Origin of the sequence: Streptomyces sp. NPDC058221 (assembly GCF_042882365.1) — a bacterium.
Taxonomy (GTDB): domain Bacteria; phylum Actinomycetota; class Actinomycetes; order Streptomycetales; family Streptomycetaceae; genus Streptomyces.
In genome coordinates this window covers 1-57,130 of record NZ_JBHVWF010000039.1, presented here as the reverse complement: position 1 = coordinate 57,130, position 57,130 = coordinate 1, and the positions used below count along the sequence as shown (strand labels likewise).

Annotated in this window: 48 protein-coding genes and 1 pseudogene (1 of these 49 cut by a window edge); 26 read left to right on the top strand and 23 right to left on the bottom strand. The window is 72.0% G+C overall.

The annotated features are described in order from the left end of the window. On the top strand, window positions 1–191 hold part of the coding region annotated (locus ACFVW8_RS15565; RefSeq protein ID WP_389690078.1) for an IS607 family transposase (this coding region is incomplete at its 5' end). Its footprint begins 136 nt before the window's first position; 191 of 327 annotated nt are visible. Window positions 192–825: 634 nt separating this feature from the next. Here ACFVW8_RS15565 and ACFVW8_RS15560 read toward each other — a convergent pair. Continuing rightward, window positions 826–2,688: pseudogene (locus tag ACFVW8_RS15560) on the bottom strand (rhamnogalacturonan lyase); the annotation flags it as partial. Window positions 2,689–2,901: 213 nt separating this feature from the next. Here ACFVW8_RS15560 and ACFVW8_RS15555 point away from each other — a divergent pair. Next, window positions 2,902–4,977 carry a SpoIIE family protein phosphatase gene (locus ACFVW8_RS15555; RefSeq protein WP_389690077.1) on the top strand — a complete coding sequence of 692 codons (2,076 nt, stop codon included), beginning with the start codon at window positions 2,902–2,904 and terminating at the stop codon, window positions 4,975–4,977. 110 nt (window positions 4,978–5,087) lie between these two features. Here the strand turns inward: ACFVW8_RS15555 and ACFVW8_RS15550 are convergent, their stop codons facing one another. The 3 genes from ACFVW8_RS15550 to ACFVW8_RS15540 all read right to left on the bottom strand — a co-directional run bounded on the left by ACFVW8_RS15550 (window position 5,088) and on the right by ACFVW8_RS15540 (window position 7,173). Next, window positions 5,088–5,573: a lamin tail domain-containing protein gene (locus ACFVW8_RS15550; RefSeq protein WP_389690075.1), complete on the bottom strand. Its 486-nt coding sequence runs from the start codon at window positions 5,571–5,573 to the stop codon at window positions 5,088–5,090. A 552-nt stretch (window positions 5,574–6,125) separates the two neighbouring features. Beyond that, complete coding sequence (locus tag ACFVW8_RS15545; protein WP_389690074.1) at window positions 6,126–6,764, bottom strand: DUF6629 family protein; 639 nt, start codon at window positions 6,762–6,764, stop codon at window positions 6,126–6,128. 106 nt (window positions 6,765–6,870) lie between these two features. Beyond that, window positions 6,871–7,173, bottom strand: a complete 303-nt coding sequence (locus ACFVW8_RS15540) for a DUF1876 domain-containing protein (protein ID WP_389690072.1) — start codon at window positions 7,171–7,173, stop codon at window positions 6,871–6,873. A 270-nt stretch (window positions 7,174–7,443) separates the two neighbouring features. Between ACFVW8_RS15540 and ACFVW8_RS15535 the strand changes: the two genes are divergently transcribed. Together ACFVW8_RS15535 and ACFVW8_RS15530 are read left to right on the top strand one after the other, a co-directional pair. Further along, window positions 7,444–8,277: a PP2C family protein-serine/threonine phosphatase gene (locus tag ACFVW8_RS15535; RefSeq protein ID WP_389690070.1), complete on the top strand. Its 834-nt coding sequence runs from the start codon at window positions 7,444–7,446 to the stop codon at window positions 8,275–8,277. Between the two features lie 67 nt (window positions 8,278–8,344). Further along, complete coding sequence (locus ACFVW8_RS15530) at window positions 8,345–9,340, top strand: MASE1 domain-containing protein (RefSeq protein WP_389690084.1); 996 nt, start codon at window positions 8,345–8,347, stop codon at window positions 9,338–9,340. 15 nt (window positions 9,341–9,355) lie between these two features. On the opposite strand, the gene ACFVW8_RS15525 is transcribed toward ACFVW8_RS15530, so the two are convergent. After that, window positions 9,356–10,615, bottom strand: coding sequence for an FAD-binding protein (locus ACFVW8_RS15525; protein WP_389690068.1), 1,260 nt, complete (start codon window positions 10,613–10,615; stop codon window positions 9,356–9,358). A gap of 416 nt (window positions 10,616–11,031) precedes the next feature. Between ACFVW8_RS15525 and ACFVW8_RS15520 the strand changes: the two genes are divergently transcribed. Beyond that, window positions 11,032–12,525, top strand: coding sequence for an exopolysaccharide biosynthesis polyprenyl glycosylphosphotransferase (locus tag ACFVW8_RS15520; protein ID WP_389690066.1), 1,494 nt, complete (start codon window positions 11,032–11,034; stop codon window positions 12,523–12,525). Between the two features lie 96 nt (window positions 12,526–12,621). Here the strand turns inward: ACFVW8_RS15520 and ACFVW8_RS15515 are convergent, their stop codons facing one another. Next, window positions 12,622–13,605 carry a GDP-L-fucose synthase family protein gene (locus ACFVW8_RS15515; RefSeq protein WP_389690064.1) on the bottom strand — a complete coding sequence of 328 codons (984 nt, stop codon included), beginning with the start codon at window positions 13,603–13,605 and terminating at the stop codon, window positions 12,622–12,624. A 112-nt stretch (window positions 13,606–13,717) separates the two neighbouring features. Between ACFVW8_RS15515 and gmd the strand changes: the two genes are divergently transcribed. The 5 genes from gmd (at window position 13,718) to ACFVW8_RS15490 (ending at window position 18,912) form a co-directional block, all read left to right on the top strand. Next, window positions 13,718–14,731, top strand: coding sequence for a GDP-mannose 4,6-dehydratase (gmd, locus tag ACFVW8_RS15510; RefSeq protein ID WP_389690062.1), 1,014 nt, complete (start codon window positions 13,718–13,720; stop codon window positions 14,729–14,731). Between the two features lie 92 nt (window positions 14,732–14,823). Continuing rightward, window positions 14,824–15,138, top strand: a complete 315-nt coding sequence (locus ACFVW8_RS15505; protein WP_389690060.1) for a hypothetical protein — start codon at window positions 14,824–14,826, stop codon at window positions 15,136–15,138. Next, a complete protein-coding gene (locus ACFVW8_RS15500) occupies window positions 15,138–17,393 on the top strand; it encodes a LamG-like jellyroll fold domain-containing protein (protein WP_389690058.1) in 2,256 nt (751 codons plus the stop codon). The genes ACFVW8_RS15505 and ACFVW8_RS15500 overlap by 1 nt, the downstream gene beginning before the upstream one ends. Further along, on the top strand, window positions 17,390–18,088 hold the full coding sequence (locus tag ACFVW8_RS15495; RefSeq protein WP_389690056.1) for a hypothetical protein: 699 nt from the start codon (window positions 17,390–17,392) through the stop codon (window positions 18,086–18,088). The genes ACFVW8_RS15500 and ACFVW8_RS15495 overlap by 4 nt, the downstream gene beginning before the upstream one ends. After that, the gene (locus tag ACFVW8_RS15490; RefSeq protein WP_389690054.1) at window positions 18,085–18,912 is read left to right on the top strand and encodes a glycosyltransferase family 2 protein; all 828 of its coding nucleotides are present in this window, start codon (window positions 18,085–18,087) and stop codon (window positions 18,910–18,912) included. The genes ACFVW8_RS15495 and ACFVW8_RS15490 overlap by 4 nt, the downstream gene beginning before the upstream one ends. A gap of 1 nt (window position 18,913) precedes the next feature. Here the strand turns inward: ACFVW8_RS15490 and ACFVW8_RS15485 are convergent, their stop codons facing one another. Next, window positions 18,914–20,074 (bottom strand): glycosyltransferase, encoded by a 1,161-nt coding sequence (locus ACFVW8_RS15485; RefSeq protein ID WP_389690052.1) that lies wholly within the window; start codon window positions 20,072–20,074, stop codon window positions 18,914–18,916. 103 nt (window positions 20,075–20,177) lie between these two features. On the opposite strand from ACFVW8_RS15485, the gene ACFVW8_RS15480 reads away from it, so the two are divergent. Then, window positions 20,178–21,692, top strand: a complete 1,515-nt coding sequence (locus ACFVW8_RS15480) for a hypothetical protein (RefSeq protein ID WP_389690050.1) — start codon at window positions 20,178–20,180, stop codon at window positions 21,690–21,692. On the opposite strand, the gene ACFVW8_RS15475 is transcribed toward ACFVW8_RS15480, so the two are convergent. The 3 genes from ACFVW8_RS15475 to ACFVW8_RS15465 are packed head-to-tail and all read right to left on the bottom strand — an operon-like array spanning window position 21,661 to window position 25,945. After that, a complete protein-coding gene (locus ACFVW8_RS15475; protein ID WP_389690049.1) occupies window positions 21,661–22,905 on the bottom strand; it encodes a hypothetical protein in 1,245 nt (414 codons plus the stop codon). The two genes, ACFVW8_RS15480 and ACFVW8_RS15475, sit on opposite strands and share 32 nt — an antisense overlap. Further along, entirely contained in the window at window positions 22,902–24,686 is a 1,785-nt protein-coding gene (locus tag ACFVW8_RS15470) for a lipopolysaccharide biosynthesis protein (RefSeq protein ID WP_389690047.1), read from the bottom strand. The genes ACFVW8_RS15475 and ACFVW8_RS15470 overlap by 4 nt, the downstream gene beginning before the upstream one ends. Further along, entirely contained in the window at window positions 24,683–25,945 is a 1,263-nt protein-coding gene (locus ACFVW8_RS15465; protein ID WP_389690045.1) for a glycosyltransferase, read from the bottom strand. The genes ACFVW8_RS15470 and ACFVW8_RS15465 overlap by 4 nt, the downstream gene beginning before the upstream one ends. A gap of 213 nt (window positions 25,946–26,158) precedes the next feature. On the opposite strand from ACFVW8_RS15465, the gene ACFVW8_RS15460 reads away from it, so the two are divergent. Further along, window positions 26,159–26,605: an adenylyltransferase/cytidyltransferase family protein gene (locus ACFVW8_RS15460; RefSeq protein ID WP_389690043.1), complete on the top strand. Its 447-nt coding sequence runs from the start codon at window positions 26,159–26,161 to the stop codon at window positions 26,603–26,605. On the opposite strand, the gene ACFVW8_RS15455 is transcribed toward ACFVW8_RS15460, so the two are convergent. Then, on the bottom strand, window positions 26,574–27,308 hold the full coding sequence (locus ACFVW8_RS15455) for a CDP-alcohol phosphatidyltransferase family protein (protein WP_389690041.1): 735 nt from the start codon (window positions 27,306–27,308) through the stop codon (window positions 26,574–26,576). The two genes, ACFVW8_RS15460 and ACFVW8_RS15455, sit on opposite strands and share 32 nt — an antisense overlap. A 162-nt stretch (window positions 27,309–27,470) precedes the next feature. After that, window positions 27,471–28,187 (bottom strand): ribonuclease H, encoded by a 717-nt coding sequence (locus ACFVW8_RS15450; RefSeq protein ID WP_389690039.1) that lies wholly within the window; start codon window positions 28,185–28,187, stop codon window positions 27,471–27,473. 196 nt (window positions 28,188–28,383) lie between these two features. Here ACFVW8_RS15450 and ACFVW8_RS15445 point away from each other — a divergent pair, with 196 nt between their 5' ends. Then, window positions 28,384–28,566, top strand: a complete 183-nt coding sequence (locus tag ACFVW8_RS15445; protein WP_389690037.1) for a DUF6381 family protein — start codon at window positions 28,384–28,386, stop codon at window positions 28,564–28,566. Between the two features lie 89 nt (window positions 28,567–28,655). Here ACFVW8_RS15445 and ACFVW8_RS15440 read toward each other — a convergent pair whose 3' ends face one another. Next, entirely contained in the window at window positions 28,656–29,489 is an 834-nt protein-coding gene (locus ACFVW8_RS15440; protein ID WP_389690035.1) for an SDR family oxidoreductase, read from the bottom strand. Between the two features lie 227 nt (window positions 29,490–29,716). Between ACFVW8_RS15440 and ACFVW8_RS15435 the strand changes: the two genes are divergently transcribed. From ACFVW8_RS15435 to ACFVW8_RS15425, 3 genes are all read left to right on the top strand, one after another. Then, window positions 29,717–30,451, top strand: a complete 735-nt coding sequence (locus tag ACFVW8_RS15435; RefSeq protein ID WP_389690033.1) for an SDR family NAD(P)-dependent oxidoreductase — start codon at window positions 29,717–29,719, stop codon at window positions 30,449–30,451. Between the two features lie 39 nt (window positions 30,452–30,490). After that, window positions 30,491–31,486, top strand: coding sequence for a CehA/McbA family metallohydrolase (locus ACFVW8_RS15430; RefSeq protein WP_389690031.1), 996 nt, complete (start codon window positions 30,491–30,493; stop codon window positions 31,484–31,486). Between the two features lie 62 nt (window positions 31,487–31,548). Beyond that, window positions 31,549–32,076, top strand: coding sequence for an HAD domain-containing protein (locus tag ACFVW8_RS15425; RefSeq protein ID WP_389690029.1), 528 nt, complete (start codon window positions 31,549–31,551; stop codon window positions 32,074–32,076). A 27-nt stretch (window positions 32,077–32,103) separates the two neighbouring features. On the opposite strand, the gene ACFVW8_RS15420 is transcribed toward ACFVW8_RS15425, so the two are convergent. Then, a complete protein-coding gene (locus tag ACFVW8_RS15420; protein ID WP_389690027.1) occupies window positions 32,104–32,973 on the bottom strand; it encodes a UbiA family prenyltransferase in 870 nt (289 codons plus the stop codon). Between the two features lie 118 nt (window positions 32,974–33,091). Between ACFVW8_RS15420 and ACFVW8_RS15415 the strand changes: the two genes are divergently transcribed. From ACFVW8_RS15415 to ACFVW8_RS15390, 6 genes are all read left to right on the top strand, one after another. Continuing rightward, complete coding sequence (locus ACFVW8_RS15415) at window positions 33,092–34,147, top strand: type III polyketide synthase (RefSeq protein WP_389690025.1); 1,056 nt, start codon at window positions 33,092–33,094, stop codon at window positions 34,145–34,147. A 12-nt stretch (window positions 34,148–34,159) separates the two neighbouring features. Continuing rightward, window positions 34,160–34,687 (top strand): isoprenylcysteine carboxyl methyltransferase family protein, encoded by a 528-nt coding sequence (locus ACFVW8_RS15410; protein WP_389690023.1) that lies wholly within the window; start codon window positions 34,160–34,162, stop codon window positions 34,685–34,687. Further along, window positions 34,684–35,697: an NAD(P)/FAD-dependent oxidoreductase gene (locus tag ACFVW8_RS15405; protein ID WP_389690021.1), complete on the top strand. Its 1,014-nt coding sequence runs from the start codon at window positions 34,684–34,686 to the stop codon at window positions 35,695–35,697. The genes ACFVW8_RS15410 and ACFVW8_RS15405 overlap by 4 nt, the downstream gene beginning before the upstream one ends. A gap of 128 nt (window positions 35,698–35,825) precedes the next feature. Then, on the top strand, window positions 35,826–36,611 hold the full coding sequence (locus ACFVW8_RS15400; protein ID WP_389690082.1) for an SAM-dependent methyltransferase: 786 nt from the start codon (window positions 35,826–35,828) through the stop codon (window positions 36,609–36,611). A gap of 43 nt (window positions 36,612–36,654) precedes the next feature. Next, the gene (locus ACFVW8_RS15395) at window positions 36,655–37,287 is read left to right on the top strand and encodes a class I SAM-dependent methyltransferase (RefSeq protein ID WP_389690019.1); all 633 of its coding nucleotides are present in this window, start codon (window positions 36,655–36,657) and stop codon (window positions 37,285–37,287) included. 180 nt (window positions 37,288–37,467) lie between these two features. Further along, a complete protein-coding gene (locus ACFVW8_RS15390; RefSeq protein ID WP_389690017.1) occupies window positions 37,468–37,815 on the top strand; it encodes a DoxX family protein in 348 nt (115 codons plus the stop codon). 30 nt (window positions 37,816–37,845) lie between these two features. Here the strand turns inward: ACFVW8_RS15390 and ACFVW8_RS15385 are convergent, their stop codons facing one another. The 4 genes from ACFVW8_RS15385 to lnt all read right to left on the bottom strand — a co-directional run bounded on the left by ACFVW8_RS15385 (window position 37,846) and on the right by lnt (window position 44,180). Then, window positions 37,846–38,982, bottom strand: coding sequence for a DnaJ C-terminal domain-containing protein (locus ACFVW8_RS15385; RefSeq protein WP_389690015.1), 1,137 nt, complete (start codon window positions 38,980–38,982; stop codon window positions 37,846–37,848). Between the two features lie 285 nt (window positions 38,983–39,267). Beyond that, on the bottom strand, window positions 39,268–41,880 hold the full coding sequence (locus tag ACFVW8_RS15380; protein WP_389690013.1) for an alpha-L-rhamnosidase C-terminal domain-containing protein: 2,613 nt from the start codon (window positions 41,878–41,880) through the stop codon (window positions 39,268–39,270). Between the two features lie 189 nt (window positions 41,881–42,069). Continuing rightward, window positions 42,070–42,549, bottom strand: coding sequence for an NUDIX domain-containing protein (locus ACFVW8_RS15375; RefSeq protein WP_389690011.1), 480 nt, complete (start codon window positions 42,547–42,549; stop codon window positions 42,070–42,072). A gap of 35 nt (window positions 42,550–42,584) precedes the next feature. Beyond that, window positions 42,585–44,180 carry an apolipoprotein N-acyltransferase gene (lnt, locus tag ACFVW8_RS15370; protein WP_389690009.1) on the bottom strand — a complete coding sequence of 532 codons (1,596 nt, stop codon included), beginning with the start codon at window positions 44,178–44,180 and terminating at the stop codon, window positions 42,585–42,587. Window positions 44,181–44,374: 194 nt separating this feature from the next. On the opposite strand from lnt, the gene ACFVW8_RS15365 reads away from it, so the two are divergent. Continuing rightward, window positions 44,375–45,487, top strand: coding sequence for an O-antigen ligase family protein (locus tag ACFVW8_RS15365; RefSeq protein ID WP_389690007.1), 1,113 nt, complete (start codon window positions 44,375–44,377; stop codon window positions 45,485–45,487). 71 nt (window positions 45,488–45,558) lie between these two features. Here the strand turns inward: ACFVW8_RS15365 and ACFVW8_RS15360 are convergent, their stop codons facing one another. Both ACFVW8_RS15360 and ACFVW8_RS15355 read right to left on the bottom strand, forming a co-directional pair. Then, entirely contained in the window at window positions 45,559–46,122 is a 564-nt protein-coding gene (locus tag ACFVW8_RS15360) for a hypothetical protein (protein ID WP_389690005.1), read from the bottom strand. Window positions 46,123–46,190: 68 nt separating this feature from the next. After that, window positions 46,191–46,976, bottom strand: a complete 786-nt coding sequence (locus ACFVW8_RS15355; RefSeq protein ID WP_389690003.1) for a glutamate racemase — start codon at window positions 46,974–46,976, stop codon at window positions 46,191–46,193. Window positions 46,977–47,034: 58 nt separating this feature from the next. Here ACFVW8_RS15355 and ACFVW8_RS15350 point away from each other — a divergent pair, with 58 nt between their 5' ends. Then, entirely contained in the window at window positions 47,035–48,207 is a 1,173-nt protein-coding gene (locus ACFVW8_RS15350; protein WP_389690001.1) for a glycosyltransferase, read from the top strand. 10 nt (window positions 48,208–48,217) lie between these two features. Here ACFVW8_RS15350 and ACFVW8_RS15345 read toward each other — a convergent pair whose 3' ends face one another. Beyond that, window positions 48,218–49,567 carry a TerD family protein gene (locus tag ACFVW8_RS15345; protein ID WP_389690080.1) on the bottom strand — a complete coding sequence of 450 codons (1,350 nt, stop codon included), beginning with the start codon at window positions 49,565–49,567 and terminating at the stop codon, window positions 48,218–48,220. 553 nt (window positions 49,568–50,120) lie between these two features. Here ACFVW8_RS15345 and ACFVW8_RS15340 point away from each other — a divergent pair. After that, entirely contained in the window at window positions 50,121–52,787 is a 2,667-nt protein-coding gene (locus ACFVW8_RS15340) for a family 78 glycoside hydrolase catalytic domain (protein WP_389689999.1), read from the top strand. Here ACFVW8_RS15340 and ACFVW8_RS15335 read toward each other — a convergent pair. Together ACFVW8_RS15335 and ACFVW8_RS15330 are read right to left on the bottom strand one after the other, a co-directional pair. Beyond that, window positions 52,774–53,115, bottom strand: coding sequence for an amidase family protein (locus ACFVW8_RS15335; RefSeq protein ID WP_389689997.1), 342 nt, complete (start codon window positions 53,113–53,115; stop codon window positions 52,774–52,776). The genes ACFVW8_RS15340 and ACFVW8_RS15335 overlap by 14 nt on opposite strands. A 570-nt stretch (window positions 53,116–53,685) precedes the next feature. Further along, entirely contained in the window at window positions 53,686–54,003 is a 318-nt protein-coding gene (locus ACFVW8_RS15330; RefSeq protein WP_389689995.1) for a hypothetical protein, read from the bottom strand. A gap of 456 nt (window positions 54,004–54,459) precedes the next feature. Between ACFVW8_RS15330 and ACFVW8_RS15325 the strand changes: the two genes are divergently transcribed. After that, window positions 54,460–57,130, top strand: a 2,671-nt coding sequence (locus ACFVW8_RS15325; protein WP_389689993.1) for an amino acid adenylation domain-containing protein, incomplete at its 3' end; no start/stop codon positions are given.

Below are 57,130 nucleotides of genomic sequence, written 5' to 3'. Positions count from 1 at the left end.
AAGCGGCCTTCTCGGCCTCGGGGCGGTGTCTGCTGGTCCTTGATCCGGCTGAGACCGCCGATGACTTGGTGCGGGACGTCACCGAGGTCCTCACCTCGATGTGCGCCCGTCTGTACGGGCGGCGCTCGGCGAAGATGCGGGCCGCCCGGGCGGTCGCGGCCGCCACCGCCCCACAGGACGTGGCCGGATGAAGAAATTCACACCGCAGCCGGGCTTCACCGTGTCCGCGCACAGGCTGGCCCTGGATCCGAATGCCACGGCCATGGGTCGTCTGCATTCGCATGCGGGTGCTGCACGGGCCGCGTACAACTGGGCCATCGCTCATGTCACCGCGGTGTGGTGGCAGCGCAAAGCCGAAGTCTCGTACGGCATCCCGGAGGATGAGCTGACTCTGTGGCGGTCGTGGTCGCTGCCCTCGCTGCGGAAGGCGTTCAACGAGGACAAACGGACTGATCCGCGTTTCGCGGGGTGGTGGGAGGAGAACTCCAAGGAGGCCTACAACACCGGCCTGGCGAACGCGTCGGCCTCCTTCGACAACTACGCGAAGTCCAAGAACGGCAAGCGCAAGGGCGCGCGGGTGGGTGTTCCGCGTTTCAAGTCGAAGCGAAAGGCCCGTCCGACGTGCCGGTTCACGACCGGCACGATCCGTATCGAGCCCGGCGGCAGGCATGTCACCCTGCCCAGGATCGGCACGGTCCGCCTCCACGAGAACGCCTCCGGCCTGCGTGCACTCATTGATGCGGGCACCATGCGAATCCTGTCCGCGACGGTACGTCTGGACCGGGGGCGCTGGTTCGTCGCCTTCCAGGTCGAGGAACAACAGCCGCTGGTCGCCATCCCGTCGCCGATGAAGAAGCCCGGGTGCGGCGGCTGGTTGTACGCGGTGTTCTGCCAGGCCAGCGCCGTGCGATAGGTGGTGTCGTGGAGCAGCGTGGTGATCTTCGTGCTGGTCTCGTACGGCGTGGAGTAGATCCGCAGCGCGGTGTTGTCCGTGGTCGGCCAGACCACTTCCTCACGCCAGTCGCCGAACAGGTCGCCGGAGATCGCGGGGGTGGCCTTGGTCCCGTTGCCGGAGTGGACCGACGCCCCGGTCAGCAGCCGGGTGTCCGCGGAGGTGCCGTACTTGTCGATGTGGGTGCCGTCGAGGAGTTCCCTGGTGGTGTCGCCGTCCCACCAGGCCAGGAAGTTGGAGCTGGAGGGCTTCCGGCTCGCGACGACGGTGCCCTCGGGGTCGCGTATCCCGTCGGCCGCCGCCGACCAGGACTCGGCTCCGGCGGAACCGGACCAGATGTCGTCGCTGACCCCGCGTCCGTTGTCACCGTCGGCGGGCGTCGACCAGATGACCTGGCCGGTCCTCGCGTCCGCCATCCATGACGAGGGCTTCGAGCTGTCCTCGTCGACCTTGAACTCCTCCAGCCCCGCACGGGACGGGTCCAGGTCTCCGACGTGCATGGCGTCGCCGTGGCCGTTCTTCGTGGTCCACAGGGCGTTGCCGTTGTCGTCGATGGCCATGGCGCCGTAGACGATCTCGTCCTTGCCGTCGGCGTCGACGTCGGCCACCGAGAGCTGGTGGTTGCCCTGCCCGTCGTATCCCTTGCCGGAGTTGGTCGAGCTGCTGGTGTCGAAGGTCCAGCGCCGGGTGAAGGCCCCGTCCCGCCAGTCCCAGGCGGCGATGACGCTCCGCGTGTAGTAGCCGCGGGCCGTGATCAGTGACGGGCGGGCACCGTCCAGGTAGGCGGTCCCGGCGAGGAACCGGTCGACGCGGTTGCCGTAGCTGTCGCCCCACGAGGACACGGTCCCGCGGGCCGGGACGTAGTCGACCGTGCCCATGGCCGCACCCGACTGCCCGTCGAACATGGTGAGGTACTCGGGACCGGTCAGGACGTAGCCGGCGGAGTTGCGGTAGTCGGCGGAGGAGGAGCCGATGGCCCTGCCCTGCCCGTCGACGGTGCCGTCGGCGGTCTTCATGGCGACCTCCGCCTTGCCGTCGCCGTCGTAGTCGTACACCTGGAACTGGGTGTAGTGCGCGCCCGAGCGGATGTTGCGGCCCAGGTCGACACGCCACAGCCGGGTGCCGTCGAGCTTGATCCCGTCGACGATCGTGTTGCCCGTGTAGCCGGACTGGGAGTTGTCCTTGGCGTTGGTGGGCTGCCACTTCAGTACGAAGTCCAGTGCACCGTCGCCGTCGAGGTCGCCGACGGACGCGTCGTTGGCCTCGTAGGTGTAATCGACGCCGTCGGGGGTCGTGCCGCCGGTGGGCGGGCTGATGGGGACGTCCTTGTAGCCGGTGCGGAACTGGATCGCGTGCAAGGAGTCGGCCTGCTCGACGCCGCCGACGACCGCGCGCACCGTGTAGTCGGCGGAGTTGGGCGCTCCTTCGTGGAAGTAGTTCGTCGAGCCGGTGACCGGTGAGGCGTTGACCTTGGTGCCGGCCCGGTAGACGTTGAAGGAGATGTCGTCGGCGTCGGTGGCGAGCCAGCGCCAGCTGATCAGGTTGCCCGTGTCGGTGTGGACGCTGACGACGCCGCGGTCCAGCGCCTCCGCCTGGCGCACGGTCGCGGCGTGCGAGGTCTGTCCCGAGACGACCAGTCCGGCGGCGGCCAGCAGCCCCGCCGCCACCGCGCCGAGCAGCGAGCGGGTCCGGGTGGTGCGGCGTCTGCGGGAGGGGCGGGGATGCTCAGCAGCCATGGTAGGTGCCTTCCGGGTGGGGGGCGGGTTTCGTAACGTCAGTGACCGCCGGGCCCGGAAAGGTTGCCGTGCGCGCGTGCCCGGATCGCGTCAGTGCCGGGTCGGCGGCCTCACCCGTACGGCCTCGCGCGGTGGCGGGCCGGGCGCGAGGTGCGCAGGCTGTCGGGAAAGCTGCCGATTCGCTGGGGTGGCGGAGCCCGATGGGGGTGCGACGTGTCGGACGCCGGTGGACCGGTCCCGGGGACGATCACGGGCGACGTCATGGCGGTGGCGCTCCTTGACACCCTGTTCAGCCAGTCCACGGTGGGACTGCACGTACTGGACACGGAGTTGCGGGTGGAGCGCGTCAACTCGCTGTCCGACGCGGTCGACACGGAGCAGATCGTGGGTCTGCACTTCACCGAGGCGTACCTGCTCGATGATCCGGACGACGCGGAACAGCTGCTGCACGGGGTGCTGGAGAGCGGCGTGCCCGTGCTCGACCGGGTGATCCGCGGGCGGCTGATGCAGGCGCCGGGACCCAGTCGCAGCCTGATGGTCACCCTCCACCGTCTGGACGGCCCCGGGGGACACCCGCTGGGGGTGCTGGCTGCCGTCGTCGACGTCAATGAACGGGAGAAGGCGCGCTCCCGGGCGGACTGCCTGACGGCCGTGCGCAGGGAGGTGGGCCACTCCCTCGATGTGGCGGCTACCTGCGAGGGCCTGGTCGCGGCCCTGGTGCCGCGGTTCGCCGGTTTCGCCGTGGTCGAGGTGGTGGACGAGGTCCTGCGCGGTTCACCCCCTGCGAACGGTCCGCTGGGACCCGATGTCCTGCTGCGCCGCGCGGCGCAGCGGGGGCTCGGCGGTGACGGTACGGCCGGGGACATGCGGCGGCTGCCGGACCGTACGCCGTTCGCGCTCGCCGTGAACGATCTGCGCCCCCGGCTGTCCGCGCTCGGCCCGGACACCCCGTGGCTGGCCGCGGATCCCGAGAGCGCGCGGATGACCGAGGTGTCCGGGGCGCACTCCCTGATCGTGGTTCCGCTGAAACTGCACGGCACCGTCCTCGGTCTGGTGAGCCTGTACCGGTTCCCCGGCGCCGAACCGTACGACGAGGACGATCTCGCGCTCGCGCTGACGGCGGCGGCCCATGCGGCGCTGAGCATCGAGAACGCGCGGCGCTACGAGCGCGACCATGTCATCGCCTCGACCGTCCAGCGCAGGCTGCTCCCCCAGCACGACGGTGCCCGGGTCGCCGTCGAGACCGCGCATGTGCTGCTGCCGGGGCGTAACAGCGGCTGCTGGTTCGACACCATCGGGCTGTCCGGTGCGCGTACCGCGCTGATCATCGGCAATGTCGAGGGGCACGGTCTGCTGACCGCCATCACCATGGGGCAGCTGCGCACGGTGATCCATGCGCTGGCCGGTCTCGACCTGGAGCCCGACGAGGTGCTGGCCCGGCTGAACGACACGGCCGACCGGCTGGCGGAGGAACGCAGGTCGCTGCCGCCGGGCGACTCACTGCACAACCAGTCGCTGACGGCGACCTGCCTGTACGCGGTGTACGACCCGTTCGCGCGGACGTGCACCGTGGCACGGGCCGGGCATCCGGCACCGGTCGTCGTCGCGCCCGACGGCAGCCCGGTCGCTCTGGACGTACCGGAGGGGCCGTCACTCTTCTCCGCCGACAGCGCCCCGTTCGCGACCACGACGGTCGAGCTCGGCGAAGGCAGTGTGCTGGCGTTCCTCACCGGTTCGCTGCTGCCGGACGCCCGGTCCATGGCCGGGGTGCAGGACGCGCTCGCCTATCCGGACCGCCCGCTGCGGCAGCTGGCCGACTCCATCGTCTACAGCCTGCCCGCCGACGCCCACCCGGACGGTGCCGCGCTGCTTCTCGCGAGGACCGGCGTCGTCCCGCCCGACCGGGTCGCGACCTGGGAGCTGGCCCACGACCGCACCACGCCGTCGATCGCCCGCACGCTGGTCCGGGACCGGCTCGAAGGGTGGAACCTCGACGAGGAGACGATCGAGGCGACCGAACTGATCGTGAGCGAACTGATCACCAACGCGGTCCGCTACGGAAACCCGCCGCTGCACCTGCGGCTGCTGCTGGACCGCACCCTCACCTGCGAGGTTCACGACACCAGCCCGGTGGCGCCCCACCTGCGCCATGCGCGCACGGTGGACGAGGGCGGCCGAGGCCTGTTCATCGTGTCCCAGCTCGCCACGCACTGGGGCACCCGGTACGGCGCCGACGGCAAGGCCCTGTGGACCGAGCAGGAGATCCCGGATCCCGAGGGCGGTTCCTGACGGACCGGCGTCCGGCGACACGGGTGCGGCGCACCGCGGCCCGGTGGGCCGTGGTGCGCCGCGGTCAGGGAGCGGGCGGCAGCCCCGGGTCCGGGGGCGGCCGTCAGCGGTCAGCGGCGGCCGTGGTGGTGGCCCCACGACTTCGAGTCGACCTTGTGACCGTGTGCGTCCTTGAGGGTCGCCGTGTCGCTGTTGTCCCAGACGTGGCGGCGGAGGTCCTGGTAGACATCGCGGCTGTTGTCGCGGCCGGCCCCGGTGTGCACGCGCACCGAGGAGCGGCCGGCCAGACGCAGGTCGAAGCGGTAGCTGCGGTGGCTCTCGTCACTGAGGGTCCAGCCGCGCAGGTTGACCGGGCTGCGGCCGGTGTTGGTGACGGTGACCCATTCACCGTTCAGGCTCCGGTTCGAGCCGTTGTCGCGGCCGGGGCTGTCGTACTGGATCTTGCCCAGGACGACGGCCGGGCGCGGGGCCGGCTTGCCGTGGCCTCGGCCGTGACCGTGGCCGTGGCCGTCTGCGGTCGCCGGAAGAGCGGCGGCGGCCACGAGTGCGCCGGCAGCGAGAACGGTGGCGGTGATCCGCCGTGCGGAACGGGACATGAAGACCCCTCAGATGCAGGCCCGGGCCGTGCGGTCCGGGCGTTGTTCGGTCCCGGCGTGATGCCGGGCAGCCACACTCTGGCCCCGTTGCCCGGTCCATGGACATCGCACCGGTCCGTGTTACGAAGTGCGGACATTTCCGTCACACGCGATTGCGGGCTCCATGCACCGAAATCTCCGGGTACCTGTCAATTCCTGTCCGCTGCATCCAGACGTACGGCACCGGGTTGACGCGGCCTGCGCCCCCGCGCCGCCGTGGCGTCGAGCCCGCACGGGGACGGCGGATCAGCTCCCGGAATCTGTAACAGCCACCGCTTGGCCGGATACGAACGCCCGTTCCGTTACCCCGGGGACGGGCGCACGGACGTTCTCCCGAACGCCGGACGAACCGGTGATCGCCCCGGCCCGCATCACGCTGGTCGTGCTGCGCGGGACCGCCCGCACCCCGCAGTCGCTGGACGCGTTCCGGGCCGAGCCGGCGGGCGCGCGGCACGGGCGCCGCCGCGGTACGTGGCGCGGCACTTCGGTGAGGGATGAGGCTGGAGCGTGCCGTCACGGCCCGGCGGTTCGGGACGTCACGGCGGTGGGGCGCCTCCCGGACCAGCCGAGCAGGACCACCGAGCACACGGCTGCGAACGCGCACCAGGTCGAGATGAATTCCAGCCGCCACAGGGCGGCGCAAACCGCGGCCCCGACCCCGGCCAGCACCCCGAGCCACCGCAGCCACCGGTCGCCGGACAGCAGCAGCGATCCGACGGTGGCCACGAGATAGCCCGCGACGAGCAGGCCGGGGCGCGGCAGATCGAGCACATAGCCGAGGGTGTGCCCGCGGATCTGGGCGGCCACCGGACGCACGGCCAGGCCGTACCCGAGTGCGGCGGACGTCGCGGCCCCGGCCACCAGCGGCAGCACCAGCCACCGCCGGGCGTGCGAGGGCGCCGCGCACCACACCCCCAGCGGCACCCACAACGCCAGCACCGGCAGCGCGATGACGGCCCAGGCCACGGTGGCCGGGCCGGTGCCGCCGTTCGCGTGCCAGACCGCGGACTCGATGATCTGGTGGGCGCCGAGCAGCAGCGGGAGCGCGGCAAGTGGCAGGTCCCGGACCCGGCGCGTCCGTACGACACAGGCGACACCGATCGCCGCGACGGCGCTGCCCGCGGCAAGATCTGCGGTCGCGCTCCAGCACATGGCGTCCCCCGCGGGCTTCTCGTATCCGTGAACCGGTGTCCTCGCCGGTCACGCTACGGCCCCTGCGGCGGGCGCGGGCCTGGACACGGCATCTGCCCGGCCGGGCTCAGGCCGTCGCGTCCGACCAGGCGTACGGCGGTGGCACGGGCCCGTCCGCGGGCCCCGCGCCGGCCTCACCGATCTCGCGGTCGGCCACGCTCATCAGCTGGGCCGCGACATCGCGCATCGCACGGCTCGCCGCGACTTCGTCACCGATGGTGGGAACGTCCGGATCCTGCGGACTGCAATGGGCAACCCCGTGGCCGGTGAGTCTCGCCGTGCCCGTGTCCAGCACCGCCTCCGCCTTCGTCGCGCCGCCGTCCTCCTCGGACACGTCGACGCGCACCGTCCACTCCTGCGTCCGGTTCATCGCACACCTCCCGGCCCGCGCCGGCCGCCGTCCGACGCCGCCACGCGGGTTCACTCCCAGCATCCACCCAAGCGGCACGCCACGCCCGTTCCCGGCCTGCGGGAGCAGCTCGCCCTGCGCCGATCCCCGCACCGAAATAGGATGCAGGGAGCCACGTCCGGGAGCAGCCGGGGCGCGGCCCGAACCCGGATGAACGCTGACCTCCCGGACCGTCCCGCCACGACAGACCCTGTGGTGCGGCTCGCCACCACACGCACTGCGGAGCGGCCCATGAACCGGCGTCGTCCTCCCCGCTCGGCCAGTGCCGAGGAGTTGCTGACCACACTCCAGCACCTGACGTCCCGTGCGCGCCGCGAGGTGGAGCTGCACCAGGCCCGGGTGGAGCTCGCCGAGGCCCTCCAGAGCGAGATGCTGCCCTCGTCGCTGCCATCCCTGCCGGGGCTGCGGACCGCCGCCCGCTACACACCGGCGCGCAACGGTCTGGACATCGGGGGCGACTGGTACGACGGATTCCGGCTTCCGGACGGTTCGCTGGCGTTCGCCATCGGGGACGTACAGGGACACGACGTCGAGGCGGCGGCCTTCATGGGCCAGATCCGGATCGCGATGCGCGCGCTGGCGGTCACCGCGGCCGATCCGGGCGAAGTGGTGCGCCGGACCAATGAGCTGCTGCTGTCCGTGGACTCCGGGCTGCTGGCCACCTGCACCTTCGTACGGGTTGATCCGTTCACCGGGGAGCTGCAGAGCGCCCGGGCGGGCCATGTCGCCGCGGTGTGGGCCACGGCGGACGGGCGGTCGGGCACCACCGAGGACGAGGGCGGCCTGCCGCTCGGGATCCAGAGCGGTGAGGAGTACCCGGTCACCACGCGGCGGCTCACCACCTCCGGGGCGTTCGTGCTGCTGACCGACGGAGTGATCGAGGGGCCGTCCTACTCGATCGACCAGGGGCTGGATGCCGTGGTCCGGCTGGTCCGCTCCCGGGTGTGCGACGACGCGGGCGAGCTGGCCGACGCGATCCTGGGGACGGCGGAGCACACCGGGCACCAGGACGACGCCGCCGTGCTCGTCCTGCGGCACGAGGCGCTCCCCGCCGCCCCCGGATGACGCGGCCCTCCGCACCGGCGCGTGTCACGCAGCCACCTCCCACCGGGGCCGGTGTCTGATGAGAACCGTGATCCGCAGCGAGGAGTACCGGCGTCCGGCTGTGGCATTACTGCGCGTCCTGGCAGTCGCCGCCGCCTACTACGTGTCCGGGGGGCTGGGGCTTCTCGAGCAGCTCACCGTGCACGGTGCGGTGGTCACGCCGCTCTGGCCGCCGACCGGCATCGCCGTGGGCTGTCTGCTGTATCTGGGTCCGCGTATCTGGCCCGGGATCGCTCTCGGCTCGCTGCTCGTCATCGCCACGCTCAGCGGCTCGGTCTCGACGTCCACGATCGCCGTCGTGGCGGGGAACACCCTCGCACCGGTCTGCGCCTACCTGATACTCCGGCGGGCCGGCTTCCGTAGCGAACTGGACCGGCTGCGCGACGGTGTCGTGCTGGTCTTCCTGGGCGCGATGGCGGGCATGGTCATCAGTTCGTCCGTGGGAACCGCCATGCTGGTGGTCGACGGCAAACTGCCCGTGAGCGCGTTCTGGTCGGTGTGGGCGGCATGGTGGTCGGGCGACGCCATGGGGGTGCTCGTGGTCACCCCGGTGCTGCTGGCGCTGCGCAAGGTGCGGATGCCCCGGCTGGGCGACCGGTGGGCCGAGGCCGGCGCGCTGCTGGTCGTCGCGGTCGTGGGTACCGTGCTGGCCACCCGGGGGCCGCTGTCCATGCTCTATCTGGTGTTCCCGATCCTCATCTGGGCGGCGCTGCGCTTCCAGCTGGCGGGCAGCGCCCCGTGCGCCCTGCTGGTGTCCGTCCTGGCGGTGGTCGCGGGGGCCGACCAGGTGGGTCCGTTCGCCGGCCACACCATCGTCGAGGTGATGATCAACCTCACGGTCCTCAACGGTGCGGTGGCGCTGACCGCGCTGCTGCTGGCCGCCGTCGTCGCGGAACAGCAGAACGTCCGCCGCAGGATCGAGCATGCCTGCGAGGAACTGGCCGATGTGGTGGACCACCTCGCGCCGGGCATGTCGGCGGCCGCCTGGCCGTCCCGGGCGAGGGACGAGCGCGAGGGACGCTGACGCCGCCGACCGGGGTCAGCGCGGGAAGTGCCGGTCCAGGAAGTCGTTGCGGAAGGTGCCGGCCGGGTCGTACCGGTCCATCAGCTTCTCGAAGTCGGGAAAACGTCCGTACAGCGTGCGCAGGACGTCGGGGGCGGTGGTGAACACCTTGCCCCAGTGCGGCCGCGCCCCGAACGGCGCCAGCGCCTCCTCGATCTCCCCGAGCACCGGCTTCACGGCCTCGGTGTCCGGTACCCAGGTGAAGTGGAAGGCCACCGAGTCCCTGCCCGACGCGGGGCTCAGCCACAGGTCGTCGGCCGCGACCGTGCGTATCTCGGAGATCTGCAGCAGCGGGGCGATCCGGTCGCGGAGCCGTCCCAAGGCCTCGTAGGCGGCAGCGGCGTCCTGCCGGGCCACGAAGTACTCCGACTGCAGCTCGTCCCCCTTGCTCGGGGTGAACTCCAGCCGGAAGTGCGGCAGCCGCCGGTGCCAGGGCCCGACGGCGCCCTGCTGCCGGGTGCAGTTGCCGGCGGGCACACCCGCGATCGGATGGCGCGGGCCGTCGGCGAGCCGGGCACCCAGCCACTCACCGGAGGCCTGCCGCGCTCCCCCGCTCCCGACCCGCTCCTTGAGCCACACCTGGCCGACCGGTCCCGGACTCCAGTCGGTGAAGACGCTGACGCTGTACGCCGCCGACAGCACCTCGTCGAAGGCGCCGGTCAGCCTGGACTCGGGCAGATCCTCGTAGACCCACTGCCGCACCTCGAAGGCCGGCACGACGTCCATCGTCAGCCGGGTCACCACCCCGAGCGCGCCCATGGACACCACGGCTCCGGGAAAGTCCGCGTCCCCGCGGCGCAGCGACACGGCCCCACCGTCGGCCGTGACCATGTCCAGGGCCCTGACGGCTCCCGCGAGCGAGCGGTTGCCCACACCCGAACCATGGGTTCCGGTCGCGCAGGCGCCAGCCACCGAGATGTGCGGGAGCGAACCCAGGTTGTGCAGGGCGAAGCCGCTCTCGTGGAGCTCTCCGGCGAACTCGCCGAAGCGCAGCCCGGCGCTCACCGTCACGGCGCCCGCCGCAGGGTCGACCTCGACGACGCGGGGCAGACCGGCCACGGAGACCAGGTCCCCGCCGGTGTCGGCGACGTCGTTGAAGGAGTGCCGGGTACCCAGTGCACGCACCGCGGTGGAAGCGGCCACCGTCTCCCGCAGTTCGGCCTCCGAGCGGGGGACGCACAGCCGCCTCGCCCCGAACGTGACGTTGCCGGCCCAGTTCTTCTCCGCGGGAGTCACCGTGCGTCCTCTTTCACTCGTGGCCGGGCAGTCTCCCGGCACCGCATTCTCCCAGACAGCGCCGCGGACCCGACGGGCGAGCAGGCCACGCAGACCAACCGCCTGAACACGTAAGGTAGTTGGTGCAGCGGCGGTACATATCCGCACACCGCCCGATTGTGGTGTGTCCCAAATACCAACACCCCCGCACAGAACCTGTGATCCAGCACGGAACGGGACGAGTTCCGGCTCACGCCGCATGTCTGAACTTCGCTGGAACTCCAGCGAAATGGCACGTGTGTGGATATCGTGCACCGAGCGAGGGCGCATCCGTCAGTCCACAGGATCGGCGGATGCGCCCCGTTTGTGGAGATGCAACTGTGACTGGGGGGTTCATGGGGCATGTCGAGCTACCCGAAACCGAAATCTCAGGACCCGTGGGACTGGCGGGGGCGCCTCGTCCACGGACCGCTTCGAACCGGCCCCGCAGCCAGGAGTTCGACCGGCTGCCGCAGGTCCCGACCGTACAGCGCGAACGGTCCGGCCGGCCCGGTCCGAAACGGAGACCCGGCCGGTACCTGCCGCTGGTCATCTGCTTCGACCTGCTCGGCCTCGGACTTCCCGGCTGGCTCGTGCTGCGCACCGACGGGGAGCCGAGGGCCCTGGCCGGCGCGGTCGCGGCAGCGCTGGTGTGGGCCGGTGTGCGGGCGGCGCGCGGCCGGTACTCGCTCCGGGCGCCGGGCGGGGCGCTGAGCACGTCCGGGGACTGGCTGCTGCTCATCGGTGTGCTGGCGGTGCTCTGGACCGCGGCCGACGGATCCATCGATCCGTCGGCGGCGGTGGTGGCGCTGATCCCGGGGCTGCTGGCGACCACGGCGGTGTCCGGAGTCCGCCGGCTGCCCCGGTGGGGGACGCGGCGGACGGCCCGCCGGGTGCTGGTGGTCGGTGAGGCCACGGGGGTGGACCGGGCGGTACGGCTGCTCGGATCCCGTGCGGACCACGGCTATCTCGTGGTCGCGGCGGTGCCGGTGGGAACAGCGGCGCTGAGCTGTGACGCCCCGGTCCCCGGGCGGCTCGCGCCCGCGCCCGCCGACGACGACGCCTCCACCGTGCTGGGCGCGGCCTTCGCGCACGAGGCCGACCTGGCCCTGGTGATACCGGGACCGGGGCTCGCCGAGGAGCGATTACGGCGGCTGTCCTGGGGGCTCCACGACGGCGGACTCGACCTGTCCGTGCTGTCGCACCTCTCGGAGATCGCGGCGGACCGGGTCCGTCCGGCGTCGGCTGCCGGGCTGACGCTGCTGCATGTCGTGCCGCCGCTGCGGCGGGGCCCGCAGCCCGCGCTCAAGGCCGCGGTGGACCGGACCGGCGCCGCCCTCGGCCTGCTGGCCCTTGCCCCGCTGCTGCTGCTGGTCGCGGCGGCGGTCCGGCTCACATCGAGCGGTCCCGCCCTCCACCGGCAGACCCGCCACGGACAGCACAACCGGCCGTTCACCATGTGGAAGTTCCGCACGATGGTGGCGGACGCCGACCAGCACCGGGCGCGGCTCGCCACCTCCAACGAGAACGACGGCCCGATGTTCAAGATGCGCCGCGATCCCCGGGTCACCCGCATCGGCCGGCTGCTGCGCCGCTCGTCCCTCGACGAGCTGCCCCAGCTCTTCAACGTCCTACGGGGTGACATGTCCCTGGTAGGCCCGCGTCCGCCGCTGCCGGACGAGGTGTCCCGCTATGACGAGCGCGAGCTGAGACGGCTCGCGGTCAAACCGGGGCTGACCGGCCTGTGGCAGGTCAGCGGGCGTTCCGACCTGTCCTGGCAGGAGACCGTGTCGCTGGACCTCTGGTACGTCGACAACTGGTCGGTGGCCACGGACATGGGGCTCATGGCCCGTACGCTGCGCGCCGTCACCGACGGCCGCGGGGCGTACTGAGAGCGGCGGCGCCACATGCCAGGAACGGAGAGGGGCCGGGTGGGCGGCGCGACGGCGTCCGCCCTCCCGGCCGGGAGCGCCGGTCCCGGCGGCCGGTCAGACCTGCGCGCCCTCCTGTTCCAGCCACCAGGCGTAGGTGCCTGCGATTCCCTCACGCAGCGCGATCCGGGGTGCGAAGCCGAGGGCGGCCAGCCGGGACACGTCCAGCAGCTTGCGCGGGGTGCCGTCCGGCTTGCTCGTGTCCCAGTCGACCTCTCCCTGATAAGAGGTCACCTCGGCAACCATCGAGGCGAGTTCACGGATCGTCAGGTCCGCTCCGGAGCCGACGTTGACCGGTTCGTCACCGTCGTAGCGCTCCAGCAGCAGCACGCAGGCGGCGGCCAGATCGTCGACGTGCAGGAACTCGCGCCGGGGGCTTCCGGAGCCCCAGAGCGTGACGGCCGGTGCCCCGCTCCGCCGCGCCTCGTGAAAGCGGCGGATGAGCGCCGGCAGGACGTGCGAGCTCTCCAGGTCGAAGTTGTCGCCCGGTCCGTAGAGATTGGTCGGCATGGCGCTGATGTACGAGACGCCGTACTGCCGGCGGTAGGACTGGGTCTGCACGATCCCGGCGATCTTCGCGAGCGCGTACGCCTCGTTGGTCGGCTCCAGCGGGCCGGTCAGCAGGGCGCTTTCGGGGATGGGCTGCGGTGCGTGCTTGGGATAGATGCACGACGAGCCGAGGAACAGCAGCCGTGGGACACCTGCGGCGTGCGCCCCGGCGATCACGCTCAGCTGGATCCGCAGATTCTCCTCCAGGAACTGCACCGGGTAGCTGCTGTTGGCCATGATCCCGCCGACCTTGGCGGCGGCCAGCACCACGGCGTCCGGACGGGCCTCCCGCAGAAAGGCCGCAGTCCGCTCGGCGTCGCGCAGGTCCAGACGGTCACGGCCACGGGTGATCACCTCGTGGCCTTCGGCGGTGAGGCGGCGCGCCACCGCCGAGCCCACCAGACCCCGGTGGCCGGCGACGAACACCCGGGCACCGGGCCGCAGCAGGGACGGGACGAATTCCTGGGAGGGGCCGGGGAGATCAGTCGTCATGGCTCGGATTGTGCCAGCAGCTCCACGACGCGGTGATGTTTTGCCGCAGATCGCACAAACTCTGAAATTTCGTCGGCCAACAGCCTTTCGGGCGACCACAGAAGGAGGAGACGTGACGAAGACCGCGCTCATCACCGGCGTGACCGGACAGGACGGTTCGTACCTGTCCGAGCTGCTGCTCCACAAGGGATACACGGTCCATGGACTCATCCGCCGTTCGTCGAGCTTCAACACCGAGCGGATCGACCACATCTACCAGGGCCCCGAGGAGGAGAACCGCTCCTTCGTCCTGCACCACGCCGACCTCGCCGACGGTGTCGCCCTGGTGAACCTGCTCCGCGACATCCGGCCCGACGAGGTCTACAACCTGGGCGCGCAGTCGCATGTGCGGGTCTCCTTCGACGCCCCGCTGTACACCGGCGACATCACCGGGCTCGGCACCGTCCGCCTCCTGGAGGCGGTACGCGCCAGCGGCATCGACACCCGCGTCTACCAGGCGTCCTCCTCGGAGATGTTCGGCGCCAGTCCGCCGCCGCAGAACGAGCGGACACCGTTCCACCCGCGCAGCCCGTACAGCGTCGCCAAGGTCTACTCGTACTGGTCGACCGTCAACTACCGCGAGGCCTACGGGATGTTCGCGGTCAACGGGATCCTCTTCAACCACGAGTCCCCGCGCCGCGGCGAGACCTTCGTGACCCGGAAGATCACCCGCGGGGTGGCCCGGATCAAGGCCGGCCTGCAGACGCATCTGCACCTGGGGAACCTGGACGCGGTACGCGACTGGGGTTACGCCCCCGAGTACGTCGACGCAATGTGGCGGATGCTGCAGTGCGATGCCCCGGACGACTACGTGGTCGCCACCGGTGAGGGGGTCAGCGTCCGGCAGTTCCTGGAGTACGCCTTCGAGCACGCCGGTCTGGACTGGCGCGAGCACGTCCTGTACGACGCCAAGTACGAGCGGCCCAGCGAGGTCGACGCGCTGATCGGGGACGCGTCCAAGGCGGCGGAGCTGCTCGGCTGGAAGCCGGCGGTCAGATCGCAGGAGCTGGCCCGGATCATGGTCGACGCCGATGTCCGGCAGCTGGCCGACCAGCTGACCGGAGCGGCCGTGCGGGTGGACCGGTGAGATACCCCGGGACGTCTCAGACGTACCCGCGGCGGGCACGTACCGGACGAACGGCATCGTCCGGTCGCTCGCCGGGGCGAACGGGGTCGTCCATGCGGGCGGCACGTTCACCGGCGGCCGCGAGCCACACGCTCGTGCCGGTCACCGGCGCGTGGACCGAGTCGTCCGTCACCTACGACTCCCGGCCGTCGCTCGCCATGACGGTGCTCGGGACCATCTCCGGCGCCACCGAGGTCTCCACCGGCCACTCGGTGCACCTCTCCGCGCCGGCGCCGGGCGGGGCCCTGGGCTCCGCCTGCTCACTCGCCCTCACCAGCAGCGGGACCGACGGTCTGCGCATCTGGTCGAGCGAGGTCGCAACCGCGGCCTGGCGGCCGCAGCTCGTTCTCACCTTCGGAGCTGAATGATGAACGAAAGTACGGGGCGCAGACGCGGGGGGCGCGGCCGGCTGCATGCCGTGGCCGCGGCTCTCTGCCTGCTCGCCGGGGCCCTGAGCGCCGCCGCTGCCGGGGGCTCCCCGGCCACGGCACTCACCGCGCCGGTCTCGCTCACCGCCGACGACCTCTCCACCTGGCAGACCAACGGCATCGTCTGGTCGATGGCCGCGACGGACGACGGGGTCGTCTACGCGGGCGGCACCTTCTCCACCGTACGGCCGCCGGACGCGCCCGCCGGGACGTCCGAACAGCCCGCGGTGAACTTCGCCGCGTTCGACGCCGCGACCGGTGCGCCGACCGGCTGCAGTCTGTCGTTCACGCTCTCCTCGGGAACCGCCACCGTGCGGGCCCTGACCCTCTCGCCGGACGGCAAGACCCTCTACGCCGGCGGTCAGTTCGGGGCGGTCAACGGGGTCGGCGTGAGCAACATCGCGGCGGTCGACACCGCGACGTGCACCCCGCGCACCAATTTCAAGGTCGCCGTCTCGGCCACCGTCCGGGCGCTCGCCGTCACCGACGACACCGTCTATCTCGGCGGTGACTTCAACAGCGTCGCGGGGCAGACGCGGAACAAGTTCGCCGCTGTCACCACGGGCGCGGCGCTGAAGCCGTGGACGGCCAACACGGACGAGGTGGGCCGGGCCGTCGAGGTCACTCCCGACGGGCAGCACGTGCTGATCGGCGGCGACTTCTTCACCGTCAACGGCACCGCGTCGCACGCGCTCGCGGTGGTGAACGCGACGACGGGCGCCCTGGACAAGAGCTATCCGGGCTTCATCCCGAACACCTCGACCGTGCAGGACCTCACCGCGGACGCCACCCAGTTCTACACCGCCAACGAAGGCACCGGGGGCGGTGTCTTCGACGGCCGCATCGCCCTGGACCTGGGCAGCTTCCAGCAGGTGTGGCGGGACACCTGCCTCGGTGCCACGCAGGCCATTCTGGTGCACAAGAGGGTGCTCTACAGCGGCAGTCACGCCCATGACTGCGCGTCCATGGGTGAGTTCCCCGACCAGCCGCGCAAGCATCTGCTGGCGCAATCCGTCGACGACCCGAAGCTGCTGCCGTGGTTCCCGGACACCAACGACGGGATCGGGGAGCCGGTCGGGCCCCGCTCGATGGCACAGACCGACAAGGGCGGGCACCACTACCTGTGGGTGGGCGGCGAGTTCACCACCGTCAACAGCTCACCGCAGCAGGGGCTGACCCGCTTCGCCGACGGCCCGGACACCGGGGCGCCCTGGGTGCCCAACGTCAGCGTCTCCACGGTCGCCCCGGACAAGGTGGACGTGAACTGGCAGACGAGCTTCGACACGGACGACGGGGAGCTCACGTACCGGATCTACAAGGACGGCGCGAGCACCCCCGTCCACACCACGACGGGCTACTCGGTGTTCTGGGACCGTCCGCAGCTGCGGTGGACCGACACCGATGTGGCACCGGGCGAGACCCACACGTACCGGATCAGCGCGAGCGACGGCACCAACACCAGCGCCAAGTCGCCCGCCGTCAGCGCGACCGTGACGGCGAAGGCCGAGAGCTACCCGGCCAGGGTGCTGTCCGACGGAGCGAGCCTGTACTGGCGCTACGACGAGGGGACCTCCACCTTCGCCGCCGACACGAGCGCGGGTCTGGACAACGGCTTCCTGCGCAGCGCACCCTCCTACCGGCAGACCCCGGCGGCCGTGTCCGGGCCCTCGACCGCCATCGGGTTCAACGGAACCACTCAGTACGCGTACAGCAACCGCAGCCATACCCAGACCTCGAAGTTCTCCGTGGAGACCTGGATCAAGACGACCACGACACGGGGAGGGAAGATCATCGGCTTCGGCACCAACACCCTGGAAGTCAGCGGCAAGTTCGACAAGCATGTGTACATGCTCAACAACGGGCGCCTCACCTTCGGCACCCACAACGGCGGCGGTCAGACCGTCAGCACATCCGGGGCCTACAACGACGGTGCCTGGCACCACGTGGTCGCCACCCAGGGTTCCGGCGGCATGGCCCTGTACGTGGACGGACAGCTCCGCGCCTCGAATGCGCGGTACACCACGAACGAGAGTTATCCCGGCTACTGGCGGGTGGGCGGGGACAACCTGGCGAGCTGGCCGAACCGGCCGACGAGCAACTTCTTCGCCGGTCAGGTCGACGAGACCGCCGTGTACCCGACCGCGCTGACCGCTGCCCAGGTCAGTGCCCACTACGCGTTGAGGACGGGCGGATGAGATCTCCGTTCCTGGCCGGCGCCGTCGTCGTGCTCACGACGGCGGCGCTGGCCGCCTGCGGCTCGTCGTCCGACAACGGCACCGAGAAGGCGGCGGGCGCGGAGCCCGCCGCCTCGGCGGGGCCGGTGGCCGGTGCTCCGGCACAGGGGCGCGCCTCCGCGCCGGCCGGCCCGCGGGCCTCGCACTCCAGTGAGCCACCGAAGACACCGACCGACGAACTCACCCCGGCCACCGGCACGTTCACCAAGAAGCAGAAGGAGTACCTGGTCGACCGGGTGCCCAGAGGCATGGACCCGGCCGCGGTGCTCCAGACCGGGCAGGAGACCTGCGACCGGCTGACGTATCTGGTCAAGGTCGACCGGGACACCGCGACCGGCGCCGTGGCCACGGGCGAGATCGCCGCCGCGAAGCCCGCCGTCGCGCACCTGTGCCCCCAGCACAAGGGGCTCGTGGAGCGGGCCTCGCGGGCGTACGCCGACGGCACGCACAAGGGCGCGCAGCTCCGGCCGGGCCACTACCGCGATGTCACACCCACGAAGAACTGCGGCTGGGAGATCACCGGGGCGAACGGCAGGGTCCTGGCGTCGGGCTCGTCCGGCGACGGGAAGCGCAGCGGCATCACGATCCCGGAGGCGGCCCGCGCCTTCACCTCCACAGGCTGCTACGCCTGGCTGCCGGAAGGAGCCGACGGATGAACAAGCTGCCGATAGCCGTGGCGATTCCCACGAAGAACGAGGGGCTCAATATCGCGGAGGCGGTGAAGTCGGTACTCGGCCACTTCGAGGCGGTCGTGGTGGTCGACTCGCACAGCACGGACGACACGGCGAAGATCGCCGCGGAGTGCGGGGCCGAGGTCGTCATGTACACCTGGGACGGCGGCCACCCCCGGAAGAAGCAGTGGTGCCTGGACCATGTCCGCACGGACCTGGACTGGATCCTGCTGCTCGACGGCGACGAGCGGCTGAGCCCGGGTCTGCTGGCCGAGCTGCGGCAGATCTTCGCAGACCCTGGGGCGGCGAGGCCCGCCGCCTACGACATCCCCCTGGGGTACTGGTTCTCCGGGAAGCGGCTGCGGCACGGCTACACCATCCGCAAGCGGTCGCTGACCGACCGCACCCGCAGCCGGTACCCGGAGGTGGGGGATCTCGACGCACCCGGCATCGGCGAGGTGGAGGGCCACTACCAGCCGGTCGCGGAGAGCGCGGGATCACTCCGCAACCCGATCGAGCACCAGGATCTGGACCCGGTGACCGCCTGGTTCGAGCGCCACAACCGGTACTCGGACTGGGAGGCCTGGCTGGAGCACCATCCCGAGGTCAAGGAACAGGTGCGCAGGGTCAAGTCCCGTCAGGGGCAGCTGTTCCACAAGGCGCCGTTCAAGCCGCTGGTGTCGTTCGCGTACATGTACGTGTACCGGCGGGGCTTCCTGGACGGGCGGGCGGGCTTCGACTTCGCCCTGGCGATGAGCTTCTACCGGTGGCAGATCGCTCTCAAGTCACGGGAGGCACCGGCTCCCTGAGTCAGTGGCGCTTCCGGCGGACCACGTCGTCGTAGGTCCGCCGGAGCGTCCGTGTCACGACGTCGATGGTGAAGTGCTCACCGACCAGCTCCCGGGCGGCCTGCCCCGCCTCGGCGTTGGCCTTGGGCTCCAGCAGTTCCAGGACGGCCCGCGCGACCTTCTGCGCATTGGCCGCGTCCTCACCGGCCCGGCTGTCGATCACCCGGCCCGCACCGGCCCGCTCCACGTCGGGCCCGAGGCCGCAGGTGCGGGTGATGACCACAGGGGTGCCGACGGACATCGCTTCGAGAACCGAGACGCCGAGCGGTTCCTCGATCGACGGCAGGACGTACACATCGGCCTGCCGGCCGGCTGCCAGCACCTCTTCGTGGCCGAGCGGTCCGACATGGTCGAGGGAGTCCAGCACGCCGAGAGTGCGGGCCAGCCGGAGCGTGCCCGCGAGTGCCCCGGTGTCCGGGCCTGCCAGGACGAACCGGGCGTCCGGGTGCTCGGCCAGGACGGCGGGCATCGCGGCGACGAAGTCCTCGGGGCGCTTGCGCTCCTGGATCCGGGCGAGGAAGAGCACCGTCGGGGGCCGCGCCGGGTCCCGTTCGGCCTTGCGCTCCTGCGGCCGTACGCCGTTGACCAGGCGCACCGTCCGGGTGAGCGCCACCGGGGCCGCGACGGCGTTCACATCGACGCGCTCGCTCTCGGTGAGGTGCAGCACGGCGTCCGCGCCACGCAGCACCTTCCGTACGCCCAGCAGATCGGTCAGCTGCGCCACCCGCTTCTCGGTCGGATCCACCATGCCGTGCGTCTGGACGACGAGCGGGGTGCCCGATGCCAGGGCCAGCAGGGCGGCGGGCAGCGTCACCAGATCGCGCATCAGGTGCACATGGACGACATCGGCGCCGCGCATCATCCGGCGCGCGGCCAGCAGCAGCGCCCCCGAGGTGATGCCGCTGACCTCGAACACCGGCAGCAGATGGCGGGCCCGGAAGAGATGCACGGGTACCCCCTCCACCTGCTGCGGCAGCGGGCCGTCGAAGCCGTCGCCCAGTGCCATGACCCGGGCGTCGTCCCCTTCGGCGCGCTGGACCTTCGAGAGGTTCAGGGCGACCCGGGTCGGCCCGCCGAAGGCGTGGTCCGGGGTGTGCAGTGTGACGATGTGCAGGATCTTCACCAGGTTCCCCTCGACCTCGGCAGCTGTTCACAGAGTAGTCATCGCATCACCTCAAGTGGGTTGATTCGTTAGAGTGTTCATACGCTCGCGGAACGGGGAACAGATGACGTCCGTGCACGGGGTGACCCCGCCCGCTCCAGTCCGGGAGAGCGGTCCGCGCAGCCCGGTCGAGCCGCCCGCCAGGCCCATGTCCTGGGCGATGCTGTCGCGGGCCATGGCCGTGCCGCTCATCCTCGGACTGGTCTGCTTCCTGCCTGCGCTGATCGCCGCGCAGCCCGGGACCGGCCTCCGGGACACCGCGTACTGGCTGCAGCTGGTGCTGACGTGCTACTCGGGGGCGCGGCTGGCGACGATGATCCTCTCCACCCGGCGACGGCTGCTGCAGGGCGTCTTCTGGATGTTCGTGTACATCGCGATGGGGGTGGCCCCGTTCGCCCAGGCCGTCATCGGGCAGACCCCGACACCGATGGTCGGGCCGCGCTCCGACCTGGTGACCGCCATCGCGCTGGTGCTGGTGGGGTGCGCGGCGTTCGACCTCGGGGCCCTGCTGGCGTCCCGGCGTCCGCTGCGCGTGCGTGCCGCGTCGCGCGGGTACGGCGGCTCCGCCACCGCGCACCCGGTCCGGCTGCGGCTGCTGGTGCTGCTGGCGTTCGCGGCCAGCGGGTACTACGTGCTGAAGCTCGGCGGCCCGGCTGTCTTCTTCTCCAGCAGGCAGGAGATCAGCGCCTCGGTCGCGGACAGCGGGGTCGCGTCCGGCGGGTCCAATGTGGGTTCCGCCTTCCTCAAGGGGTTCGGCACGGTGCCGGCGCTGCTCGCATTGCTCTTCTTCACCCGGCGGCTGGTGACCTCGCGCCTGGCCCGGCGTGCGCCGTCCACGGTCCTGGTCTGGTTCGCGCTGGTGGTCGTGAACCTCGTCGTGAACAACCCGATATCCAATGCCCGTTACTGGTTCCTGACCGTGCTGGTCTCGCTGCTGTTCACCGCGTTCCCGAGCAGCGCGGCGATGTACCGCTCGGTGCTGGCGACGGGGGTGGTCGGGGCCCTGGTGCTGTTCCCGTACGCCGACCGGTTCCGCTACGACGACAACGGGTCCCGGCCGGTCCAGTCGTCCTCGGTCTTCGAGCCGCTGGCCACCAAGGACTACGACCAGACGGTCATGTTCGCCAACGCCGTCTCCTGGGTGGACACCCGGGGCCACACCTACGGCCGCCAACTGGCGGGGTCCGCCTTCTTCTTCGTGCCCAGGGCGGCGTGGAGCGGGAAGCCGGAGGACACCGGGGTGCGCGTCGGCCAGTGGATGGGGATGAACATGACCAACCTCTCGGCGCCGATGTGGACCGAGCTCTGGGTCGACTTCGGCGCCCCGGGCATGATCGGCGGCTTCGCCCTGCTCGGGTACGGGGCAGCGCGCACCGACCGCCGGTACGCGCGGGCGGTCTCGCGGGACGGCCCGGGGCCCGGCAGTGTTCTCGCCGTCGCCGCCCCGCTGATCGCCGGATACACCTTCATCCTGCTCCGCGGCCCGCTGCTCCAGGCGGCCGGGAAGCCGGCCATCGCTGCGCTGTGTCTGGCCCTGGTCACGAGTTTCAGGGACCGGAACGGACAGCGGTCGCGCTGACCGGGGACGCTCCCGCCGCGCCGTGACGGGTCAGCCGCACCACCCGGGTCCAGGTGGCGATCGCCTTGCAGACGGAGCCCAGGCACAGGCCCCAGGCCGCGCCCGGCACGCCGCCGAGCACATATCCGCCGGTCAGGAAGGCCACGGCGGTGAGCGAGAAGACCACCTGGATGGAGAGCGTGGTGCGCGGGTCGAGCAGCCGCAGCGCCAGCAGTCCGCAGGTGCCGACGGCCATCGCCGCATACTGGCTGCCGGTCGCGGGGAGCAGCGCCGCCGCCGTGGGCCAGGTGTCGCCGAGCAGGTGGCGGCCCGCCGGTCCGGGCAGCAGGGCAAGGACGGTGGCCCAGCCCGCGGCGGTCAGGGCCAGGACGGCAGCCAGGGCGGCGGTGGCCCGCACCCTGAGCCGGTCGGTGGCGAGCCGTCCGAGCAGCGGTGGGCCGAAGCCGGTGGCCGAGGTGAAGAGCACGTTCAGCGGGCCGAAGAGAGTGGTCGCGCCACGCAGCGCGCCGACGACGAGGGGGTTGCCGGCCACACCGAGCGCGAGCACGGAGAGCTGGCTGGTCGCGTTGCCCACCCCGAACTCGACGACGAACCGCCGCCCGAGGTGCCCGCGCCGGAGCAGGGGGCCCAGCCGCACCGGGGTGCCGGCCGTCCTGTGGTGCAGCAGGGTGACGGCGAGCAGGAGCGCGGGCAGTGCGGAGAGCCCCCAGACGGTGACGAGCCGGGCCGCCGATGTGGCGTGCGGCTGCACGGCCAGCGCGCCGAGCACGCAGACCAGCCGGAGTGCGTCGGCGGCCAGGGCCAGGTGCTGCGCCTGGAGCGTGGCGAAGGCGTAGCGGGCCGTGTCCTGGCCGAGGACGACGGGCAGGACGAGCCCGAGCATCATCAGGGCGCGTGCGGTGTCTCCCGGAACCACCGCGCAGACGGCGGCGAGCAGGCCGCCGAGGACGGCCGAGACGAGCAGCGTGAAGGCCGCAGCCGACCGGCAGGCGCCGCGTGTCCCGTCGTTCACGCCACGGTGCAGCACCAGCGGCTGTCCGGTGTAGGCGCCGAACACGCCGAGCAGCACGGTGAAGACGAGGTAGACGCCGGAGAACCGGGCGAAGTCGGCGACGGTGGAGAGTCTGGCCGCCGCCACCAGGACCAGGATGTTGGTGAGCGCCGCCACGCCCTGGTCCGCGACCGAGCAGACGATCGCGGTGCGTGCCTTCATCTGCGTCCCGCGGGTCTGCTGTGGTCTCCGCCGCCCGGCCTGTTGCCGCTGTGCCAGGTGCCGGGACCCTCGTCGAGGGTGCGCAGGCCGAGCGTCTCGGCGGGGTCGCCCGGGCGGGCGCCGCCGTCGGTCCTGTCGGTCCTGTCGGTCCTGTCGGGCTGTCGGCGGTCCTGGCCTTCGCGCTCCCGTCCCGGTGTCTGCCGGTTGCGGGCCCGGCGTCTGGCGGCCTTTCTGCGCGCCCTGCGCTCCAGCCTGCCCCGGCCGGGGTGGAGCAGGGTGCCGAGCACGGCCCCGCCCGCGGCGCCGATGATCTCGCGGATCCGCTCCAGGTCGCTGCGGTGCACCTCGCGCGGGTCGCAGACGACCACGACGCCCTCCACCCGGTCGATGAGTGCGACGGCGTCGGCGTACGAGAGGACGGGCGGGGCCAGCACGATGACGACGGCGCCGGGCCGGCCGCCCTCGGCGAGAATCACCCCGACGGGCGCGGAGGTCAGCGCTCGGGACACATTGTCCATCCGGCGGCCCGCGATCAGGGTGAAGGCCCCCGACCCCGGCACGTCCACGTTGGTCGGGCTGTCCGACGGCCAGCCCCGCCCGTCCCGATCCGCGGCCCAGCGGGGCCGGGCGACCTGTGCGGCCGCTCCGAGGTCCCTGGCCAGTGACGGGGTGCGCAGATCGGCTTCGACGAGCAGGACGTCACGGCCCATCTCGGCGAAGGCGGCGGCCAGGTTGGCCGCCGCTGCGGCGGCCATGTCGTTGTCCCCGCGGGGTGCCGTGACCAGGAGCCGGCGGCGCTCGGCGAACGACGGGTCGTACGCGAGCCGGAACGCCACCGCCCGGTACTCCTCGGCCAGCCGGCTTCCGCTGCGTCCGATGGCGAGCAGCGCACCCGTCGCGGCACGTTCCCTGGGCAGGGTGCCGAGCAGCGGGGCGCCGAGCGAGCGGACGAGTTCCCTGGTGGAGCGGACGGCCGGGTCGAAGACGAGCCGTACCCAGGAGAGCAGCAGGCCGAGCGCGAGTCCGACGACGCCACCGAGTCCGAGGAGCAGAGGCAGTCCGGCGCCTGCGGGGTGCTCCGGCGCCACCGGCTTCTTGTTCAGATAGCCGGGCGTGGTGTCGAGGGCGCGCAACTCCGATATTTTCTGGCTGAGTTCGGAGATGGAGACAATGATGTTGGCGCGAGCGCTGGTGACGTCGTTGCCGACGGTGCCGGTCTCCTGCTCGGCGAGCCGGTCGCGCTGTTCGGTGAGCGGCTTCAGCTGGGCGCGGTATCCGTCGACCATGTTGTCGATGCTGTTCTCGGTGCGCTCGCGGCGGATCTCCAGATAGGCCTCGGCGAGCGCCTGGGCGCGCGACCTGGCCTGTTCGGGAGTGCGGGCGGTGTAGGCGAATCTGAGCACCAGGGTGTTGGGCGGGTTGGTGACCTGGAGGCCGGACAGCAGCTTCCCGACTTCCACCCGGTCGCCGTGCTTGACCAGTGAGCCGACGGCGACGGTGCCCACCGCGTCGCTGACGGCGGTCTGGCGTTCGGAGCCGATGTTGATGCCCTTGTCCGCCGATGCACCCGCGGCGAAGGGGTCCGAGGCCGCCGAGCGCACGGCCACCTCGCCGGTCGCGGTGTAGGTGTCCTCGCCGCCGAGCGCGAGCCAGCCGCCGCCCAGCAGTCCGACGACCACGCCGCACACGAGCAGGACGCGGTAGCGGAGGAGCTGCCGGAACTGGTCCCGCAGGAGCGCGGGTTCGTCCTGATCCTCCGGGGTGCGGATCGGATGCGTCATCGGCGTGGTCCCCCTCGGTCGTCCTGAAGTACCTCGGTGAGCAGTGCGTCGAAGCGGGCGAGACCGGCTTCCCGGCCGAGATGGCGTGCCACGTACCGGGGTCCGTGTGCGCCCAGTTCGCCGGCGGCGGCCGGCTGCTCGACGAGCTTGCGGACCGCCGCGAGCACGGCAGCCGGGTCCTCGGGGGCGACGAGGAGTCCGGCGCCGGAGCGCTGCACCTCCTGGGCGGTACCCCCCTCGTCCGCCACCGAAGCGACGACGGGGCGGCCCGAGACGAAGTACGAGGTGAGTTTGGAGGGCACGCTCATGTCGAGTACGGACGCGCGCTGTGTCACGGCGAGGACGTCGGCGGCGGCCAGCACGTCGGTGAACTCCTCGGCGTCCGCCGCCGGCAGGAAGTCGAGGTTGGACAGCCCGGCCGCGCGGGCCAGCAGGGCCTCTCGCTGGTTGCCGTCGCCCATCAGCACGACGCGGATCTCGGGGGCGAGCCTGGCCGCGTCGACGAGGACCTCCAGGCCCTGTTTCAGCCCCATGTTGCCGGAGTGCAGGACGACGGGGGTTCCCTCGCGCCAGCCCAGACGTGCCCGGGTGGTGGCCCGGTCGGCCGAAGGTGCCTGTACATGGGTCCAGTTGGGGACCAGCCGGATGCGGCCGGGGTCGACGCCGTAGGCCGTGACGCGGGGGACGAAGCTCTCGTGGATGACGCCGACGAGTGAGGCGGCGCGCAGCGCGTACCGCTCCGCCGCGGACGCCGCCGCAGCCGCTCGGCCGCCGCCCCGGATGCCGCTCTGCGCGGCGGCGGCGCCCATCAGGTCCTGCACGACGGGTATGTACGGGACGCGGTGGCGGCGGGCGAGCCGGGCACCCAGGACACCGCCGGCGAGGCTCGGCATCTGGGAGATCACCGCGTCCACCCGCACCTTCGGCGGTGAGACCAGACCGTGCGCGAGGACCGAAGCCTCGAACGCCGCTCTGCGCAGGGCACTCTGACGGGGCGGCACATAGTGTCTTCGCCGGTGGACGGTCACGCCCGAGCGTTCCTCCGCGGCCCGCCACACCCCCCGGTACTCCGCCTCGGTCCGCCAGGACGGGTAGTGCGGCATGCCGGTGAGCACATGGGTCTCGGCCCCGGACGCGGCCCAGTGCTCGGCGAGTTGTGCGGCGTACGGGCCGATTCCGGTGAGCTCCGGCGCGTAGTTCGTCGAGACCACCAGCAGGCGGCGGTGCCGGAACCGCCGGTGCGGATCTGCGTCTGGCATCGGACGACGACCTTCCCCCCGGAGCCATCTGTGTTCCCCCCAAGGAACAGCCCCAAAAGTGAGCTTATCCGTTCACGAGATGCGCAAGTGGTCTTCACAGTAAGGTCGTTGCACGATCAACACCGATACCGATATCCCACCGGACCGGATGCCATGTCCGGAAACCTACCGGCGGGACACGGACATCGCGTTCACCGTGGGGGGAGAGAACGGATGGTGCACAGGGTCGGCTACGCGCCGGGGGTCTACGACCTGTTCCACGTAGGTCACCTCAACATCCTTCGGCATGCCCGCAGTCAGTGCGACTACCTGGTCGCGGGGGTCGTCTCGGACGAGATGGCCGCGCTCGCCAAGGGGCACAGACCGGTCATCCCGCTGCCGGAACGGCTGGAGATCGTACGGAGCGTGCGGTATGTGGACGCCGCCTTCGTCGAGACCGTCCCGGACAAGGTGGAGACCTGGCAGCAGGTCAGGTTCGACGTCATCTTCAAGGGGGACGACTGGCGGGACACGGACAAGGGCAGACGGCTCGAACGCGACTTCGCCGAGGTCGGCGTGGAGGTCGTCTACTTCCCGTACACCGTGCACACGTCCAGCACCCAGCTGCGCCGCGCGCTGGACTCGCTGGTCAGCCTGCCCGGAGCGCTTTCAGCTCCCTGAACCACTTGACCAGGAACGCCACCAGGAACAGCGCGTGCACGGCGGCGAGCACGGCATAGCCAATACGGAACGCCGTCTCGTCGCCCAGCAGCAGGAACACCAGGCAGAACACCCCGTAGTCGGCCGGGAGCAGCGCCACGGCCCGCAGCCGGGAGACCGGCGGCCGGGCTCCGGCGTCACCGCCCGGACCGGATCGGGCGGCTGCCTTGCCGAGCTGCTCCCGCAGCAGCCCGGCGCAGAAGGTCAGCACGGCCACGAAGAGGAAACCGAGCGGCAGGAGCAGCCAGCCGTCGGCCGGCAGGGCGAAGAAGCGGTGGAATGCGATCAGGACGACCGTGTGGACGAGAATCATCTTGGCGCAGTCGACGACGTGGTCGAGCCATTCGCCGTCGGGACCTCCCCTGCCGGTGAGCCGGGCGAGCTGCCCGTCGGCCGAGTCGAGGGCGAAGCCCACGGCCAGCCCCAGGTAGACCAGGACGGCCAGTGACCAGGTGGGCCTGGCCAGGGCCACGGACGCGAGCGCGGCGAAGGTGAACACCGCACTGAGCGAGGTGACTTGGTTGGGTGTCATGCCCAGCCGGTACGCGGCGGCCGCGAAGATCCGGCCGGCCCGCCGGTTCACGTACCGCGAGTAGAGCGAGACCCCCTTGGCCGACTTCTGCGCCCCGCGCAGTTCACGCAGCACTGTACCCGTGCTTTCCATACGCCCCCCAGCGTGTAGCCGTTCCGCACAGCTCCGGCGGCGCGTGGACCTCTCCGCCGGAGCCGCATCATGGCACGCGGGACCCGCCGCGCGGGCCGGATCGCCCCGGCCCGGCCGGTCACCGTCCGCCGGGCGGGCCGGTGAACGGTGGGGGTGCGGCGGTCAGGCGGAGGCGGTGCGGCACTCCGGGTGGCCCCAGCCCTGGTCGTTCTTGGCGATGGTGTCCTTCGCCGCGTACGGCTTGCCGCAGTGGCACCGGCCGGCGTACCTGGCGCGGATGGTGGCACCGGAGCGGGCCGTGCCGCCGCTCTTCGCCGGGCTCTTCGCCGCGCTGCCCGTGCTCTTGGCCGTGCTCCCGGTCCGCCGCCCTTCGGTGGCGCGGGAGGCCGCGGGCACCGGCAGGTCCGCGGAACCCTGCGAGGTGCCTGCCGCTCGCTGCGCCACGGCCACCTCGCTGGCGGCCTGGTCGGCGAGCGCGTTCAGCGGGTCGCCGTCCACCTGGTGGGCGGGCACGTAGACGAAGTCCACGGACCGGCCGGTCAGCAGGGCGTCGATGCGGACCACCAGCTCGCGGTTGGCGACGGGCTTGCCGGCCGAGGTCTTCCAGCCGTTGCGCTTCCAGCCCCGCAGCCACTTCGTCACCGCGTTCATCGCGTACTGCGAGTCCATCCGCACCTCGAGCGGCACACCGGGGTCGACGGACTCCAGCAGCTCCTGCAGCGCGGTGAGCTCGGCCACGTTGTTGGTGGCGGTGCCCAGCGGCCCGGCCTCCCACCGGAACGGCCTGCCGGCCGCGTCGGCCACCACATATGCCCAGGCCGCAGGCCCCGGATTCCCCTTCGATGCCCCGTCACACGCGGCGATCATGCGCTCGTTCATACCCCCGATCATGCCAGCGCCGGGAGGTCCGGAATCCCGGCGGTGCGGGAACCGGCGCCCGCACCCCCGCAACAGCCCGTTCCCGGCACCCGCCCCACCTGGCAGCTTCACGGTACGTAACGGTTCGGAGTGCGTCGGTCCCGGAGCGCTGGTTCTCTGAGGGAGCCCGCTCTTCCCTACCGTCCAAGGAGCGACGATGAGCGTTGCAGGAGAAACCGGCCGAGCCCAGCAGATGCGTGAGAAGGCCCGGCACATGACCGAGGCCGCTGAGCGCACCAACGACCCGGAGCAGCGCCGCCGGCTCCAGGAAAAGGCCCGGAAGCTGCACGAGCAGAGCGAGCAGCAGGCCGGCCGGGGCAGCAGCGACCTCCCCCTGTAGCCACGCACCACCCGGGCGACCGGTGGACCGCCACTCTTCCATGAGTGGGTGGCGTCCACCGGTCGCTCAGTGCGTTCTGCCCGCCGCGGTCAGCGGAAGTCCGCCGCGTGGTCCGCGGCCCACTGCGCGAAGCCGGTGGCCGGGCGGCCCAGCACCACTCGCACGTCGTCACGGGTCGGCTGCGGCGTACCGTCCTGCCCGGCCTGGTAGGAGATCACCGTGTCGGCGATCGGCGCGGGAAGGTGGTTCAGCAGTTCCGCCCGGTACTCCTGCGCGCTGATCCGTTCCACCTCCACGGGCTCGCCGAGTGCGTCGGAGATGAGCTCCACCTGCCGCTGCTGGGAGAGCGATTCGGGGCCCGTGATCGAAAAGGTCGCGCCGCGGTGCGCGTCGTCCAGGAGGGCCCGTACGGAGACCTCAGCCATGTCCCGTTCGTGAATGGGCTCGCTGTGCGCCTGCGGATACGCCAGCCTCAGCCGCCGCGCGGCCCGGATCGGGCCGGCCCACTGGAGGGCGTTGGAGGAGAATCCGCCGGGCCTGACGAAGGTCCGGTCGATGCCCGACGCGTCCAGTGCCCGCTCCACCGTCAGATGTGCGCGGGCGATCGGGCTGTCGTCGTGTCCGGAATCGGCGGAGAGCGAGGACAGCAGCACCACATGCTCGACGCCGGCCTTCCGCGCCGCCGCGGTGAACTCCTCGATGCCCTCGGGCTCCGCGTAGAGGAAGACCTTGTGCACTCCCGCGAGTGCGTCCGGCAGTGTCTGCGGGTCGGACTGGTCGAACCGTACGGTCCGGGCGCCCTCCACCGGCGCCGCGTCCCCCGGCCGCCGGCTGGCGGCCCGTACCTCCTGTCCCGCGTCGATAAGGGCGCGCAGTACTGCGCTGCCCACCTGGCCACGGACACCGGTCACAAGAATCGTCATGGTCGCTCCCCTGTGAAATGCGTCGGTCACGCGTGCAACACCCTCAAGTGACGGGGCCCGCAGGGCATTCCCCGGCCGGGGCAGGACGCACCCGGTTCCGGCCACCGCCGGGCGGGCCACTCCCCCTCCCGGGCCTGCCCGCCTGGAGTTCGATCATGGGTCCTACGATGGTCCCTCCCGCGGGGCGTCGGGTCCTCGCAGACGAGTCACCCATGTCAGGAGCGTTCATGAGCCGTCATCCGGTCACCGTGGTCACCGGCGGCAGTCGCGGGATCGGCGCGGCCGTCTGCGTACGACTGGCGAACGACGGTCACGACATCGCACTGGGCTACCGCTCCGACGCCGCAGCCGCCGAGGCCGTGGCCGAAACCGTACGGGGGGCGGGACGGCGCTGCGTCACGGTGCGGCTGGACACGACCGACGAGAGCGGTGTCGACCGGCTCTTCGAGACCGCGGCCGCCGAGCTCGGACCGGTCACCGGGCTCGTCAACAACGCGGGGGTGGGCGGCCCGACGGGACCGCTCGCGGACGCGGACGCCGATGGTCTCCGGCGCGCCCTGGACGTCAATGTCGTGGGGTATCTGCTGTGCGCGCGACAGGCCGTGCGCGACATGAGCCGGACCGGTGGCGGGGCCATCGTGAACATGTCCTCGGCCGCCGCCACCCTCGGCAGCCCCGGCGAGTACGTCCACTACGCCGCCGCCAAGGCCGCCGTGGACACGATGACCATCGGTCTGTCCAAGGAGGTCGCGGCGGCCGGCATCCGGGTCAACGCGGTGTCGCCGGGCGTCATCCGCACCGAATTCCACGAGGACCCCGAGCGCCCCGACAAGCTCGCCGCCGGCATCCCGCTCGGCCGGCCGGGGCAGCCCGAGGAGATCGCGGGAGCCGTCGCCTGGCTGCTCTCGGACGACGCCTCGTACGCCACGGGGGCGATTCTGCGTGTGGCGGGCGGACGCTGACGACAGCTCCGCGAAGCGGACGAACCGGAGGGGGAACGGATGTCGCGGCCGCAGGCCTCGTCACCACCGGCGGCCGACCGGGGGCGTAACTGGTACCGGGGCGACTGCCATGTGCACTCGGCGGTCTCGAACGGCGGCGAGCTGACACCGGAGCGGCTCGCCGCGGACGCACGTGCTGCGGGACTCGACTTCCTCGCGGCCACCGAGCACAACACCACGGCCACGCACGGTGTCTGGAGCCGGCAGGCCGACGACGGACTGCTGGTGATCCTGGGCCTGGAGGTCACCACGCTGACAGGGCACTGGCTCGCCCTGGGTATCCCTCCGGGAGAGACACCCCTCGACCGGCACTACGGCGTACGGGACGACGTGATCGACCGGCAGCTGGACGCGGTCCACCGGCTGGGCGGGCTCTGCGTCGCGGCCCACCCGCACGCGCCGTACCCCTCGGGCACCTTCATGTACCCCTTCCGGGGATTCGACGCGGTCGAGGTGTGGAACGGACCGTGGAGATCGGACGTGCCCTGGCAGGCGGACAACGAGGCGGCCCTGGCCGAATGGGGGCGCGGCCTGGCCGCCGGCATCCACGGGGGCCGGTGGCTGCCCGCGCTCGGGAACAGCGACGCACACCTCGAGGACCAGATCGGCACCCCGCACTCCGTGGTGCCGGCCGACGGGCTGAATGCCGGGGCGGTCCTCGACGGGATCCGTGCCGGCCGGAGCTGGCTGGCCGAATCCGCCGCGGTGGAGCTGTCATTCACGGTCTCCGCCGGTGGCCGGAGCGCCGGGATCGGCGAGCGCCTGGAGGCGGGCGGCGGCCGGGCCGTGGCGAGGGCGGAGGTACGCGGCGTGCCGTCGGGCACGGTCGGCTTCCACACCGAACGGGGAAGGGTGCATCACGAGGCCCTTCCCGGCTCGGGAGCGGGCGTGGTCGAGTGCTCCCTCGGCTCGGATGACTCGGCGTTCGTCCGGGTCGAGGTCCGTCGTCCCGGAGGCGCCATGGCGGCGCTCAGCAATCCGGTCGTCCTGGTCTGATCCGGCACCACTGCCGCCCGGACGGCACGCGCTTGTCCTCCGTCCGGCTGTACCGTGCTGCGGTGACCGGTTCCGGCGGGCTTCCGCTGCTCTTTCTCGATGTCGACGGCCCGCTCATCCCGTTCGGCCCGGCGACCGGCCCAGGCGGCCGCCACCCGACGTACCCGGCGGGTCCGTTTCCGCCCGGGGCGGGGGCGAACCCGCTGCTCGCCAGGATCGACCCGGCCCTCGGACCGAGGCTGGCCGCGCTCGGATGCGAGCTCGTCTGGGCGACGACGTGGACGCACGAGGCCAACGAGGTCGTCGCACCGCGGCTCGGGCTGCCGGAGCTCCGCGTGGTGCTGTGGCCGGAGCCCTCGGCCGAGGAGGACCGGGACGCGCGGGCGGGGCTGCACTGGAAGACCCGGACGCTGGTCGCCCGGGCCGCCGGGCGCCCCTTCGTCTGGGTCGACGACGAGATCGGGGAAGCTGACCGGAGATGGGTGTCCGGGCACCACGGCGGGCGGTCGCTGCTCCACCGCGTCGATCCCGGGCGCGGCCTCACCGACTCCGACTTCCGGCTGATCGGCGCCTGGCTGCGGACGGTGTGAGGACCGAGGGCCCGGCCGCTGCCCGGGTCACAGCGGGGCCGCGCCGCGTACCAGCAGCAGTGCCACGTCGGCCGCCGCCACGACCACGGCCGCGGCGAGAGCCGCCTTGCGCCAGTACCGGCCGAGCACGAGCCCGGCCAGTGCTGTCGGCGCCGCCACCGCGAGGGTCACCGCGCCCCACGCGCCGGGCGGTCCGGCCGGCCCGAGGGCCAGCACCGCAGAGGCCCCCACGAGGGGCACCGGCAGCAGCAGTCCGGTGACGGTGACGCCCAGCCGTTGGGGCAGTCCGCGCACTCCGTGCCGCAGGTCGTCCTCGATGTCGGGGAGCACGTCGCCCAGATGGGCGGCCAGGCCCAGCAGCGCACCGGCCGTCACGGCCCACCAGGCCGGGCCCGGACTGCCGGGCAGGGTCAGCGCGGCCACGGCGGGCAGGGAGCCGAACCCGGTCACGTACGGGAGCCAGGACAGCACCGTCGCCTTCAGTCTCAGGTCGTACGCCCAGGCCGACGCCACCGCGGCCAGATGCACGGCACCGGCGAGAAGGCCGCAGGCCAGGGAGAGCGGAACGCACAGCAGCGCGGCGGCGAACGCGGCCGTCCACACCGTCGTGCCGCTCACGGAACCGTCGGACACCGGTTTGCCGCGGCGCCCGGCCGCGGCGTCCCGGCGGGCGTCGAAGGCGTCGTTGCACCAGCCCACCGAGAGCTGACCGCTGAGCACGGCGGCGACGAGGAGGGTGCAGCGGATCCTGTCGAGGCCGGCGCCGGCGCCGAGCGCTCCGGCCAGTGTGCTCACCGCGACGACCGGACCCGGGTGGCAGGAGCGGGCGAGTGCCACCGTGCGGCGCGGCGGCCACCCGGTCGCGGCGTACACGCGCGGCGGCTCGGGGGTACCCATCCGATGATCATAAGTACTCCGTGCCGGACCGACATGACAGCCACCCGGGTGGTTTGCAGCGTTTTGTCCGCCGCGTGGGGCAGGGTTGGGCCATGACGCCTCCGAAGCAGGACCCGGGATGACCCGGATCGCCGCCGTTCACGGCACCCCGGCTCCGCACCGCTACGCCCAGCGCGAGGTCACCGACATGGTGGCCCGTACCTGTCTGCCTCCGGGGGCCGACCGGCGGGTGCTGGACCGGCTGCACGAGAACGCCCGGGTGCGCACCCGGAACATGGTGCTGCCGCTGGAGCGCTACGCGGAGCTGGACGGATTCGGGGCCGCCAACGACGTGTTCATCGGCGCGGCGGTGGACCTGGGCGCCGAGGCGCTGCGCGGAGCGCTGCGGACCGCGGGGCTGCGGCCCACCGATGTCGACCTCCTGATGTTCACGTCCGTCACAGGGGTGGCCGCTCCCTCGGTCGATGCCCGGCTGGTGGGACGGCTCGGTCTGCGCCCCGATGTGAAACGGCTGCCGATCTTCGGACTGGGCTGTGTCGCCGGGGCGGCCGGGCTGGCGCGGCTGCACGACTGTCTGCTCGGACGCCCCGACGACGTGGCGGTACTCCTCTCGGTGGAGCTCTGTTCCCTGACGTTCCAGCGGCATGACGCGTCGACGGCGAATCTGGTGGCGACCGCGTTGTTCGGGGACGGGGCGGCAGCCGTGGTGGCGCTGGGCGAGGGCCGGGCTGCCGGAGCGGGGCCCGAGGTGGTGGCGACCCGCAGCCGGATGTATCCGGACACCGGCCACGTGATGGGCTGGGACATCCGCAGCTCCGGCTTCAAGGTGCTCCTCGACCCGGCCGTGCCCGACGTGGTGCGCCGGTATCTCGCCGACGACGTGAATGACTTCCTGGCGGAGCACGGGCTCAAGCCGAAGGATGTGGCGCACTGGGTGTGCCACCCCGGCGGCCCCAAGGTCCTGGAGGCCGTCTCCGAGGTCCTCTCGCTCCCCGACGGCGCCCTCGACGTCACCTGGCGTTCGCTGGCCGAGGTGGGGAACCTGTCCTCCTCCTCGGTGCTCCATGTGCTGCGGGACACGCTGGAACAGCGGCGGCCGGAGCCGGGTTCGCCCGGACTGCTGCTGGCCATGGGGCCCGGATTCTGCTGCGAACTGGTGCTGCTGCGCTGGTAGGTCGGAGGACACATGATCTGGTACACGGCTCTGGTGCTGGCCGTGGCGGGCGAACGGCTCGCCGAACTCGTCGTCGCGCTCCGCAACACCCGCTGGGCGCTGGCCCGGGGCGGCGTCGAGACCGGCCGCGCCCACTACCCGGCGATGGTCACCCTGCACACGGCGCTGCTGGTGGGCTGTCTCGTCGAGGCCGGGCTTGCCGAGCGTCCGTTCGTGCCGCTGTTCGGCTGGGTGATGGTGGCGGTGGTGGCGGCCGCACAGGCGCTGCGCTGGTGGTGCATCCGCACACTCGGCCACCGGTGGAACACCCGCGTCATCGTCGTTCCGGGCCTTCCGCTGGTGACCGGCGGACCTTACCGGCTGCTGCGCCATCCCAATTACGTCGCCGTCGCCGCCGAGGGACTGGCCCTGCCGCTCGTGCACGGCGCGTGGGTGACGGCGATGCTCTTCACCGTTCTCAACGCGGCGCTGATGACCGTACGCGTCCGGTGCGAGGAAGCGGCCCTGAGCGCCGCGTCGACGGCGGACGTGCCGGCGTGATCGACCTGCTGGTGGCGGGCGGCGGTCCGGCCGGTCTGGCGGCGGCGATCCGGGCGGCCCGGCTGGGCCTGGACACGGTCGTCGTCGAACCCCGCGCCTCGCCCATCGACAAGGCCTGCGGCGAAGGCATCATGCCCAGCGGGGTGGCCGCGCTGCGCGCACTGGGCGTCGAGGTGTCCGGGCACCGGCTGCGCGGCATCCGCTACGTGGACGGCACCCGCAGCGCCGAGGCGGCGTTCCGGGGGCGTACGGGGCTCGGCGTGCGGCGGACCGATCTGCACACCGCGCTGCACGGCCGGGCGGTGGCGCTCGGTGTCCGGATCGTGCCGGGCAAGGTGACGGGCGTCCGGCAGGGCCACGACCGGGTCGACGCGGGCGGACTGACGGCCCGCTGGATGATCGCGGCGGACGGGCTGCACTCGCCGGTCCGGCGAGAGCTCGGGCTGGACGGTCCGGGCACGGCGGTGCGCCGGTACGGGCAGCGCCGCCACTACCGGATCGACCCGTGGACGGAGTTCGTGGAGGTCCACTGGTCCCGGCACGGCGAGGCGTATGTGACACCGCTCGCGGACGGCCTGGTGGGCGTGGCCGTGCTGAGCCGGGAACGCCGCTCTTACGAGAGTCACTTGACGGCCTTTCCCCGGCTGGCCGGTGCGCTTCTCGGCCGGGAAGCGGGCCCGGTGCGCGGCGCCGGGCCGCTGCGCCGAAGGGCGCTGGACCGGCGGGCAGGGCGGGTCCTGCTGATCGGTGACGCCGCGGGCTATGTGGACGCGCTGACCGGCGAGGGGGTGGCGCTGGCCCTGGCGACGGCCGCGGCGGCGGTGGACTCCCTGGCCTCCGGCCGGCCGCAGGACTACCCGGGCCGATGGCGACGGCTGACCCGACGCCATCGCCTGCTCACCGAGGGGCTGTTGGCGGTCGCCCGGCGTCCCGGAACGGCACGTCTGATCGTCCCCGCTGCGCACCGCGCCCCGGCCGTCTTCGGCGCCGCGGTGCGTGCGTTGCAGTAGTCACCGGCGGGCCGGGGCGGAGCCCCGGAGACCGTGGGGATGCCGTCCAACACGCCGTGATCATTGAGACGTTGCTGTGGCAGACTGCCGCGCAGGAGCGGTTCACCTCATCTGCATCGGAGCTCGCCATGACGACAGGGACGTCCCAGCCCCCGATAGACACCGGCAGGCCCCAGTCGGCGCGGGTGTACGACGCGCTCCTCGGGGGCAAGGACAACTACCCCGTGGACCAGGCAGTGGCACAACAGCTGCCGGTCGAGGCGAAGATCGGCGCCGTACAGAACCGTGCGTTCATGAACCGTGCGACGGCCTGGCTGGCCGCCGAGGGCATCGATCAGTTCCTGGACATCGGCACCGGCATTCCGACCGCGCCGAACCTCCACCAGATCGCCCAGGAGATCAATCCCGCCTCGCGGGTGGTCTACTGCGACAACGACCCGATCGTCCTGCGCCATGCGGAGGCGCTGCTGGTCAGCAGCCCGGAAGGCGCGACCGACTACGTCCCGGCGGATGTCCGCGAACCGGACGTCATCGTCCGGGCGGCCAGGAAGGTGCTGGACTTCGAGCGACCGGTCGCCCTCTCGATGCTCGGCCTGCTGCACTTCCTGCCCGACGACATGGACCCGCGGGGCATCGTCCGCACCCTGACGGGCGCCCTTGCACCCGGGAGCTATGTGGTGCTGTCCCAGGGGGCCTCGGACGTGAATCCGGAGCGGGGCAGGCAGGGCGCCGACGAGTACGACAAGGGCGGCATCCGGCTGGCGCTGCGCACACGCGCCGAGTTCGCCGGATTCCTCGACGGACTGGATGTCGTCCGGCCGGGCCTGGTGACCGCCCCCGAGTGGTTCCGCTCCACGCCCGCCCCGCAGACCGAACACAGCGGCCTGTACGTGGCCGTGGCCCGCGTCCCGTAGCCCGGAGGACCCGGGACAACAGCCCGAGAAGGAGTGGATCCCGATGACCCCGGACCAACAGCCCACCGCTGCTTCGGTGTTCGATGCGCTCGGCGTCGACTACGAGCGGGCGTTCGCCGGATCGGCCGCCCACCACGCCTCACTGGAGCTGCTGCTGGAGCACCTCGCTCCGCGCAGCCGGGTGCTGGACGTCGGCAGCGGTACGGGGCGGCCGACCGCGCAGGTCCTGACGGACGCCGGCCATGAAGTGCTGGGTGTCGACGTCTCCCCGGTCATGGTGGACATCGCGTCCCGGCAGGTACCCCGGGCCGTGTTCCGCTGTGCCGATATCCGGGAACTTCCCTTGGACGAAGCGGCTTTCGACGCCGCCTGTGTGTACTTCTCCCTCCTGCAGATGTCGCGCGCAGACCAGTCGGAGGTACTGCGTCTGCTCGGGCGTGCGCTTCGGCCGGGCGGTCATCTGGCCGTCGCGACGGTGCCGTTGGACCTGGAGGGTGTCAACGGTGAGTTCATGGGGCGGCCGGTGCAGGTGACCAGCTTCGGACCCGCCGAGTTCACCGAGGTGGTGGCCGGGGCCGGATTCGCGATCCTGTCGGAGCGGAGCAGCGTGTTCACTCCGGCGCATCCGGCTGCGGCGCCCGAACCGCACCTGTTCCTGCTCGCCCGGCGCATCTGACCGCACCGGTCTCCTGCACCTCGCGTCCCCGGCGCCTCGTGACGGGGGGCGTGCCCGGGCGGCTCGGCGGGCAGGGCGAAAACTTTCCTCTCCGCACGTGTCACGTTCACGCGTGGGGGCGTGTCAGTGCAGTGCCGGGGCGGGACCGCACCGGCAACCGCCTGATGAGGAGTCCTCACGATGTCCATCGCCTACGTCGTCGTCACTCTCGTGGCCGCCGTCATGGCCGGCTACTCGGCCGGCGCCCTGCTCTTCCGTGCCCAGTGGGTCGTCCAGGCCCTCACCGAATACCGTGTGCCCCGCTCCTGGTGGACGTGGCTCGGCGCGGCCAAGGCAGCCGGGGCGGCGGGTCTGCTGGCCGGCCTGTTCGTGCCGGTCATCGGCCTGGCGGCCGGGGCCGGTCTGGTGCTGTATTTCGCCGGCGCGGTGGTCACGGTGATCCGGGCACGGTGCCATGCGCACATCCCGTTCCCGCTGGTGTACGCGGCGCCGGTGGTCGGCGCCATGGTGCTGGGGTTCGCCGCCTGAGCGCCGGACCGTACCGGGGCCGGCCACGGGTCAGGAATCGCGCAGGCCGCCCGGGCTCTGACGGGGAGCAGTGTCGAGGGCGATCCTTCCGTGGCTGTGACGCTCGATCCCGTCGGCCAGTGTCTCCCAGTCGGCGACCGAGAACTTCCGTGCGTCGACCAGATGTTGCCTCCCGAATCCGGCACGGGCCGCGTCAGCGGGAATCGCGTACAGCGCGACGACCGGATCGTGCCGGTCGCTGTCGAACACGAGCAGGGCGACGTCCGGCCAGCGCAGTTCGTGTGTGGTCACCCAGGAGGCCCGCCCGGTGGGAGACCTTCGTTCCTCGCGGACGGCGACGGACTCCTGGTCCACGGTGATCCTTATGCCGTCGGCGCAGATACTGACGGCGCCGGTGCCCGCACCCCGGGAGGCGCCCGGCCCGTGTTGGCTCGTGCGCCGCACACCGCTCGCCCCCGGCCCGGGCGACGCGGCGCTCGTCCGCTGCCGAGGGGGTGAAGCGCTCCCGCCCGGCCCCGGCGGGGTGGCCCCCGTCGCCGGCCCGGCCCCCGAGATCCGTACGGTCAGCAGGAGATCTCCGGCCGGTTCGCCCCGCCTGCCGGGCGTCCCCCTGCCGGGGACCCGCAGGGTGCTCCCGTCCTTCACTCCCACGGGAATACGGACGGTGGCGGACCGCTGGATCCTCCCCCCGAGACCGCTGCCGTTGCACCACAGGCAGCGCCAATGACTGCCGCCTGCTCGCACACCGGCTCCCCCGCAGTGACTGCATCGGTCCCAGCCCCTGAATTCGACGGTCTTCGTGCCACCGCCGTGTACGTGAGACGGGGTCAGCGAGAGCCGGGCTCGGACCGGCCGTCCGGACCGGATGCCGCGGAAGGTGAACCAGCAGGCCCCGAGGACGAGTGCCGGGCCGATGACCATGCCCGCCCCGCCCAGGATGCGATGGTTCCGCGCCGAGACGTCGATCGCATGCTGGTCGAACGTCCGGGAGGAGGTGGATACATGGCCCCCGGACACGGATTTGGTGACGCAGGTGTCCCCGGCGACCACATCCGTGCTGCCGCACTTTTCCACGGGATCGAGGAACGTGGTGAATCCGGCACCGGTGATCAGCACTCCGGCGACGAACGCCCCGAGCCGGCCCCAGTACGTCCTGTTGCTGCTCACGGCCGCTCCCACCCGTCGCGTACGCCTCTGCATCCACTCGCCCCGAGTCCCGTCGTGTCCGAGCGGACGCCCTGCCGCCCGGAACCCACTCCTTCTCTGACGCAGCTTCGCCGCTCGGCAGTTGCACCCGGATCACGCGGTCGCCGCGCAGCGCGCCGGTCCGGAGGTGCTCCTGCACCTGGGCGCTGTGGCGGGTCCTCGCCGAGACCCTCACGATGTCCGACTGCGTCGCCTGACGGGTGGGCACCGGGGCCCAGTCCTGCCGACACGGCCCCGGTGCGCCTCTCAGCCCTTGCGTACGAGGGTGAGGCGATGCGTGCCGTGGGTGAGGACCGTGACCGTCACATGCCGGGAGTCGCCGTGCACGCCGGGGCCGTACGCCCGGTCGCCCTTCCACACCGTCCGCTGCCCGGAGCGCACGGTGACCGAATGGCCGTCCGTGGGAAGGGCCACCGATCCGCGCGAGCCCCGGGGGACCCGTACCGTCAGCGAGAAGGTCTTGCCGTCCCGGTCCCATTCCACCCCGAGCGGCCCGTGCGGTGTGGGGAGTTGGCCCTGCGCCCAGCGGACCTCGCCCGGGTTCGGCCGTACCTCCCAGGTGGCGTAGCCCGGCGATGTCGGCTTCGCGCCGAGCAGTTGGTGGGTGAGTGCGGGCAGTACGCCCGTGGACCATCCGTGCGCCATGCTCGTGTAGCCCTGTTCGTACAGCGAGCCGTTCGGGCCTATGCCCTCCCAGTGCGTGATGCCGGGGTCGTGGCTGTCCATCCAGCCGTAGGTCCGTTTGATCTGGTCGATCGCCGAGTCCGGCATGCCGGTGTCGAAGCGCGCCACCAGCTCCGGATACGACGTGAAGGCGTACACCCGCTGGGACGCGCCGCCGAACAGCGTGTCGTTGTCCATGAAGGCATTGCCGTACCTGAGCTTCGTCGTCGCGTCGAGGTGGGCCAGCGCCGAGGCCGCCCGCTCCGCGTCGGCGACACCCGCGGTGATGGCGATGGCGTTGCCGTCCTGGGCGTGCCTGACCGGACCGGTGGCCGAGTCCAGATAGGCGCCCGCCGCCGGGTCCCACAGATGGTCGTTGATGGCCCCGGCCACCTTGTCCGCCCGCTCCGACCAGCGCTGTGCGTCCGCGTCGTGGCCCAGGAACCCGGCGATGCGTGCCGAATCGCGCAGTGCCTGCACGTAGTTGGCGTTGTAGTAGGTGATGCGGCCGGTGCGGCCGAGGAACGCGTAGTCACCGTAGTCGGCGGTACCGTTCAGCCCCTTGCTGAGCAGCCCGGCGTCGTCCGTCACGCTCGGGTACCAGGTGTCGAGCACCTTCACCAGCTGCGGGTAGTAGCGCGCCGCGTAGTCCCGGTCGCCCGTGTACAGCACGTAGTCCCAGCTGCACGTCACCCACCAGAGCGGGTAGTCGAAGAGCGGCAGGGTGTAGTTGTTGATGGACGCGGGCGGGATCCATCCGTCGTCGCGCTGGTGGTCGGCGAGGTCGGCCAGCACGTTGCGGGCCGCCTCGGCCGCGTCGTCGTGGGTGAGGTAGAGGGTCCGTCCCGCCACCGCCACGTCCCCGACGTACGGGTCCCGGTCCCGTTTGGGGCCGTCGTGCAGCACCAGCTTTCCGTCCAGTGACGGGCTGAAGGCGTTGCGGGGGTCCACGTCGTCGCGGCGGAAGGTGTCGACGACGAGTTCGTTGGTGTAGGAGGCTCCGTACCAGTAGCGGTTCAGCTCCTCGTCGGAGCACAGGAACCAGCCACGGTAGGAATCCGGCGTGCCGAGGTAGGCCGTGAAGTCCAGCGACACCGCGTCGATGGCCACTTCGCCCCACGGCTGGGCGGCAGGCGCATCGGACGGCAGCGCGTCGAGAGTGATCTTCAGATAGCGGAAGCCGTGCAGCCCGTCGGCGTACACCTTGTCGTCACCCGAGCCGAAGCCCTTGGTGTCCGTCCATGTGCCGCCGCCGGCCGGTACGGCGTACTGGTCGGTGCCCTGGCCCGCACCGCCCGCCTGGTCGCTGCGGGTGAAGTCGGAGCGCTCGGTCAGGTACTGGAGTGTCTCGGAGAACGCCAGCCGCACACCGGGGCTGTTGTCGGAGGCCCGGGCGAAATCCACCTCCGGGTAGCCCACGACGACCTTCCCGAAGTCGATCGTCACGCTGGGGGCGGTCACCGGGGCCACCGCGTCCGGCCAGACCTCGTTGATCCGGGTGAACACGCCCTGCCCGGTGTCCTGATCGGCCGTGACGGCGATGCGTATCCGGTCCGTCGCGACCGGCGCGTCGAAGCGGACGGCGCGCTGCACGTCGGTGTTGCCGGTGACCGTGCCGACGGTCCGCCAGGCGGCGTCGGCCCAGGCCTCCACAGTGAAGTCGCCCGGCACTCCGTCGGCGTTGGACACCACCGTCACGCCGGGCAGTTGCTGTGCGGCGGGCAGGGTGATGGTCAGGGTGTCGGGGAAGGCGCGTTCGGTGTCGTCGTTCCAGAAGGTGTCGAGGTCGCCGTCGATGGCGTTGTCCGCGGCATAGGTACGGGGCCGGCCGTCGCTGCCGTTGTTGCCGGCGTGTGTGGACGACGCCTCGGCCTTGGTGCCCTGGGGCCAGCGGGGAGCGGCGGGCGGCTCGGGACGCCGCAGAACGGTGACACCCCCGCCGGGCGCCAGCAGCGCCTGAGGCGCGGACACGTCCCCGGCCGACCGCACGATCCCCACCGGGCGTACGGTCCGCTGCGACGGCGCCTGCACATACCGCTGCCACGAACCCCCACGCTGCGGCGCGGTTCCGGCGGCGACCGCAGTACCGCCCGCGACGAGCGGCAGTCCGACCGCGAGTGACGCCGCTCCCCCGGCACCGGCTTCGAGTACGGTGCGCCGCGTCGGACCCGGCCTCTTCTTGCCCTCGCTCGTCACGTCTCGGCGTCCTTCCGTAAGTGCGCAGCGCTGGAGAACGCCCGCATGAATCGTTTCAATTCCCGACGTCACGGCGACGTTATACGAGGCGGAGGAGCCCGTACAGGGTTACGGAGGCCCGGGATCAGGCAGGGGCCTGTGCGCCCGGGGACGGGGTCTGGCCGCCCGGCCGGCCCGACCCTTCCGCCTTCAGTTCCCGGGAGTGGCCTCGAACCAGGTGGGCTCGTCCGTCAGGGACTGCTTGATGCGCAGGAGCGCGAAGTCGTTCAGCGGCGGCAGCGCGTCGACATGGAACCAGGCCACCTCCAGCGACTCGTCGTCGTTGACGCGGGCCTCGCCACCGGTGGCCCGGCAGCGGAAGGTGACGTCCAGGTACTGGCAGTTGTCGCCGTTCTCGTACTGCACGGGCGGCAGGGCCTGGGTCAGCACCACACGCTCCGCCACGCAGTGCACGGCCGTCTCCTCGTACACCTCGCGCTCCGCCGTCGCCGCCGGCTGCTCCCCCGGCTCGGAGATACCGCCGATCACCGACCATGTGCCGGTGTCGGCACGCCGTCCGAGCAGCACCCTGCCCTCCTCGTCGAACACGACGGCGGTGACGCCGGGCAGCAGGAGCAACTGTTGACCCGCGGTGGCGCGGATCTCACGGATGAAGTCAGGAGTAGCCATGCCTGCGACCCTACCTACGCGCGCTGCTCAGCTGGTCAGCGACCGCGGCGGGCCCGTACCGCCCGCGTCGCCACCCAGCCCAGGCCGACGACCGCGAGCAGGGACAGCAGCCCTTCGGGCAGCGGCCCCATCCGGGTCGCGGGGGTCAGCGACGACCGCAGCGGCACCTCGTCCACCAGTGCGTCCGGGGTGAACATCTTCGTCTTCTGGACGATGGTGCCGTCCGGGCGGATGACGGCGCTGACACCGCTGGTGACCGGGACGACGACCGACCGGCTGTGCTCCACCGCGCGCACCCGGGACATGGCCAGCTGCTGGTAGGTCATCTCGCTGCGGCCGAAGGTGGCGTTGTTGCTGGGCACGGCGATCATCTGGGCCCCGTGCTCGACCGTGTCCCGCACGGCGTCGTCGAACGCGGCCTCGTAGCAGGTGACGAGCCCGACGTCGGTGCCCGCCAGATCGAAGACGCCGACCTTCTTGCCGGGTCCGAAGTCGCGCTGCACCCGGTCCACGTCCGAACTGAAGATGCGCACGAAGGAACGCATCGGCATGTACTCGCCGAACGGCTGGATGTGCCGCTTGTCGTACGTGGCAACGGGGCCCTTGTCCGGGTCCCACTGGATCAGGGTGTTACGGAGGTTTCCGGTGTCGGGCTCGACGACCGCGCCGACGACGGTCGGCACCCCGATCGCCTTCACCGCGTCGTCGATCACGATCCTCGCGTCGGGGTTGCGATAGGGGTCCAGGTCGGAGGAGTTCTCCGGCCACAGGACGAAGTCGGGCTGCGGCACCTTGCCCGCCTTCACGTCCCGGGCGAGCTGCTCCGTACGGTTCGCGTGGTTGTCCAGGACCGCACGGCGCTGGGAGTTGAAGTCGAGACCGAGCCGCGGCACGTTGCCCTGGATCGCTGCGACGGTCGCGGTGCCGTCCTCGGCGGAGTCGTCGACCAGCGGCAGCGAGGCGAGGGCCGCGGCCACGGGCACCAGTACGGCCGCCGCGGTCGCGGCGGCGGCCAGCCGCGGCAGTTCGCCCGTGGCACGCCGGATACGGAACCGGCGGACCGCCTCGAAGAGCCCGAAACCGCACAGCACCACCGCGAAGGAGAGCAGCGGGGTGCCACCGAGCGCCGCGAGCGGCAGGAACACGCTGTCCGCCTGGCCGAAGGCGATCCGGCCCCAGGGGAAGCCGCCGAACGGCACCCTGGCCCGCAGCGCCTCGTCCAGGGTCCAGACCGCGGCCGCCCACAGCGGCCAGCCGGCGAGCCGGGACACCGCGGAGATACCGATGCAGCCCACCGCGATGAACAGTGCCTCGGCGGCGGCCAGGGCCAGCCAGGGCACCGGGCCGACCTCTTCCCCGGTCCAGTGCAGCAACGGGAGCATGAAGCCGAGACCGGCGAGCAGACCGAGCCCGAACGCAGCGCGGAGCCGGCGCTCGAACAGCACCCAGCCGAGCAGCGCGAACCCGGGCAGAACCAGCCACCACAGGGGCCGGGGCGGGAAGCTCGCATACAGCATCAGCCCGGAGAGCAGGGCGGCGCCGGGACGGACGAGTCGAGGCAGCAGACGGCTGGCTCGGAGTACGGAGGCGGGCTGCTGCGGGTCGCCGACCGGGGCGATGGTGGTGCTCACCAGGCGGAGTCTACGGTGGCCGGCTGTGTGTCCGGCAGCCCCGCCGTGGAGGCGGAATCCTCAATGCCGGATCGTTTCTTCGCATCTTCTGCACATATGGCCGCCGCGGCCGCTAATCTGTGCGCCAGTCCCCCGCCGACCGGCCGGATCCGGCCGTTGCGCACGGGACCGTCACAGGCCGGGGGACGGACGTGATGACTGCATCCGCAGAGCGGGGGCCGGAGCGCGGCAACGCGTCCGACGCTGCCGGAGCGGTGATCCTCGCCGCCTGCGCCGTCTGGTCCCTGATCAGCGCGGCGGGCCGGGAGACCCGGCCGGAGGGGGTGCTGCTTGCGCTTCTCGCCGTGGCGGCGGGTTTCGCCTGCGGGCGCATCTGCGGAACTCTGCTCCCGGTGGCCACCGCGACGGTCGCCGCTCTGGCCTCCCTCGTCATGGCGGTCATCTGGCGTCACGGCGTGCCCGGTGCCACGGCCACGATGGACACCGCGCCCGGATACACCGGCGCTGCGGCCGCTCTGCTGGTGCTCGCGGCCGGGGCGGCGTGCTGCGCCGCAGGCGCCACCCACCGGGAGTCCCTGCGGTTCACCCTGCGGATGATGGCCGTCGGAGCGGCGGGCCTCTCCCTCGGGCTCGGTTCGACGGCCGGGTGCGCGGCGGCCCTCGGGGTGCTCCTGTGCTCGCTGGCCTCGGCCAGGATGCACTGCCGCGTGCCCGCTCTCGCCGGGTTCGCGCTGGCCGCCGTGCTGGTGGCGGGCACCTCCTGGGCGGTGGCCGAGGACGTACTGCCCGACGGGCTGACCGTCTCCCTGGAGGGCCAGCTGACGACGAACCGGGTGCAGCTCTGGCAGGACGCGGCCCGGCTGGCCCGGGAGCACCCGGTGCGGGGCGTCGGCCCCGACCGCTACGCCGAGCTGAGCCCCACCGCGCAGCAGACGCTCCACTCCGACGGGAAGCCGCACTCGGCGCCGCTGCAACAGGCGGCCGAGCAGGGGGTGGTGGGGGTGCTGCTGCTGGGGGCCGCGTTCGGCTGGCTTCTGTACGCGCTGTGGCGCTCGCCGCGCGGCACACCGGTCGTCCTGACCGCAGCCGCCGCGCTCACGGCACTGGCGGCGCTGGCCGGTGTCGGCAACGCGCTGAGCTTCACGCCGGTGACGGCCGGGGCCGGTCTGCTCGCCGGGCTGGCATCCGCCAGGCGGCCGATCGGGGACGGCGGCGCGGCCCACGGCGTGGGTAGGGAGCGGGAGCCGCACGGCGGTCGGGACGGTGTGCCCGGACATGATCCGCAAGCGGACCGCGCCGGACTGTGAGACGGGCCGTGGTGCCCCAGGGGGCAGAATGCGGTTCTCCGGGCGGTCGCCGTGGGCGCGGCTGCTGCGCCTCAGGCTCCGGCGGGTGCGCCGGTGGCCGGCAGGTGCAGGCGCTCGCGGATGAACCTGACGCCCGCCTCCGCGTCGTCCACCGTGACCGTGAAGGTCCTGCCGTCGCCGAGCCGGAGCACCAGGCCCTCACCCCGTCGTACGACCACCGCGGTGCCCTGCTCGGGGCGCCAGCGGTAGCCCCAGCCGCCCCACTGGCGGGGTGTGACCCGGGGCGCGAAGTCCGCACCCACCACATGGGTGAGCAGGATCCGGCGGCGCGGCAGCCCCATGTGTCCGCAGCGCACTTCGAGCGCGTCACCGTCGACCCGGACCGCCACGTTCACGAACGCGAGCGTGCCGAAGAGCATCAGGAGGCCGGCCGCCATGCAGCCGACCACCGACATGAGCAGGGGGGCGATGCCGGAGGTCCAGGTGGAGCTGACGGCGAGCTGGATGCCGAGCGCCAGACAGGCGGCTCCGACAGCGGCGAGCACCCACTGGGTCCGGTTGGTGGCCCGGCCGGTCCAGACAGCCGTGTGGGAGCCGGAGCCGGTCTGCCTCGGTTCTCGGGGATGGTCCCTCATGCCAAGCAGCGTACTGAAGAAACCGCGCGACGGAACGGGTCCAACGACTCCCGTCGCGTCGCCGGGCGTCAGCGGGCGGGGCTGACCGCCGCGAGCCCGCGCCCCTCCGGATAGGCCAGAGCGCTCTCGGGCATGCCGGACACCCGGCCACCGAGGAGCACGACAAGCCCGGTGGCGGGTTCGGCCGACGGAGCGGCCACGGCCCCGATCCGGCGGAGCGCCTGGGCCGCGACGGCTCCGGCGGAGCCGTGCAGGGCCACGGCCGGCCGGCCGGGCTGCTGGACGGCGGCGCGGATGCGCTCGGCGACCAGCTCGTAGTGGGTGCAGCCCAGCACGAGGGTCTGTACGTCGGGCGGGGTGAGCGCGGCGGCCGCGGCGATTGCGCGGCCGATGGCTTCTTCGTCGGCGTACTCCACTGCGTCGGCGAGGCCGGGGCAGGGGACTTCGGTGATGACCGCGTCCCCGGCGAAATCTCTGATGAGCCGCCGCTGGTACGGACTGCCCGTGGTCGACGGAGTGGCCCAGATCGCGACACGGCCGCCGCCGGCCGCGGCCGGCTTGATCGCGGGGACCGTGCCGATGACCGGCAGTGCGGGTTCGAGCTCGGCCCGCAGCGCCGCCAGCGCGTGCACGGAGGCGGTGTTGCAGGCGACGATCAGCGCGTCGGGACGATGAGCGGCGGCCGCGCGCGCCACGGCGAGCGCATGCTGCGTCATGTCTTCGGGTGTGCGGGGTCCCCAGGGCATGCTGTCGGGGTCCGATGAGAGCACCAGATCGGCGTCGGGCCTCAGCCGGCGTACTGCGGCGGCGGCGGCGAGCAGGCCGATTCCGGAGTCCATGAGCGCGATCTTCACCCGGTCACCATAGTCGACGGCCCTTGCGGTCCCGGCTCAGTGGGGCAGACTTCGGCCAATGAGCGCCATTGTCTGGATCGCCCTGGGTTCGCTTGCCGCGTGGGTGTGGCTGCTGCTGGGGCAGGGCTTCTTCTGGCGGACCGGTCAGCGGCTGCCGGACCGGGTGGCCCCCGCGCACTGGCCGTCCGTCGCGATCGTCGTCCCCGCGCGTGACGAGGCCGACATGCTTCCGGTGAGCCTGCCGTCGCTGCTGGCGCAGGACTATCCGGGAGCGGCCGAGATTTTCCTGGTCGACGACTGCAGCCAGGACGGGACCGGGGATCTCGCCCGTGCGCTGTCCGTACGGCACGGAGGGCTGCCGGTGACCGTGGCGTCGCCCGGGGAGCCCGAGCCGGGCTGGACGGGCAAGCTCTGGGCCGTGCGGCACGGGATCGCGCTGGCACGGGCGAAGGACCCGGAGTACCTGCTGCTCACCGACGCCGACATCGCGCACGAGCCGGACAGTCTGCGGGAGCTGGTGGCGGCCGCCGGGTCGGGCGGATTCGATCTGGTGTCGCAGATGGCGCGGCTGCGGGTGGAGAGCGTCTGGGAACGGCTCGTCGTGCCGGCCTTCGTGTACTTCTTCTCGCAGCTCTACCCGTTCCGGTGGGTGAACCGGGCGGGAACGCGTACCGCGGCAGCCGCGGGCGGCTGCGTACTGCTGCGGACCGAGGCCGCTGCCCGGGCGAGGGTGCCGGAGTCGATCCGGCAGGCGGTGATCGATGACGTCTCGCTGGCCCGCGCGGTGCAGGACAGCGGCGGCCGGATCTGGCTGGGGCTCGCGGACCGGGTGGACAGTGTGCGGCCCTATCCGTGCCTGGCCGATCTGTGGCGGATGATCTCGCGGAGCGCGTACGCCCAGCTGCGGCACAGCCCGTTGCTGCTGCTCGGCACGGTGCTGGGGCTCGCGCTGGTCTACCTCGCGCCGCCCGTGACCCTCGCGGCCGGGCTGCTGTCCGGTAACGCGGCGGCGGCCTGGGCGGGCGGCGTCGCCTGGGCCGTGATGGCCGGCACGTACATGCCGATGCTGGGGTACTACCGGCAGTCCCTGTGGCCGGCGCCGCTCCTGCCGTTCACCGCGCTGCTGTACCTGCTGATGACGGTCGATTCGGCCGTGCAGCACTACCGCGGCCGCGGTGCGGCCTGGAAGGGGCGCACGTACGCCCGTCCCGAGGCCGCACCGGACCAGTGACCCGGCGGGTTCACTTGCGGCCGGGGGTCCAGTTCATTCCCCAGCCGTAGGCCTGGTCGATGGTGCGCTGCGGGCTCACTCCGCGCTGCGGCACGAGGTAGTGGGCCTCGCGCTGCACGGTGAGGTCTCCCCCGTTGTTGGTGATGAGCGCGAGTGCGCAGACCGTCGACGGGACGGTGCATTCGTCGAGCGAGAAGTCGATCGCGGCGCCGTGCTGGGGCTGAAGCGTCACGGTCGCGTGCAGATCGGCGAAACTCCGGGCGCCCTCGTAGATGGTGACGAAGATCAGGATCCGGCGGATCCTGGCCATCTGGTCGAGGTTGATGGTCAGGTTCTCGCCGGACTCGACCGCGCCGGTCCGGTCGTCCCCGTCGAGGTGGACATAGGGCGGCTGCTGAAGGGCCCCGAAGGCGTTTCCGAGCGCCTGCACCACTCCCTTGCGTCCGTCGGTGAGTTCGTACAGCGCGCAGAGGTCGAGATCGAGATCCGCGTGGTTGGCGACGGCCCTGCCGAGTTTGCTGCCCCACCCCTTGAACTGCTTGCGCACTTCCCAGTTGAGATTGACGCGCATGGATCCCGTGGTGCCGCCCTGTTTCGCCAGCGAGACCGACGGCGCTTCCTTGGTGAGGGTCACCTTGGAGAGCCGGACGGGCTGGGGAGCGGGCGGCGCGGGAGGTGCGGGAGGGGCCGGCGGTGTCACCGGTGCGGCGGCCGGCTGCGAGTACTGCGGCGGTGGCGGCACGGCGGCGACCCGGGTTGCCGGATTGGGCTGTTGGGGCTGCGGAGGCGTTGGCGGCTGCGGGGCCCTCTGCGGCTGCTGCGGTTCGTCGACGGAGATTCCGAAGTCCGTGGCCAGCCCTTCGAGGCCCGTCCCGTATCCCTGGCCCACCGCCCGGAACTTCCAGGAGCCCTGACGCCGGTAGAGCTCGCCGAGGATGAACGCGGTCTCCACCGTGGCGTCGGCGCTGTCGAACCGCGCCAGTTCGGAGCCGTTCGCCGCGTCCGTGATCCGTACGTACAGCCCGGTCACCCGGCCGAACGTGCCGCCGTCCGCCGAGGCGGCCAGCACGATGCGCTCGACGACAGGCTCAACCCGGGCGAGGTCGACGGCCAGGGTGTCGGTGGCCGCGCCGCCGTTGTTCCGCTTGCCCTCGTGGCGCACCGCGCCGGATGCGTGGGCCGGCTGGTTGTAGAAGACGAAGTCCGCGTCGCTGCGCACCTTTCCGGACGCAAGGAGAAGGAGCGCCGAGGCGTCCACGTCCGGGGTCCCCGGGGATGTGTTCCACCCCATTTCGACACGCACGGCCTGGGCCGCCACTGGAACATTGGTTCCTTTAAGCATGGTCATGCTCGCCCCCATCGCGAGTCCGGCTGCCGAGACCTTTCCCGGCCAACTTAATGCCCCTCCCACCGCAGAACCCACAGCGGCGCTGGAGAGGTCCACGCACCCGCCGGCATCCCTCCGTCAACTCGCTCTCTGCGCCGCTGGTGACCACCGTCACTGCGCGCGGCGCGGCATGTCGGGGTGGTACAGCGCCGGACCCTCGGCGCCGGGCGCTGTACCACCCGGCGCCAGGGCGCGCCGATGGGCGCGGACCGATGCGCGCGGAACTCCCTTCGCATGCGGCAGACGACGCGTGAAGCGTTTCAGATCAGGGGCTCGCTGGGCACCGAACGGAGCGCATACGCCGACGCGTTACGTGGATTTGACGCTGCCGCAACCGTTGACGCTGGTCACAGAAGCCGCCTAGGGTCCCATGAAACGTTTCATGCAATGACCCACCATGCCGCGAGTCGCACGGCACGGGAAGCGGCCTTGCCCCTCACGGTCCCTGCCGAAGACTGCAGCTTGCGAAAGGCTCCCCATGCTCCTGCGCAGCACCCGCGCCGCACACAGGAGAGCACCGGCACCCTTGTGTGCCGCCGCGCTCCTGACGATGGCGCTGCTCACCGGCAGCGCTCATCCCGCCGAGGCGGCCGGTGGGCTCCGCCTGCAGGCCGTCACCGTCGACGGACGTACCGATCCACTGGCTGTCGAGGCCGAACACCCGCTACTGGGGTGGAAGCTGGCCGGCGGCGAGCGCAATGCGACGCAATCCGCCTACCAGGTCCTGGTGGCGAGCAGCCCGGCCGAACTGGCACGCGGGCACGGCGGTGTGTGGGACAGCGGCAGGCGTCGTTCGAGCGAGTCGGTCGCCGTGGAGTACGGCGGCAAACCGCTTGCCCCGGGTGCGCGTTACTACTGGACGGTCCGCGTCTGGGACGGGCACGGCAGGCCGTCCCGGTGGAGCGCACCGGCACACTGGGACACCGCGCTGCGCACGGCCGCCGACTGGCACGGCGCGCAGTGGATCACCCCGTCCGCGGACAAGACGGAGGCTCCGCTGCTGCGCAAGGACTTCCGCCTGGCCGACAAGAAGGTCGCCGAGGCACGCGCCTATGTGGCCGGTCTCGGCTTCCACGAACTGCGTCTGAACGGCGCGAAGGTGGGCGACCACGTCCTTGCCCCGGCCAACACCCCTTATGAGCGGCGGGTGTTGTACGACACCTACGACGTGACCCGGCAGCTGCGGGGCGGCGCCAACTCGGTCGGGCTGTGGCTCGGGAACGGGTACGGCAAGAACTTCAGCCCGTACGGCTTTCGCTGGACCGGCAAGCGGCAGGCGGTCATGCTGCTCGACGTCACGTACACCGACGGCAGCCACAGCCGGCTGACGACCGATCCGACCTGGAAGTGGTCCACCGGTCCGATCACCGCCGACGACCTCTACGACGGCGAGTCCTACGATGCCCGAAAGGAGCAGCAGGGGTGGGACCGGCCCGGCTTCGACGACGGTGCGTGGCAGCCCACCACCGGCGCGGATGCCCCCGCGGGGGAACTGCGCGCGAGCACCATGCCCCCGGTCGAGGTGGCGGACACCCTGGATCCGGTGAAGGTGACCGAGCCCCGGCCGGGCACCTATGTCTACGACTTCGGGCAGAACATCGCCGGCTGGACCCGTCTGCGCACCGAGGGCGCCGCGGGCACCCGTGTCTCGTTGCGGACCGCGGAGGAACTCGGGGCCGACGGTCTGCTCGACACGGCGACCAACCGGGACGCCGCCGCCACGGACACCTTTACGCTCGCCGGCACGGGGAAGCCGGAGACGTACGAGCCGCGCTTCACCTACCACGGCTTCCGGTATCTGGAGGTCACCGGCTCCCCCGGGCGTCCGGCGAAGGGTGCCGTGCAGGCGCGTGTCGTGCACGCCGACGTGCCGTCGACCGGCAGCTTCAGCTCCTCAAGCGGCATGCTCAACAGCATCTGGCGCAACAACCGCTGGAGCATCATCAACAACTCCATGAGCACGCCCACGGATACCCCGGTCCGGGACGAGCGCACGCCGCCGGCCATGGACGTCCAGGCCTACGGGGACGCGGCCGTGCGTGAGTTCGGGATGGAGAGCTTCTACGCGAAGTACCTGCAGGACATGCCGCCGGGCACGGCCCTGCCCTCCGACGACGTCAAGGCGCAGTACCCGGACATGGCCGGCGGCCAGGTGGTCCTGGCATGGACGGTGTACGAGCAGTACGGCGACCGGGACGCGCTGGAGACGGCCTACCCGGACATGAAGCGATTCGTCGACCGCAACGCCACGGAGGCACCCGGGCTCATCTGGCCCGAGGACAAGGGCTTCGGTGACTGGTGCCCGCCCGACCACGGCCCCGAGTCCAACGACGGCATGGGCAGTCCCGATGCGGGCGACTGCACCAGCGAGGTGTCCCTGGTCAACACCGCCCTGTCGTACCGGCAGGCCGAGGTGACCGCACAGGCCGCCGAGGCACTGGGGCACACCGCGGACGCCCGCCGCTTCGAGGAGCTGACCGCTCGCATCAAGGAGGCGTTCAACACGCACTTCCTCAACGAGGCGGGCGACACCTACGGCAGCGGACGGCAGGTGACCAGCATCCTGCCGCTGGCCTTCAAAATGGTTCCCGCGGCGCGCGAGAAGGCCGTCGGCGACCAGCTGGTGCGGACCATCACGGTGAAGAACGACAGTCATCTGGACACCGGCATCTTCGGCACCCGCTACTTGGTGGACGCCCTGGACCGCATCGGCCGCACCGACCTCGCGATGACCATGCTCCAGCAACGCGACTACCCCGGTTTCGGCTTCCAGCTGGCGCACGGTGCCACGTCCAGCTGGGAGCAGTGGCTCTACGACTCCGCCATGGAAACGCACGACCACGCGATGTTCGCCGGGGTCAACACCTCGCTCTACACCGTTCTCGCGGGCATCAGGCCGGCGAAGGCCGGCTACGGCGAGATCACCGTCTCGCCCACGACACCCGCCTCCCTCGATCATGTCTCCGCCGCGCTGGAGACCGTGCGCGGGCGCGTCGCCAGCACGTGGAAGCGGTCCGGGGGGTCGCTGCGGCTGACGGTCACCATTCCGGCCAACAGCCGTGCGGTGGTGCACGTTCCGGTGACCGCGCGGCACGACCGGGTCGGCGCGCCGCAGGGCGCCGAGCGCACCCGGGGCACGGACCGGGCCGCCTACCGGGTCGGCTCGGGCGTGTGGACCTTCACCGTGCGCTGATCCGCGCGCTGATGTCCCCTGAGGGCCGCGCCGGTGCCCTCAGGGGACGACGGTGCTCACCGCCGGCCTGGGAGAGCATCGAACATCTCGGAGTGCTGACCCGGACGGTGCCGCCCGGGACGAGACGCCGGGGTACCGGTCGTCCCGGCAGCCGGGCCGGACCGGGACACGGCGCATCGACGGTTTGAAGCCGACCAGTTCGCAGAACGCGCGCAGGCACGCGCAGGGAGCAGCCGCCGTCGCTGCCGGGCACCACCGGGCCGAGCCCTGCGGAGACCGCGGCGGCCGATCCGGCGCTGGAGCCGCCGGGGTCAGTCCGGTGTTCCACGGATTACGGGTGGGCGGAAAGAGGGGATTGTGTCCGACCGGGCTGAGCCTGCGGTCGGCCACTGCGGTGACGATGTCGGTGGCCGGCAGGAAGGACAGCGTGTGGTGCAGGGCCCACGCTGCCGCCGGCCCGGACGCCCAGCCGCCGAGGTATGGCGCGCCCACGGCCCGTGGATCGTGCGGGACCGCCCGGCGTTCGGCCCGAACGTCGCCGCGGGACTGCAGTTGGCGAGCCGGGTGGGACGTGATCGCGAGGAGTCCGCCAGGGTTCACGCGGCAGCCGTCGCGCACTGGCTCGGCCGGCGTCTGGACGGGGCCCTGCCGGCGATCCCGCCACGCCGGCGCCCGCCCCGGCGTACGGCAGGGCGGGCGTCGGCGTGCGCGAGGCACTTCTCGGCCTGACGTGTCCGGCGGGCCTGGGCGGCCTGCCGGCCCTCACCGTCCCCGGTCCTCTCGCGGGCGGCCTGCCGGTGGGGCTCTGCCTGTTGGCCGCACCGGGCGGAGGCGAACAGCTCCTGGCGGCCGGCACTCTCGTGCAGGCCGCGTCGGCGGTTCCGCAGGCTCCCGCGTCTCAGGGGCGCACGGTGCAGAGCGCCAGCAGGCACAGGTTGAAGCCCTGTGTGTTGCTCGGACCGGCATTCCCGCCCGGAGTGGAGTCCCCGACCGAACACCGCGACAACAGACAGAGGTTGCCGCCCTGGACGCCGCGGTAGGCGAGGGGCGAGGCGACGGCGCTCCCGCGCGGCTGGTCCGCCCGTATGGAATTACCGCTCGGGACGGTCCGCCCGTGAGCGGTCGCCGCTCCTGCGCCGGCCGCCGACACGATCACCAGTACTCCTGCGGCTGCCAGGGTGACGCACCGGCGCGGGACACCTGCGGGGATATTCATGGACGCTCCAGAGATCTCATGAGCACTCGACTTCGACATGCGCTGTTCGGAGCCGCCGGCCGCCCGGCTTGGTCGATGGCTCGAATCCATCGATCATTCGCCTGTTATGCATATGTGAAGCGCAAACCCGAGCCTCTCGGCGCTGTGTCTCGCGTCACATCACCAATCCGGCACGTATGTGACTCCGAACGACTGATGTGACAGCCCATTTGGGGCGACGGTGACTTTCGGGAGGTGTGCGGCACGGTGCTGGTCCGTCAGAGGTCCGGTTCACAGGCGCGATGTGTGAATCTCCGTCAGCTCGGGGTGAGGGTGCGGTCGTGCGGTCATGAGCTGGTCGCTCGCCGCAGAACCGCCCGCCCGTACGGGCCGTCCCGTCCCTGACCCCGTCCTGCCACCCGGCGCTCCGCCGCGAGCCGTCCCTGCTCCGCAGGCCTTCCACAGAGGTGAGAACGCGTGACCGACGCACCGCACAACACGACTTCGCAGGACGTTCTGCCGCTGACAGCGGCTCAGCGGGGCATCTGGTTCGCGCAGCGCATCGACGCGGACAGTCCCGCGTACAACGTGGCCGAGTACGCGGATGTCCGGGGCGGTCTGGACCCGGCCGCCCTGCGGGCCGCCGTCGGCCGAGTGGTGGGCGGGAACGAGGCGCTGCGGGTGACGTTCGGCGAGCGCGACGGTGTTCCCTTCCAGCGGATCCACCGGGCGGACAGCAGCGGCCGGCCCCCGCTCGACGTCCCTCTGATCGATCTCTCCGGCTACCAGGACCCCCATGGCGAGGCGTTGCGACGGATGGACGCGGCGCTGCGCCGGCCCGTGGACGTCACCACCGGTCCGCTGGTACTGATGACGCTCTACCGCCTCTCCGGCACACATCACCTCTTCCACCAGCAAGTGCATCACCTCGCACTCGACGGTTACGGCGCCGCGCTGGCGCTCTCCCGGATCGCCGAGGCGTACACCGCTTCGGTCGCCACGCCCGGTGCGGACGGCGCACTCGCGGCGCTCGTCGACGAGGAGGACGCCTACCGCGCGTCCGGGCAGCACGCCGAGGACCGCGCCTTCTGGACGCGCTACCTTGCGGGCGCCCCCACTCCCGCCCGGCCCGCCGCCCGCCCCGTGCCGGGCGGCGGTTCACTGCGGGTGCGCAAGGAGCTGTCCCCCGCACAGGCTGACCGGCTGCGGGCGGCGGCCAGGGAGTCGGGAGTGGGATGGCCGACGTTCTTCATGGCCGCGCTGGCCGTCTACCTGCACCGCAGCCAGGGTGTCGGCGAGGTCGTCCTGGGCCTCCCGGTCACCGCCCGGCGCACACCACTGGCCCGTGCCACGCCCGGCATGCTCAGCTCCGTCCTGCCGATGCGGCTGGCACTCGCCCCGTCCGACCGGGTGGCCGACGTGGCGAAGCGGGCCTCCGCCGAGGCCCGCAAGGTGCTGCGGCACCAGCGCTACGCCGCGGAGGAGCTGCGGCACGACCTGGGACTCGCGGGTACGGATGTGCCGTTGAGCGGGCCCTCGGTCAACATCCTCGCCTTCGACGACAGCCTCCGCTTCGGCCCGCACCCGGCCACGCTGCACAATCTGTCCATCGGGCCGGTGGATGACCTGGCCGTCGCCGTGCACGCCTCCTATGCCGACGGCGGTCTCCACATCGATCTGCACGGGAACGCCGCCCGCTACACCCCCGAGGAGCTGGCGGGGCATCACCGGCGGCTGTGCCGGCTGATCGAGGACTTCGCCGACGAGCCGTCCCGCACGGTCGGTTCGCTGACCTTCCTCAGTGCCGCCGAGCGAGCGCTCATCCCGGGACTCGGCGCCGCACCGCACCCCACCGCACCGCCCGACGACGACACCGCGCTCCCCACCCTGCCCGAACAGCTCGCCCGGCAGGCCCGGATCTCCCCGGACCGCACCGCGGTCGTCGCCGGGAGCACCCGGCTGACCTTCGCGGAGCTGGACGGCCGGGTCGACGCGCTCGCCGGAGTGCTGTCCGCCGCCGGAGCCCGGCCCGGGGCCCGGATCGCCGTCGGGCTGCCCCGGACGACGGAACTCGTCGTGGCGATGCTGGCGGTGATGCGCGCGGGCGCCGCCTACCTGCCGCTCGACCCGTCATACCCGGCGGACCGGCTGGCCTTCATGATCGAGGACTCGGCTCCGGCCGCGCTGGTCGCGACCGCGGAACTGGCGTCCGTCATGGATCCCGCGCGATCGCTGCCGCTCGTGGATCCCGCTCTCGTCGAGCAGGAACCCGATGTGAGCCCACCGGTCAGCCCCGGCCCACGGGATGCCGCCTACGTCATCTACACCTCGGGTTCCACCGGCCGGCCCAAGGGCGTCGTCGTCGAGCACCGCTCGCTCGGCAACCTCCTCGGACACCACCGGCGGGAGTCGCACGCCCTGGCGGAGGAGACCTACGGCCGCAGGCTGCGCGTCGCCCTCACGGCGGCCACCTCCTTCGACGCGTCCTGGGACCCGGTGCTGTGGATGGCAGCGGGCCATGAGCTGCACATCGTCGCTGACTCCGTCAGGCGCGACCCGGAGGCGCTCGTCGAGTACCTCGTACGGGAACGGATCGACGCCATCGAGACGACACCCACCTATCTGCGCCAGATGCTCACCGCGGGTCTGCTCACGGCCCCTGAGCACCGGCCACGCGTCATCGCGCTCGGCGGCGAGCCCGTGGACGACGCGCTCTGGAAGGAACTCTCCGGCCGGGACGACCTTCTCGTCTTCAACTTCTACGGACCGACCGAGGCCACCGTCGACGCGGTGACGGCCCGTGTCGCGGGCGGGTCCCCGGTCATCGGACGGCCGGTCACCGGTGCCCGGGCCTATGTGCTCGATCCGTCGCTGCACCCGGTGCCGCGCGGCGGAACCGGTGAACTCTACCTCTCCGGCGAGGGCGTGGCCCGCGGCTACTCCGGCCGGCCCGGGCAGACCGCGGAACGCTTCATGCCGGACCCGTTCGGCTCCCCCGGCGACCGCATGTACCGCACCGGGGACCTCGCCCGGTGGGGCGACGGCGGAACGCTGGAGTTCCTCGGCCGCAGCGACCGCCAGATCAAGATCCGCGGCCGGCGTGTGGAAACCGGTGAGATCGAGTCGGCGCTGCGTGAGCTGCCGGGGG

Excerpts from the sequence above, each read along its gene's own strand:
- ACFVW8_RS15390 (WP_389690017.1), top strand. The coding sequence starts at position 37,468 with ATGTCCATCGCCTACGTCGTCGTCACTCTCGTGGCCGCCGTCATGGCC.
- ACFVW8_RS15410 (WP_389690023.1), top strand. The coding sequence starts at position 34,160 with ATGATCTGGTACACGGCTCTGGTGCTGGCCGTGGCGGGCGAACGGCTC.
- ACFVW8_RS15540 (WP_389690072.1), bottom strand. The coding sequence starts at position 7,173 with ATGAACCGGACGCAGGAGTGGACGGTGCGCGTCGACGTGTCCGAGGAG.
- ACFVW8_RS15465 (WP_389690045.1), bottom strand. The coding sequence starts at position 25,945 with ATGCCAGACGCAGATCCGCACCGGCGGTTCCGGCACCGCCGCCTGCTG.
- ACFVW8_RS15445 (WP_389690037.1), top strand. The coding sequence starts at position 28,384 with ATGAGCGTTGCAGGAGAAACCGGCCGAGCCCAGCAGATGCGTGAGAAG.
- ACFVW8_RS15365 (WP_389690007.1), top strand. The coding sequence starts at position 44,375 with ATGACTGCATCCGCAGAGCGGGGGCCGGAGCGCGGCAACGCGTCCGAC.
- ACFVW8_RS15345 (WP_389690080.1), bottom strand. The coding sequence starts at position 49,567 with ATGGGGGCGAGCATGACCATGCTTAAAGGAACCAATGTTCCAGTGGCG.
- ACFVW8_RS15415 (WP_389690025.1), top strand. The coding sequence starts at position 33,092 with ATGACCCGGATCGCCGCCGTTCACGGCACCCCGGCTCCGCACCGCTAC.
- ACFVW8_RS15395 (WP_389690019.1), top strand. The coding sequence starts at position 36,655 with ATGACCCCGGACCAACAGCCCACCGCTGCTTCGGTGTTCGATGCGCTC.
- ACFVW8_RS15435 (WP_389690033.1), top strand. The coding sequence starts at position 29,717 with ATGAGCCGTCATCCGGTCACCGTGGTCACCGGCGGCAGTCGCGGGATC.
- ACFVW8_RS15420 (WP_389690027.1), bottom strand. The coding sequence starts at position 32,973 with ATGGGTACCCCCGAGCCGCCGCGCGTGTACGCCGCGACCGGGTGGCCG.
- ACFVW8_RS15550 (WP_389690075.1), bottom strand. The coding sequence starts at position 5,573 with ATGTCCCGTTCCGCACGGCGGATCACCGCCACCGTTCTCGCTGCCGGC.
- ACFVW8_RS15505 (WP_389690060.1), top strand. The coding sequence starts at position 14,824 with ATGCGGGCGGCACGTTCACCGGCGGCCGCGAGCCACACGCTCGTGCCG.
- ACFVW8_RS15480 (WP_389690050.1), top strand. The coding sequence starts at position 20,178 with ATGACGTCCGTGCACGGGGTGACCCCGCCCGCTCCAGTCCGGGAGAGC.
- ACFVW8_RS15500 (WP_389690058.1), top strand. The coding sequence starts at position 15,138 with ATGAACGAAAGTACGGGGCGCAGACGCGGGGGGCGCGGCCGGCTGCAT.
- ACFVW8_RS15470 (WP_389690047.1), bottom strand. The coding sequence starts at position 24,686 with ATGACGCATCCGATCCGCACCCCGGAGGATCAGGACGAACCCGCGCTC.
- ACFVW8_RS15515 (WP_389690064.1), bottom strand. The coding sequence starts at position 13,605 with ATGACGACTGATCTCCCCGGCCCCTCCCAGGAATTCGTCCCGTCCCTG.
- ACFVW8_RS15535 (WP_389690070.1), top strand. The coding sequence starts at position 7,444 with ATGAACCGGCGTCGTCCTCCCCGCTCGGCCAGTGCCGAGGAGTTGCTG.
- ACFVW8_RS15350 (WP_389690001.1), top strand. The coding sequence starts at position 47,035 with ATGAGCGCCATTGTCTGGATCGCCCTGGGTTCGCTTGCCGCGTGGGTG.
- ACFVW8_RS15330 (WP_389689995.1), bottom strand. The coding sequence starts at position 54,003 with ATGAATATCCCCGCAGGTGTCCCGCGCCGGTGCGTCACCCTGGCAGCC.
- ACFVW8_RS15400 (WP_389690082.1), top strand. The coding sequence starts at position 35,826 with ATGACGACAGGGACGTCCCAGCCCCCGATAGACACCGGCAGGCCCCAG.
- ACFVW8_RS15495 (WP_389690056.1), top strand. The coding sequence starts at position 17,390 with ATGAGATCTCCGTTCCTGGCCGGCGCCGTCGTCGTGCTCACGACGGCG.
- ACFVW8_RS15475 (WP_389690049.1), bottom strand. The coding sequence starts at position 22,905 with ATGAAGGCACGCACCGCGATCGTCTGCTCGGTCGCGGACCAGGGCGTG.
- ACFVW8_RS15375 (WP_389690011.1), bottom strand. The coding sequence starts at position 42,549 with ATGGCTACTCCTGACTTCATCCGTGAGATCCGCGCCACCGCGGGTCAA.
- ACFVW8_RS15440 (WP_389690035.1), bottom strand. The coding sequence starts at position 29,489 with ATGACGATTCTTGTGACCGGTGTCCGTGGCCAGGTGGGCAGCGCAGTA.
- ACFVW8_RS15450 (WP_389690039.1), bottom strand. The coding sequence starts at position 28,187 with ATGAACGAGCGCATGATCGCCGCGTGTGACGGGGCATCGAAGGGGAAT.
- ACFVW8_RS15430 (WP_389690031.1), top strand. The coding sequence starts at position 30,491 with ATGTCGCGGCCGCAGGCCTCGTCACCACCGGCGGCCGACCGGGGGCGT.
- ACFVW8_RS15545 (WP_389690074.1), bottom strand. The coding sequence starts at position 6,764 with ATGTGCTGGAGCGCGACCGCAGATCTTGCCGCGGGCAGCGCCGTCGCG.
- ACFVW8_RS15460 (WP_389690043.1), top strand. The coding sequence starts at position 26,159 with ATGGTGCACAGGGTCGGCTACGCGCCGGGGGTCTACGACCTGTTCCAC.
- ACFVW8_RS15490 (WP_389690054.1), top strand. The coding sequence starts at position 18,085 with ATGAACAAGCTGCCGATAGCCGTGGCGATTCCCACGAAGAACGAGGGG.
- ACFVW8_RS15360 (WP_389690005.1), bottom strand. The coding sequence starts at position 46,122 with ATGAGGGACCATCCCCGAGAACCGAGGCAGACCGGCTCCGGCTCCCAC.
- ACFVW8_RS15455 (WP_389690041.1), bottom strand. The coding sequence starts at position 27,308 with ATGGAAAGCACGGGTACAGTGCTGCGTGAACTGCGCGGGGCGCAGAAG.